Source organism: Rhodobacteraceae bacterium M385 (genome assembly GCA_025141835.1).
GTDB lineage: Bacteria > Pseudomonadota > Alphaproteobacteria > Rhodobacterales > Rhodobacteraceae > Gymnodinialimonas.
In genome coordinates this window covers 1080175-1135400 of record CP081102.1, presented here as the reverse complement: position 1 = coordinate 1135400, position 55226 = coordinate 1080175, and the positions used below count along the sequence as shown (strand labels likewise).

Genomic DNA, 55226 nt, shown 5'->3' with positions numbered 1-55226 from the left:
GGATCAACGCCGGAGCGCTCACACCATCACTCATAACGCAGCGCCTCCACCGGGTTCATCCGGGCCGCTCTGCGCGCCGGAAAGATCGTCACCACAAAGCTCAACCCCAGCGACAGCGCCATGGCGGTCAGCACGTCGCCGCCCTCCAACCGTGCAGGCAAGGCCGAGATCATGCGCACCGACGGGTCCCAAACGCCGCCGCCTGCCACGTAGTTCACGAAGCTGAAAATCGGGTCGATCCAGATCGCAAAGGCGCAACCCAGCGCCACGCCCGCGATGGTTCCCGCCACGCCAATGGCTGATCCGCAGATGAAGAACACCCGCAGGATGCTTCCCTCGCTCAACCCGATGGTGCGCAAAATGCCGATGTCTCGGGACTTGTTTTTCACCAACATAATCAAGCCCGACACGATGTTCATCGTCGCAATCAGCACCAGGATCGAGAGGATGATGAACATGATATTGTCCTCCATCTGCAACGCCCTCAGAAACGCGCCCGAGCTGTCCTCCCACGTCCAAATCTGAATATCCCCGCCCGCTTGCAACAGCGGCAAGACGTATTGCGAAATCTGCTCTGGCTCGGCCACGGTCACCTGCACCTCATCGGCCACGCCATCACGGTTGAAGTAGGTCTGCGCTTCCTCGAACGGCAGATAGACCCGCGTGCGGTCAATGTCCCAACGGCCCACTTGGAAAATGTAAACGACCTCATAGGTGCTGACTCGTGGAGAGGTCCCAAACGGCGTGCGCGCCCCGTCGGGCGAGATCAGGCGAATGCGGTCGCCCACATTGGCCCCCAACTCCCTTGCCACGCCCGACCCGATGGCAATCCCCGGCCCGCCGGGCATCGGCAAAGCGCCCTCCACCTCTGGGGTGATCTGGGTTTCCTCGCCGAAATTGCTCAGCAATCCTTGGCGGTATTCCGGCTCTGCCACCAAGGGGATCAGCGCCAAATCCTCGGGCGCGATGCCGATGACTTCCACGGCAGAATTGCGCCCCCGATAGCTTGAGAGGACCTGCCCCCGCACGACCGCCGCCGCATGGGTGACGCCGTCTACGCCGCGCACCGCTTCGGCCACCGCGTCGTAGTCTTCCAAGGACCGTTCCAGCCGCCCCGCATCGGTCATTTCCGCGATGTCATAGACCGCCACATGGGGGTTCGCTCCCAGAATCGTGCCGACGAATTCGTGCCGGAACCCGGCCCGCACCGACAGCGTGGCGATCAAAGCCATCACCGCCAAGGCGATGCCGATGAAGCTGATCCACGTCATCGCGGACACGCCCCCATCGGTGCGCCGCGCGCGCAAATAGCGCCATGCGATCAGGAACTCGAACCCGGCAAACGGGCCGGGAGGTCTGGGAGGGGAGGCCATGCTGCTCAACCTTCTGAATATTTGGCGCTCAAGGTGGCTATTCCGGGCCTCAAGTCAACCGCAGCGCGGCCCCATAGGCGGGCTTCCCCGTTGCACCACGCCCCGTTTCCCGTAACCTGAAACTATTACAATAGGAGATAAGCCATGAAAATCGGAGCATTTTCCGTATCCCTATCGGTGAAAGATTTAGCCGCTTCACAAGCGTTTTACGAGACCCTCGGGTTTTCGCCTATGGGCGGCGACGCGAACCACGGCTACCTGATTATGAAAAACGGCGAGACGTTGATCGGCCTGTTTCAAGGCATGTTTGAAGGCAACATGCTGACCTTCAACCCCGGTTGGGATCAGAACGCGCAGCCTGTGGATGACTTCGACGATGTCCGCGCGATCAAGCAGATCGTCGCCGACGCCGGGCATCCGATCGAGCAGGAACTAGGCGGCGGTGATGGTCCGGCCAGCTTCGTCACCCGTGATCCCGATGGCAATGTCATCTTGATTGACCAGCATAGGTAAGGGACCGCAATGATTGACCATTCCGGCATCAGCACTTCGGATTTCGCCGCCGCCAAGGCGTTCTATTCCGCCGCCCTCGCACCCCTTGGATCGTCCTATCTATTTACCGTCCCGGCCGAGCATACCGGCGGCGTCGAGGTCGGCGGGTTCGGCCAAGACCGCCCGCAATTCTGGATCAACCAAGGCCCCGCGCAGGTCCCGCCCCTGCATTTCGCCTTCACCGCGCAATCGCGCGCGCAGGTCGATGCGTTCCACAAAGCCGCCCTTGCGGCGGGCGGCACCTGCAACGGCCCACCCGGCCTGCGGCCCCATTATCACCCTGATTACTACGGCGCGTTCGTGCTGGACCTTGACGGCAACAACATCGAAGCCGTCTGCCACGCCCCCGCGTAAACCTTGACGACGCGGCACCTTAGGGGCCAAGAAAACAGACCGGATCGGGAGAGCGACATGTTTGAGCCAGCCATCACAGGGTCAGGGGTTTTCACCCCGGAGTTAAGCATTTCCAATGACGAACTCGTCGTGGCCTTCAACGCCTACGCCGACCGTTGGAACGCGCAAAACGCCGATGCCATTGCTTCGGGCGACGTCACCGCGATGGCCCATTCCTCCAGCGACTTCATTCTTGCAGCCTCGGGCATCGAGAGCCGCTATGTACTTGATAAGTCTGGCCTTCTAGATCCGGAGGTTATGCACCCTTGGCTGCCCGCGCGCGAAGATGATGCACCCGGCGCAATGGCGGAAATGGGCGTAGATGCCTGCCAGAAGGCGCTGGATATGGCGGGCGTTGCGGCGGCAGATGTGGATCTGGTGATCTGCGCCGCCTCTAACCACGAACGCGCCTACCCCGCGATTGCGATTGAAATTCAACAGCTTCTGGGCACCGGCGGCTTCGGCTTCGACATGAACGTCGCCTGTTCCTCGGCCACGTTTGGGATACAGGCCGCCGCCGATATGATCCGCTCAGGCTCCATCAAACGGGCGCTGGTGGTGAACCCCGAGATATGCTCCGCCCATCTGGAATGGCGCGACCGCGATTGTCACTTCATCTTCGGCGATGTGGCCACCGCCGTGCTGATCGAGCGGTCCGACCTTGCCACCGGCAGCTACTTCGCCATCAAGTCCACCCGCTGCGCCACCGAGTTTTCCAACAACATCCGCAACAATAACGGCTTCCTGCGCCGCACCCGCGAAGGCCAGATGGAAGACCGTCGCGACATGCAGTTCATGCAGAATGGGCGCAAAGTGTTTAAGGAAGTGTTACCGATGGTCTCGAAACATATCGCCGAGCATATGGAGGCCGAAGGCGTCGCCGCAGATGATCTGAAGCGGTTATGGCTGCATCAGGCCAACAAAACGATGAATGATTACATCGGCAAAAAGGTTCTGGGCCGGGTGCCGGAGGACGGCGAGCAGCCCAATATTCTGCAAGATTACGCCAACACCTCTTCTGCCGGATCGATCATCGCTTTCGCTAAATATTCCAAAGACATGGAAGCGGGCGACACGGGCCTGATCTGTTCGTTCGGGGCGGGCTATTCGGTGGGTTCGGTGATCTTGCAGAAGGTCGCAGCCGCGGGCTAAAGGGGCGTCATGGGCTTCTCGACCACCAAAGATCGGACCTTCGCGGTTTATGACAAAGTGTCAGGCTGGATCGCCCGTCGTCCGGCCCCGATCCGGCGCGCGGCTTACGGCGTTTTCGGCGGCATTTTATGGGTCGCCTACGCGCTTCCCGGCAACCTTGTGCGCCCCACGATGAAGGCGCTGGCCCGCCACGCAGGCCGAACATCCCCCGCCAGAATGTTCCGCGGCTTCGTGCGCAAATTCATCGCCGGCACCGATATGACGGAACAGGTGCGCCACGGTTTCGGCACGACGCTCAACGGGGCGTTAACCATTCCCGACAAGGAGCGGCTCGACGCCTATCTGGCCCATGGCGGCCTCTTTCTGGCGCTGCCGCATCTGCACGCCTCTCTCGCCATGACGCGCTGTTTAGCGCAGTCCTACGACATTCTGGCCGTCGTCAGCCTGACCCGAAACGCCAACCGGGCCGAAGCGCAGAAGGCGCTTTATGCTCAGGTCGATGGTGATTTTCTGGACGCCCGCAACGAGGAACCGGCCAAGGTGGCGCGCAGCATCCTGAAAGCGTTGAAGGCCGGAAAGATCGTGGTCGGCACGGTGGACCGCATTCAGGAAGCGCCGCAAACCGCCTACGACAAGGAAAAAGACGTGGTCCGGGTCGAGGCGTTTGGCCAGCCCGTGGGTTACGGCGGCTGGCCCACACGCTTTGCCGCCAAGGCGGGCGCGCCGCTGGTTCCGGCCATGGTGACCCAAGACGCGGGCGGCGGCATTTCCTTGATCCTGGGGGAGGCCACTGTGCCCACGGGCGACGTGCAGGAAGCCACGCAAGCCTGGGTTTCTGAGCTGGAAAGGTTGGTTAAGGCACACCCCGAAGAATGGGCCTTTTCGCTGGACAAGCATTGGTCGCGGGTCGTGCAGGCCGCCCCGCCGGAGTAGCGCGATCAGGCGCGGCTGTCGGCCTCTAGGCGCAGCTTCATCTCTACCAGAACCTTTTGAAGTTCCAGCGTTTCTTCCAGCAAACGCCGGGTCTCATTCACCGAGATTACGCCGTCCTCGATGGATTGATGATACTCGGCCATCAGCACCGCGAACTTCTGGCTTAGCGCGATCACGTTGTTATTCACGCTGCCCATATTGTCGCCCCGCACCGCGTTGCGGCGGTCCGACCCGTAAGACATCTGCCCCCCGTTCAACTCGGCCAAAGCCGCCGTGACATGGGGAAAGCTCGACGCGGCCTCAAGCGCGGCCACGGCATCCACGGGCATGAAACGGTCGGCATGTTCATCGGATTCCGAGAAGTAGCGCCCCAACGTCGCCTTGGACCGCCCGGTCAATTCACACGCCGCCGCGTAGCCTACATCCTTGATCAAACGCTCGGTGTGGCGCTTCAGATATCCACGCGCCGTAATGTTGTCCGTATCACTCATACTCGTCCAATCCTTTTCGTCCCGTTAACAGAACCCGCTTTCAGGTCAACCGTCAACGTCTTGCCAGCGCTCGTGACTTGGGCCAAACCACGGGAATGGCCAAGCTTTATTTCAACTACTCCACCATGAACGCGGGCAAATCGACCCTGCTGTTGCAAGCCTCCTACAATTATATTGAACGGGGCATGCGAACCTATCTGTTAACCGCGAATTTCGACGATCGCGCGGGAATGGGCAAGATTGGATCGCGCATCGGGATCGAGGCCGAGGCAGACACCTACACCCAAGACGATGATTTGTTTGACAAGATCCAGGCGCGTCTGGAAACCGGCCCCTGCGCTTGCGTGCTGATCGACGAGGCCCAATGGATGACCCGTGAACAGGTCTGGCAACTGGCCCGCGCCGTGGATGATCTGGGCGTGCCGGTCATGGCCTACGGTTTGCGCGTCGATTTCAGGGGAGAGCTTTTCCCCGGTTCCGCCGCCCTTCTGGCGCTCGCCGACGAAATGCGAGAGGTCCGAACGATCTGCCACTGTGGCAAGAAAGCCAACATGGTGATCCGTGTAGACGAAAATGGTGACGCCGTGGCCGAAGGCGCGCAGATCGAGGTGGGCGGAAACGACCGCTACATCAGCCTGTGCCGCAAACATTTCCGCGAGGCGATTGGCGATGCACCGAGCCGTTAAGATCGGACTGAAAGCCCTGCCCTGGGTGGGGATGGCTGCATGGCCCGATGGGCCTACGACTCCGGCCCGGACAGCACCTGTGCGGGGAACTGAGAGAGCTGCGAGGAGAGCCTGAAAGGGCTCGACGAGGGGCGCGTTAAACGGCGTTGGGTGCAGCCCGGCCCTCAGCTACGGCAATCACGTTATCCAAGGCCATACGGCCCATATCTTCGCGCACTTCCAACGCCGCCGTGCCCAGATGCGGCAACAGCGTCACGTTTTCCATCGCCCGCAGGGCGTCGGGCACCAATGGCTCGTTCTCATAAACATCCAAGCCCGCGCCCGCGATGTCCCCGGCTTCCAGCGCGGCAATCAGCGAAGCCTCATCCACCACATCCCCACGAGAGATATTCACGAAAAGCGCGTGGGGCTGCATCGCCGCAAATTGCGCCGCCCCCATCAGGTGCCGCGTTTCCGCGCCGCCGGGCGTGGCCAGAACCACGACATCGGCCTGCGCCAAGGCATCCGCCATCGGCATTTGTTCTGCCGCGAAATCCATCTGCTTTTCAGACCGGTTCACATAGACGATCCGGCAACCGAACCCAAAGTGACAGCGCCGCGCAATCGCTTGCCCAATGCGCCCCATGCCGACAACGCACACGGTCTTGCCGCTAAAGTGCATCCCCAGCATTTGCACCGGATGCCACCCGTCCCAAGCGCCCGCGCGCACCATCCGCTCGCCCTCGCCCGCGCGCCGTGCCGTCATCAGGATCAACGTCAGGGCAATGTCGGCGGTGGCGTCTGTCACCGCGCCCGGCGTGTTGGAAACCGCCACGCCCGCGGCCGTCGCGGCATCCACGTCGATATGGTTATAGCCCACCCCGAAATTCGCCAGCACCTTGGCGCGGGGCGTTCCGGCGGCCTCAAAAGCGGGGGCCTGAAAGGCATCCCCAAGGCTTGGCAGGATCAAGTCGTAATCGCGCAGCGCCGCCACGCATTCGGCGTGATCCATCGGTTGCGTCGTCGTCCGGCAGGTCACGTCAAACCGTGCTTGCGCGTCGGCCATGACGCTTTCAGGCAAGCGGCGGGAAATCAGTAGGCTCAGCAAAGGCGCTCTCCATTCGAGACGGCTTGGTCCGGCCCCACCAACACAATGCCGCCGTCCGCGTCATGGAGACCAAGGATCAGCACTTCCGAGCGTACCGGCCCGATCTGGCGCGGAGGAAAGTTCACCACCCCCATGACCTGTTTGCCCACAAGGCTTTCCGGCGTGTAGTGAGCCGTGATCTGGGCCGAAGATTTCTTCTCGCCAATCTCGGCCCCGAAATCGACCCAAAGCTTGATCGCGGGTTTGCGCGCTTCGGGGAAATCTTCGGCACGGATGATGGTGCCGACGCGGATATCGACGGCCATGAAGTCGTCAAAGCTGATCTCGCTCATCGGGTCGCTCACTTGCGCAATTCGCGCGACCGATGGGTCGCGGCGGCTACGGTTTTGCGTATCAAAGGGGCCAAGCCGCCTTCGCCCATCAACACCTCGAGCCCGGCCTGGGTCGTGCCATTGGGAGATGTCACATTGATCCGTAATTGTTCGGGTGTTTCAGCGGCTTGCTCTGCCAAGGCCCCAGCGCCTGCAACGGTGGCTTTCGCCAATTGCATCGCCAGTTCCGCCGGCAGACCTTCGGCGCGGGCGGCAGCGGCGAGCGTATCAATCATGTAGAAGATATATGCAGGCCCAGAGCCCGAAATCCCCGTGACCGCATCAATCTGGCTCTCGCTCGTCAAACGCACCACCTGCCCGATGGCCAGCAGCATGGCTTCGGCCATATCCAGGTCGTCCGGCGTCGTTTCAGAATTACCCACAATTGCCGTGATGCCCTTGCCCACCGCAGCGGGCGTGTTCGGCATGGAGCGGACGACCCGCGTGCCCGCCCCGAAGGCTTGCTCATAAACCTGAATGGTCGTGCCCGCCGCCACCGACAAAATCAGCGTCTCGCCGCCGCCAAACCGCGCCACTTGCGGCAAGGCTTCCTGCATCATCTGAGGCTTCACCGCGATCATCAAAACCGCGGGGCTTTCTGGCAAATCCCCGTTGATCGAGACGCCCGTGCCTTGCAGCCACTCGGACGGATTAGGATCGATGATGTGGACAGCCTCGGCCGACAGACCCTCCGCCAGCCAACCCTGCAACATCGCAGAGCCCATTTTGCCACAGCCAAGCATCACCAGCCCACGGCTGTTAATCTGTGTGATATCCATTAAACGCATCCCCCAAGGCACCAAATGGGTGCCTGTAACAGCGCCTAGAATGCCAGTGTCCAAAGGGCAGGAAAAGGGGCGCGGGTGACGCGCGCGGGAAGTGTTGCTTAAACGTTCCGCCTGTGCGGCCAGAGCGTGGCGGGCACGCCGTTAAGCCTAGGCGCGGCCGTAGGTTTCGGCGATTGCGACTTCCATCGCCTGCTCGGGCGTGTTGTCGGACCACAGCGCCAATTGGAACGCGGGGTAATAGCGCTCCGAGGCCACAACGGCGGCCTCCACCATGCAAGCGATCTGATCGGCCGAGGCCAATTGCTCGCCCGCCAACACAAGGCCGTAGCGGTAAACCATTAGTTTTTGCGAGGCCCAATAGGTAAACGCGCCCGCCCAACAGCGATCGTTCACAAGGTTCATCGCCTCGTAGAGTTTCGGCATGGTGCCTTCGGGCGGCTCCATATCGAAGGTGCAGATCATCCGCAGCGTTTCGTCGTAAGAGGACCACGCCAAGGTGATCGAGTAACTGCGCCACTGCCCTTCGATCGACATCGCGATCTGATCGTCCGCGATGCGGTCGAAGTCCCATGCGTGATGGGCGGCCAAAGTTTCCACAATATCAATGGGGTGCAACTCATCGAAATCGACGTATTGTTCAGCGTGCGACATAGCCCCAAACCCCTTCAGGTCGGCAGCCGCCGTGCCATTGGTAGTTCCTACCTAATTGGCCACGACGGCTTGGTGTCTTTCCTAGGGCTTGGCTGCTCGGCCTCTATCCCTACGAAATATGGTGATCCTTCGAGGACTCCCTGTAAAGAAGTATTTTTGTTGAGGAAATAGGGGCGAGTCGCGAATTCTGCGGTTAACCACAAGATATTGTGATTTTGTCAAGATGATCCACAAGTCCGTGAGTTATCCACAGATTTATGTGCATAACCGCTGAGCAAATTGTGAGTAAGTTTCGCGCGCCTACTCCGCCGCAACCCGCGATATCGTCCCCAACAGGTCATGCAAATCGCGCCGCTGACCCGCTGTGAGGCCGGATTTCGCGACCTCCATAAACGCGATGTCGGCCTGTTCACATACCGCCCGCTTTACGGCATCTCGCGCCCGAGCGTCGCCCTGATAGTGGCCTGAGCCTTGGTATTCAATGACGCAACACGCCATCCAATTCGCATCAACGATCAAGAAATCGACGCGCTTGGGGTTGAAGGCGTTGAAAACGGTTTGCCATTTGGACTGCGGCATCCCCTTTCGATCAAGGCGCAGAAACTCTCCCATCGAGACTTGGGCCAAAAGGGTATGTGAACCGCTTTGCCGGACAATATCAGCCAAGGCCCGATGCACTGCACGCTCGGCTTGGTTGAGCACTGGCACCGCGCGCACCGGGGCGCGACGGATCGCGCGGAGAACTTGCCTTGAATTGGAGCGCGGTCGCCGACGCCGCGACGTGCCCCCCAAAAGGAGGCAAACAATGGCAATACCCACGGCGGCATAAACGCCAAGGGGCAATTCGATAGCGAAGGGAATAATATCCGAGAGGTCCATAGCGAACCGATTTCACGACAGATTGGCAAAAGTTTGACGCTTTGGCCGCGCCGTTGCCTGCAACCATGAAAAAAGCCGCCTCGGTCAGAGGCGGCTTCAAATACTTCGCTTGGGGAGGGCGTTACTTGCCTTCCAGCGCGTCCAGACGGGCTTTGAGCACCTCATTCTCTTCGCGGGCTTTTTGGGCCATCGCGCGGACGGCGTCGAATTCTTCGCGGGTCACAAGGTTCCGGTTCGCCAACCAGCGATCCATCATGCCGTTCATCGCCGTCTCGGCCTCGTCCTTGGCACCTTGGGCCACGCCCATGGCGTTGGTCATCAATTGGCTGAGGTCGTCCATTACTTTATTGCGGGTTTGCATCGGCGGGCTCCTACTTCTGTTAGGACGGATATGGGCGTTGGCCGCACAGGTATCAAGGTTGACAACGTCGCAGCGGCCCCCCACCCAAGGGGGAAAATGTGACCGCGAGGCCCCTTCATATGCACGCCATTCCTTTCCCGCCGCTCTCGCCCGAGTTGTTCGAGATATCGCTCGGCAGCTTCACCTTCGCGCTACGGTGGTACGCTTTGGCCTATCTGGCGGGGTTGGGGCTTGGCTGGTGGGTCATCATGCGCGCGTGCAAGCGGCCCGAGTTATGGCCCCACAACACGCCTCCGATGCTGCCCGAGAAGGTAGAGGGTCTGCTGACGGCGGTCGTCATCGGCGTGATCCTGGGCGGGCGGCTTGGCTACGTCGCCTTCTATCAACCGGGCTTCTACCTGGAAAATCCCGGCCTGATCCTACAGGTCTGGCAGGGCGGCATGTCGTTTCACGGCGGGCTTTTGGGGGTGACGATCGCGGCGGCAATCTTCTGCCGGATCAACAAAGCACCGCCGTTGCAGGTGGCCGATGCCATGGCGATGGTGGTGGGCTTTGGCCTTCTGTTCGGGCGATTGGCGAATTTCGTGAACGCAGAGCTGTGGGGCCGCGCCTCGGACGCGCCATGGGCGGTGATCTTTCCGGGTGCGGCGGCACAGGATTGCGCGGGGCCAGAAGGTTTGGTGAATTATCTGGGGGCGACGGTCTGCGCGCGCCATCCCTCGCAGCTTTATGAGGCGGCACTGGAGGGCGCGTTGCTGCTGGCGGTCGTGCTGACGCTGGCCTTCAAGGCCGGGTGGCTGAAACGCCCCGGCGCGATCACGGGCATGTTCCTGCTGATCTACGGCGCGTCGCGCTATCTGGTGGAGTTCTTCCGCCAGCCCGACGCGCAATTCGTGGGCCCCGACAACCCAATCGGCTACGCGCTGGCCCTATCGCCCGAGGTGGGTCTGACCATGGGGCAGATCCTGACGATCCCCATGGTGCTGGTGGGCTTTTGGTTAATCCTGAGGGCAAAACGTGTCGCTTAAAGAACGCATGATCGCGCGGATCACCCGCATGGGGCCAATGTCCTTGGCCGACTACATGGCCGAGTGTCTGCACGACCCCAATCACGGCTATTACGCCACCCGCGATCCTTTGGGAGAGAGCGGAGATTTCACCACCGCGCCCGAGATCTCCCAGATGTTCGGAGAGCTGATCGGGCTGTGGCTGGCGCAGGTCTGGATGGATCAGGGCGGTGGCGCGATGCGGCTGGTGGAACTTGGGCCGGGACGCGGCACGTTGATGGCCGATATGCTAAGGGCGACACGGGCCGTGCCGGGGTTCCACGCGGCGATTGATCTGCATTTGGTAGAGGCCTCTCCGGTGCTGCGCGCGGCGCAAGAACAAACGCTGGAAGGCTACGAGCCGACGTTTCATGACAATCTGGGCGACGTGCCGGAAGGCCCGATGCTGTTGATCGCAAACGAATTCTTTGACGCGTTGCCCATTCGCCAGTTCCAGATGAACGACGCGGGCGATTGGCAGGAACGACAGGTGGGCACGGCAGATGGCGCGTTGATCTGGGGCCTCGCTCCCCCCGCCCCGCTGGAGGTCCGAGAGGGCTTTACCCCCGGCATGATCGTGGAAACTTGCGCCCCCGCCCAAGCGATAGCGGGGGAAATCGGCCGCCGCGTGGCCCAGGGCGGCGCGGCGCTGATCGTGGATTACGGCGATTGGCAAAGCCGGGGCGACACCTTTCAAGCGCTGGAAAACCACGCCTATGCCGACCCGCTGGCCACCCCCGGAGAGGCGGACCTGACCGCTCATGTGGCGTTTGAACCCATCGCGCAAGAGGCCGGGGTCAATGCCGCGCCGCTGACCACACAGGGGGTATTTCTGGAACGTCTGGGCATCACGGTGCGGGCTCAGGCCCTGGCCAACAAGCTGGACGGACCCGCGCTTGACGCCCTGATCGCCGCGCACCGACGCTTGACGCACCCCGACGAAATGGGGACGCTGTTCAAGGTGCTGGCGCTGACCCCCAAGGGCGCGCCCCCGCCCCCTGCCCTCGACTAACGCCGGAGCTTTGTTGATGACCCTATCGCCCCTGACCTCCCCCCTATTGGACGGCGTGACCCACGGGTTTTTCACCCGCGAAGGGGGCGCTTCGACCGGGGTGTATGAAGGGTTGAACTGCGGCACAGGATCATCCGATCAGGCGGACGTGGTCGCCGTGAACCGCGCCCGCGTGGCCGAGGCAATGGGGGTGAAGGCACTGGCGGGCGTGCATCAGGTGCATTCTGCCACAGCCGTTGAGGCCGATCTGGACGACAAACCCAAGGCCGACGCACTGGTGACCGCAACGCCGGGGGTGGCGCTGACCATCCTGACCGCCGATTGCCAGCCTGTGCTTTTTGCCGACACGAAAGCGGGCGTCATCGGCGCGGCCCACGCGGGCTGGAAGGGCGCGGTGGACGGCGTGCTGGAAGCGACGCTGGAGAAGATGGAAGGTTTGGGCGCCGACCGCGCCCGTGTGAAGGCGGTAATCGGCCCGTCGATCAGCCAAGGCGCCTATGAGGTGGGCCAAGAGTTTCTGGAACGCTTCATGGATGAAGACCCGGACTATGGGCGCTTTTTCGTGAACGGTGTGGACGGCAAGTATCAGTTCGATCTGGTGGGCTTTGGCCTGTTTCGCCTGCGTGCCGCTGGCGTGGCCGAGGCCGAGTGGACCGGCCATTGCACCTATTCCGACCCCGCCCGGTTCTATTCTTACCGCCGCACGACCCACCGGGGTGAGGCGGACTACGGACGGCTGATCGCCTCGATTCGTCTGTAGCGCGGGCGGACCAGTCCGATTCTGGGATTCGGGCCGGAAACAGCACCGCGATTGGTTCCGAATTGGACACAATCACGGCGCGACCTGCCCCAAGTTGAGCACAATTTGAAATACTTTGGCGAACAAGCCTAATGAAACAACGCTTTTGTGCCGCATTCCCCGCCCCAAAATTTCCCCGATGATTCATCGCCTGTTAGAGATTTCGCCCCATAAGTGACCCAAACCCGAGCCAGATTATCTGCAACGGAACAAACGCAGCTCGAAACTGAGCGCTCGGCAAAAGGATCAGGAATATGAAAACGCGTCGCTGGATGAAAACGGTCTTGAACGAAGCGAAAAAAGAGCAGGTGGAATTGCCGTGGTCGCGCAAAGTGCGTGCTGTACGGCGTGCGGAGAAGCCGCAACTACTGACCGCCGCTGAATAAGCGGTAAGACCCCGGATAAACGACCCCGAGGCCCCAAAAAATAATATAGCTACCACGGGCGCAGCTAGAATGGCTGCACTTCGTGGGATTGCACGGAAGGGCAGCCAGAATGGCCGCCCTTCTCTCGTTTCATGAACGGGGTCAGCGCCGGTTAAGGCGCGACCTGATAGCTTTGCTCCAAAGCTTGGATCAACGGCTGCAATGCCGTCTCATGGCGGCGCCAGCCCGCAACGGCGGCGGTGCCAATCGGTTGACGGGCCTGCGCGAAACTGAGGGTCTGGATGCGCCGCCCCGACGCCTCGGGGGCAAGGCAGGCATCGTTCCAAGGCAGATCGACCCCAGCAAGCAACGCGCGGATCTGGGGCTCGGGATCAGCGGTAAGCGCCTCATATTCCACCACATGGACCCGGTCGGGCAGCGCCTTTTGCCAGAACGCAACCACGGCATCATGCAAGCGCATGTACTGGCCCATCGCCTGCAAATCATAGGCGTAGCGGTGAGTGCCTTCGGGGAACATATTGCGATATAGCGACAGTCCGGTGTCGCGATGATCGCGTTTGACCAGCACGAAATGAGCACCCGGAAGCGCCCGCGCGGCGTGCCCAATGCGGGAGAACGTGGCGATTGCCTTGTCCGCGATCACCCGCGCCCCCCCGGTCCGGCGCTGTGCGCCCGCAAGGTAGCGCGTACCGGCGGTGGCCAGCACCTCGGGCGACAGCGTATCATGGCGCAGTGCCTCCAACACGGGGGAAAGCGCACGGGTGAGGAAGGGCATCTCGCCGCCCGCGACCACATCGGGGTGGGCCGCAAGGATGGTCTCGATCAACGTCGTGCCAGAGCGCGGCAGACCGGTGACGAAAACCACCGGATCAGCGGGGCCGTTGGCGGGCAAGTCCTTGAGGGTGTTCCACTCGGCTACCAGCCGCCGCGCCTCGGCCAGATCGGCGTCAAAGTTGTACGGATAAGCCTTTGACATCAATCGGTTGGCCACATCGAGATGCGGGAAAACGGCGTCGTGTTCACCCATATCCCCCCGCGCTTTGGCGGCAGCAAAATGCAGGGAGGCCCGGTCGTAGGGTTTGAGGTCCGCACGCGCCAAGGCCGTTTCCAGAAGCGGCAACATCGGGTCATCGGCGGTGATCTTGCGCCCGTTCATATAGGCGCGAAAGGCCTCTCCGCTGGTGGGATTGGCGGTGATGGCCGCTGATAGCCCGGCCTCGGCAGCCGAGAAATCGCCCGCGGATTGGTGCAATTGCGCCCGGTGGGTCAGCAGCGCGTCAGTGGGGGAGGTCAGCGCGTGGTCCAGCACCGCCTCGGCCCCTTGGATGTCGCCAGATTCCTCTAATCCCGTCGCGGTCGAGCGCAACAAAGGCACCCGCGCGGCACCAGCTTTGATCGCCACTTTGGCAGCCTCAAGCGCGCGGTCGCCCTGCCCGGTTTGCGCCAAGGATAAGGCCAGCTCTGTCGCCCCGCGCATGGTCTTGGACGCAGCACCTTCCAGCGCGGCGACGGCATCTTCCGGCCGTCCGGTGTCACGGAAAAGGCGCGCGCGGGCGACGGTGGCCTCGGGCGTGGACAGACCCGCCAGAGTGGCTTCGGCCTGGGCTGGACGCCCCTCCGCCCCGTAAGCGCGGGCAAGAGCGAGCCGCGCGGGCGCGTGGGATGGATCACGGGTTGTCGCAGCCTCCAGCGCGGCGACGGCGGGTTTTGACAGCGCAAGCCGCGCCTCCCCCAGCAGATAGACCGGCCAGAACGCCACGGGCGCGCGTTTGTTCAGGGCGATGGCAGCGGCCTCGGCCTGTTCTGCACGGCCCGCCTTGAGGGCTTGCAGGATCGGGCGGGCGTCAACCTCGGACCCCAGTGGGATCTTGGCGCGCTGCGCTTCTTTTTCCAGCTTCACCCGCGCCCCGCCCCGCAGGACGCCGTGCAGACCTTGCCAAATCGCGGCCTCTTTCGGTTTGCGTTTCAGGGCCGCGCGAAAGCCTGCCTCGGCCTGTTTGGGATCACGACCCGAAAGGCAACGAGCGCGTTGAAAAAGCACCTCGGGGATGTCGGGTTGTACGGCAAGGATACGGTCATAAAGCGCCAAAGCCGCATCGGTTTGGCCCGCCTGTTGCGCGGCCAAACCCTCACGATAGAGGGCGGTAAGATCAAGCGGCGCCACGATTTAGGCGATCTGCGCGAGGCGGTCTTCCATCACGTCAAATGGCACGCCGGGGGTGTCTTTCGCGCCCCGGATCACCAAAGACGTGCGCACGGATGCCACGTTTGGGGCAGAGGTCAGCTCTCCGGTCAGGAAGCTTTGGAAGGACGACAGGTCCGGGGCGACGCATTTGAGGATAAAGTCGATGTCGCCGTTCAACATGTGGCATTCACGCACCAGCGGCCAGCCGTGGCAACGCTCTTCAAACGCTATCAGGTCAGATTCGGCCTGCGACGCGAGGCTGATCATCGCAAAGACCTGCACCTCGAACCCCAGTTGGCGAGCGTCCACCTCGGCGTGGTAGCCGGTGATGTAGCCCGCTTCTTCCAAGGTGCGCACCCGACGCAGGCAGGGCGGCGCAGAGATGCCGACGCGCTTTGCCAGCTCCACATTCGTCATGCGACCGTCGCCTTGCAGTTCGGCCAGAATCTTCCGGTCGATCTCATCCAGTTTAGTTTGCGGCATTGGTCGTCGTTCCCTGCATGCGCGATTTTCAGATGAACCGCAGCCCTAGTTGTTTGCGCAATTATATTTCACGATCGCGCAAGAATTGGAATAGGTCACGTGCAAGTGAGTGCATTTTGCGGGGCTTTAAACGGGACGCGGAGGGGGATATATCGCGGGGGTCACACCGCCGCTGGAGAGCCAACCCATGTCCGAGACCCGCCACACCCGCCTTCTTATCATCGGCTCCGGCCCCGCTGGCTATACCGCCGGCGTCTATGCCAGCCGCGCGATGTTGGAACCGATTTTGGTGCAGGGCATTCAGCCCGGCGGCCAGTTGACGATCACCACGGATGTGGAGAATTGGCCCGGCGACAATTCCGTGATGGGCCCCGATCTGATGGTCCGCATGGAGGCGCACGCCAAGGAAATGGGAACCGAGATCATCGGCGACCACATCCAATCGCTCGATCTGTCGAAGCGGCCTTTCACGGCGCAAGGCGACAGCGGCACCACCTACACGGCGGATTCGGTTATTCTGGCAACGGGCGCTCAGGCGAAGTGGTTGGGGCTGCCAAGCGAGGAACACTTCAAGGGCTTCGGCGTATCGGCCTGCGCCACCTGCGACGGCTTCTTCTATCGCGGTCAAGAGATTGTGGTGATCGGCGGCGGCAACACGGCCGTGGAAGAGGCGCTGTTCCTGACGAATTTCGCCAGCAAGGTCACACTGATCCACCGCCGCGACAGTCTGCGGGCCGAAAAGATCATGCAAGACCGCCTGTTCAAGAACCCCAAGGTCGAGGTTCTGTGGAACCACTCGGTCGACGAAGTGGTCGGCACGTCCGAGCCGCGCGGCGTCGAAGGGGTGCGCGCCAAGCACGTAGAGACAGGGGAAATCACGGAAATTCCCTGCAAGGGCTTCTTCGTCGCCATCGGCCACGCGCCCGCAACGGAGCTGGTGAAAGACCAGCTAGAGATGCACAATGGCGGCTACGTGAAGGTGCAGGCGGGGACGACGAGAACCTCGATCCCCGGTGTTTTTGCGGCGGGCGATCTAACCGACCACGTCTATCGCCAAGCAGTGACGAGCGCGGGCATGGGCTGCATGGCGGCGCTGGATGCAGAGAAATTCCTGGCCGAGATGGAAGGCGAAGAGACCGCCGACGCAGGTGCCTATGCCGCGCCCGTGGATGCGGCTGAATAAGCGGTTGTGCGTATCGGGGCGGGCTTGCCCTGCCCCCATTGCCCGCCTTGGGTTGCATACAATCTTCGGTAAGTTCCCGAGAAACCTGCCACATTCTTAACGAATTTCGCTTCTAGATAGCCCCAAGCCGCCCCGACATACCCGTCGGGCGTGGCTTTGGTGCGCCGCAAAGTTACTCGGGAAAAATTTTATGTTCACCGATGAACAAAGTTCTTTGACTTGGCAGCCATCTGTGGCATGCGTTCATCCGTGAACAGACACTGGACCCGAAAATAATGCCCTCCCCCGCCCCTGTAACCCTGCCGGAAGATGACCTTCTCTTCCGCCTTCTGCGCCAGATCGATGTCGCGCCAGAAGGATCGCAACGGGTGACGGCACAGGCGCTTGGCGTCAGCCTCGGCAAGCTCAACGCGCTGTTGCGTGCGGTGACCGAGGCCGGGTTCGTGCAGATCAACGATAGTGACAGCCCCGACCGGCGTCAAAAGGTCAGCTATGCGCTGACCCCGCGCGGGGCGGCCCATAAATCGCGGTTGGTGGATACGTTCCTTGCCCGCAAACTGAATGAATACAACGCGCTACACGCCGAACTGACCGGCAAGGCGCTTTCCCCAAAGCTTTCGAAAAATAGGACTACGACCATGGCAGCCCCCCTCCACGCTCCGATCCCGGAGCTTTATGTCTCTTACGACAGCGCCCAGAAACTAAAGATCGAAGCGGCTGAATTGCCCTCTTGGGATCTGACCGCCCGTCAGGTTTGCGACCTGGAACTGCTGATGAACGGCGGCTTTAACCCTTTGAAAGGGTTTATGGGCGAAGATGACTACAACGGTGTGGTCGAAAACATGCGCACCGCCGATGGCACCCTTTGGCCGATGCCGATCACGCTGGATGTGTCTGATGCGTTCGCCGGGGACGTGGAACCTGGCCAAGACATCGCCCTGCGCGACGCAGAAGGCGTGATCCTTGCGATCTTGTCGATCAGCGACAAGTGGACGCCCAACAAAGCCGTGGAAGCGGCCAAGGTCTACGGCGCCGATGACATTGCGCATCCGGCGGTAAACTACCTGCACAACGTTGCGGGCCCGATCTATCTGGGCGGCGCGATCACCGGCATTCAACAGCCGGTACACTATGATTTCCGCGCCCGTCGCGACACACCCAATGAGCTGCGCGCCTATTTCCGCAAGCTCGGCTGGCGCAAGATTGTGGCGTTCCAGACCCGCAACCCCCTGCACCGCGCCCATCAGGAACTGACGTTCCGCGCCGCGAAAGAAGCACAGGCCAACCTGCTGATCCATCCCGTTGTGGGCATGACCAAGCCGGGCGACGTGGATCACTTCACCCGCGTGCGCTGCTACGAGGCCGTGCTGGACCAATACCCCGCCGCGACGACCTCGATGAGCTTGCTGAACCTCGCCATGCGTATGGCGGGCCCACGGGAGGCCGTTTGGCACGGTCTGATCCGCAAGAACCACGGCTGCACCCACTTCATCGTGGGCCGCGACCACGCGGGCCCCGGCAAGAACTCGGCCGGGGAAGATTTCTACGGCCCCTATGACGCGCAGGAATTGTTCCGGGAGCATCAGGAGGAAATGGGCATCGAAATGGTCGACTTTAAGCACATGGTTTATGTGCAGGAGCGCGCCCAATACGAGCCGAATGACGAGATTGCAGACCGCGATAACGTCACGATCCTGAACATCTCGGGCACGGAACTGCGCCGTCGTCTGCGCGAAGGGCTGGAAATCCCTGAGTGGTTCAGCTTCCCGCAGGTGGTGAAAGAGCTTCGCCGCACCTCTCCACCGCGGTCGCAGCAAGGTTTCACTGTGTTCTTCACCGGGCTTTCCGGCTCGGGCAAATCCACCATCGCCAACGCGATCATGGTGAAGCTGATGGAACAGGGCGGGCGTCCCGTGACCCTGCTGGATGGCGATCTGGTGCGCAAAAACCTGTCGTCCGAGCTGGGGTTCAGCAAAGAGCACCGCGATCTGAACATCCGCCGGATTGGCTATGTCGCCTCGGAAATCACAAAGAACGGCGGCATCGCGATTTGTGCACCCATCGCGCCCTACACGGCCACTCGCCGCGCGGTCCGCGAAGAGATCGAGCAGTTCGGCGCGTTTGTGGAAACCCACGTAGCGACCTCGTTGGAGGAATGCGAACGCCGCGACCGCAAGGGCCTGTACAAGCTGGCGCGTGAGGGCAAGATCAAGGAATTCACAGGGATTTCAGACCCTTATGAAGCACCCACCAATGCCGAACTGGTTGTGGATACCGAAGGCATGGACGTCGATTACTGCGCACAACAGGTGTTGCTGAAGCTGGAAAGCATGGGCCTGATCAAGGCCTGAGAAGCGTCCAATTAAAAGGAACCGGCCCTTGCAACACCAAGGGCCGGTTTTGTTTCAGCGCCGCGCTATCAGATCCAATAATAGGGAGCGGCGAAGTAATCGTGCGTCCGCGTTTCCCAGTCCCGGTTGCGATACCAATCATTTGGCCGCTCCGGTGCGCCGGTTAGCTGTTGTTCAGTAATCGCGGTGACATAGCCATTCTTGGACGTGTCATATGTCAGTTTGTTCCACGGAATTGGGTGATGTTCCTCACCCATCCCAAGAAAGCCGCCAAAGCCCATCACGGCGTAAGACACGTTGCCGGACTTCTTGTCGATCATCAGGTGATCGATCTCTCCGACCTTTTCGCCGCCAAGGCCGTAGACCGTGGTGCCGTTCACATCGGCTGAACTGACCAGTGGATTAGTTTCATAGCTGTCGAGTGCCATTGTACGTCTCCTTCTTCGGTTGCGGTAAAGAGGAAACGAATGAGGCCGTGCGAAGTTCCAAGATTCCTGAAGACAAGACGCCGTGCCACACACGCCAGTCGGCGGCGCGACCCAAGCGGGGGCGCTACCCCCTAGTTATCGGTATCGGTCGGATCATCCGCGCCCGGCTCCACCTCGGCGGTGTCGGGCGTTTCGGCGGGGGCGGGGGCGTCTTCACCTCCGCCGGAGGGCAGGCCATTTTCCCAAGCGCCTTCAAGCACTTCACCTGTGGCATAGGTCATTGTACCGTCGCCCTGCCGCCTGCCGTTCACGAATGTACCGACATAGACATCGCCGTTGGAATAGGTCGCGGTGCCTGCGCCGTTGATCTCTCCATCAGCCCAAGCGCCGGTGTAGGTGAAGCCATCGGGCATAGTTAATGTGCCCTGCCCGGCCCGTTGACCGGCGGCGAATGTGCCCTCGTAGGTGGTGCCGTCGGCATAGGTGGCGCGGCCTTGCCCGTGGCGCAAGCCGTCCTCCCACTGGCCCTGATAGCGGTAGCCGTCTGGGTGGCTCATCGTGCCTTGGCCGTGCTGGCGGGCGTTGAGGAATTGGCCATCGTAGACGAGCCCGTTGGCATAGGTCGCCACGCCTGCCCCCTGGATCACCCCATCGACCCAAGCGCCGACATAAGACGCGCCATCGGGGTAGGTGATTGTGCCTTGCCCATGGGCGAGGTCATTGCGGAACATCCCGGTGTAAACCGAGCCATCGGGGTAGGTGACGGTGCCCTCACCCTCAATGCGGCCCTCGACCCAATTGCCGGTGTAGACATAGCCATCAGTCCCGGTGAAGGTGCCCGCGCCGTGGCGGCGATCGGCGGCAAAAGCGCCTTGGTACACATCGCCGTTTTCATAAGTCACACGGCCTGTGCCCTGGCGTTGGCCATTCACCAGCGTGCCCACATAGACGTCACCGTTGGGCTGCGTCAGCGTGCCTTCGCCGTTGATCTGCCCCTCGGCCCAAGCGCCATCGTAGATCACGCCATCGGCCATTTCCAACCGCCCGGTGCCCGACCGGACCCCGCCCGCGAATTGGCCCGTGTAGGTCGCGCCATCGGGATAGGTGATCGTGCCGTTGCCCTGCTTGACGCCATCGACCCAATCGCCTTCGTAGCGGTAGCCGTTGGGGCCGGTCATCACGCCCTCGCCGTGGTGAAGCGCGTTACGGAAGGCCCCGGTATAGGTCACGCCGTTGGAATAGACGGCCGTGCCCTGCCCCTCGATCCGGCCCTCGACCCAAGCGCCCTCATAGGTGGAGCCATCTGCAAAGGTGATCGTGCCGGTGCCTTGGGGCCGCCCGGCGACAAAAGCGCCGACATAGATTGACTGGTCGGGGAACACGGCGCGGCCTTGGCCCCGGATTTCGCCATCCACCCAAGTGCCGGTGTATTCATAGCCGTTAGGCAGGCGATACGTCCCGGTGCCGTGCTGGACCCCGTTGCGGAATTCACCCTCGTAAATTCCGCCGTTGTCGTATTGCTGGATGTCTGTCGTTGTCTCGGCCCCGGCGGCGGCGTCTGGCGTCGCGGCTTCTTGCGCCATGGCGCTGCCTGCGATCATCATCGCGGCGACACCTGCCAAAACTACTGGGCTTCCCAAAATCCGTGACGTCATTGCTCGCCCCCCTCAACCGGAGATGTTGTTCATTTCAGCCGCAAAGCTAGGTGACGATGGGGTTTCGCGCAACGTCTTTAACCTTGTTCGTGCAACGCTTGGCGCTTGGACGCAGGCGCCAACCTGATATGACAGGCGCAACATCCGATGAGGAGGCACCATGGCCGACACCTTTCGCCTGACTTTGGCACAGCTTAACCCCACCCTTGGCGACCTTCAGGGCAACGCCGAGCTTGTTCGCAGGGCTTTCGTAGCGGCCAAGGCCGAGGGCAGTGATTTCCTTGCGTTTCCAGAGATGTTTATCACCGGGTATCAATTGCTTGATCTGGTGATGAAGCAAGCTTTTGCCGAAGACGTGCAGCGGATCATTGCCAGTTTGGCGGCAGAGCTGGCCGACGGGCCCGCCTTTGGCATCGGCGGCCCGATGTGGGGCGGCGACAAGCCTTACAACGCGTACTACATTTGCGATGGCGGCAAGGTCGTCGCCACGATCCTGAAGCACCACCTGCCCAATTACGCCGTCTTCGACGAGGTCCGCTATTACCACAGCGCCGACCCCCAAGGCCCGGTCAGCATCAATGGCGTGCGCATTGGTTTCCCGATTTGCGAGGACGCGTGGTTTGAGGATGTCTGCGAGACATTGGAAGAATCCGGGGCTGAGATCCTGATTTCGCCCAACGGGTCGCCTTATCACCGCAACAAGATGGAACTGCGCCAGTCCGTCATCGTGTCCCGCGTCGTGGAAACGGGTCTGCCAATGGTCTATCTGAACCTGCTTGGCGGCCAGGACGATCAGGTTTTCGACGGCGGATCGTTCGTATTGAACCGAGGCGGCAAGTTGGCGGTGCAGATGCCGCAGTTTGAAGAGGTGCTCGAACAGGTCGCATTCATCCGAGGCGATGAGGGATGGGCCGCCGAGGAGGGCGAAAAAGCGCGTCTGCCCGGAGAATACGAGGCCGATTACCGCGTCATGGTCATGGCGTTGGGCGATTACCTGCGCAAGACCGGCTTCAAATCGGTGGTTTTGGGCCTGTCGGGCGGCATCGATTCCGCGATCGTGGCCTGTATCGCCGCCGATGCCATTGGCCCAGAGAACGTCCATTGCGTCATGCTGCCGTCGCGCTTCACCTCTGAGACCTCGCTTGATGATGCCCGCGATGTGGCCGCACGCTTGGGGGTGCGGCTCGATACGATCCCGATCACGCCCGCGCGTGAGGCGGTTTCAGCATCCCTCGCGCCGCTGTTTGAGGGCTGGGAAGAGGATGTGACCGAAGAAAACATCCAAAGCCGCCTGCGGGGCGTCATGCTGATGGCGCTTTCGAACAAGTTCGGCTCTATGCTGCTGACAACCGGCAACAAATCCGAGGTCGCGGTGGGCTATGCCACGATCTATGGCGACATGGCGGGGGGCTATAACCCGATCAAGGACCTCTACAAAACCCGCGTGTTCGAGACCTGCCGCTGGCGCAACCGAGAGCATCGCGATTGGATGCTGGCCCCTGCGGGCGAAGTCATCCCGCCCCGCGTTATCGACAAGCCGCCCACGGCGGAACTGAGGGAAGATCAGAAGGACGAAGACAGCCTGCCGCCCTATGCGGATCTGGACGTGATGCTGGAGATGCTGATCGACAAGGATCTGAGCGTCGCTGAAGTGATCGCTGCGGGCTACGACGCCGAGTGGGTCCGCAAGATCGAGCGGTTGATTTACCTGAGCGAATACAAACGCTTCCAGGCCGCTCCGGGGGCGCGTCTGACCCAGAAAGCGTTCTGGTTGGATCGGCGTTATCCGGTGGCGAACAGATGGCGTGACGGGGGGTAAGCAGCGGATCGGGCTTCGCCCGATGAAACGTCCAGTGGACGTTTTAAGCTGCGAACGGGCGGAGCCTCGGAGAGGCGGTTCGGCTTTATGTTCGGCGGGGGGCCGAAACACCTGCCGCCCAGAAAATGTAATGGAGGCTTTCCTCCATTGCGGCAAGCGGTCCCAAGGGGGCAGGCTCACCCAAAGCCTCGTCCCTTTCCCGAAAGCGCCGCCATGTTCAGATCGTTCCACCCCGCCCCCCTAACCGCTCTGTGCCTCTTGGCGTTGGCGGCCTGCCAACCCAGCTACGACGCAACGGCTGTTGGGCAGGAACGGCTGGAGGAATGCGTCGCATCGGCCTGCACAACCCTGAACCTCGACGGGGCGGGCCTGCGCGACTATTCGGATCTGGCCGCGACGCCGCAGGTGACATCGTTGATGGTCAGCTACTCAGCCTTTTCCGACCTCTCGGACATTGCCTTCATGACGCAACTGCGCGAACTGCACATGGGGAGCAGCCCGGTGACAGACCTGAGCGGCTTGTCAGCCTTCCCCAACCTGGAACTGTTGCACGCCCAGTATCTTGGGACAGATAACCTGGCCCCGATTGCGCAACTGGACAACCTGAGAGAGCTGGCAGTCGGCACCTCCACCCTGCAAGACCTGTCATTCGTGGCGGAAATGCCCGGCCTGCAACGGTTGTTGGTCATCACCTCGGCCCTCGATCTGGACCTCGCCACCCTTGGCGCCCATCGCGGGTTGCAGACGGTGGAGTTGCGGTCTTCTGACGGGATAGAACTAGCGCCGCTGTTGGCTTTGCCGAACCTGCGAGAGGTCTCGCTGAGCCGCAACTCGGCTGAAATCGGCCCCGCCCAAGCACAGGTCGTGGCGCAGTTGCGTGCCCGTGGGGTCCGGGTGGAGTTGGACCAAATTATCGTCCCCGTTTGTTAAAGCGGTAAGCTCCGGTACAGGCCACTTGCGTTTCCACTCGTGACCGCGTCCCTTAATGGGCACGCAGCACCGGGACCGCAGCCATGACCGATTTCCTCCTCCTTTCCTTCATCTTTCTGATCGCGGGCGTGATTTCCGTGCCGATTGCCAGCCGCCTCGGCCTTGGCTCGGTGCTTGGCTATCTGATCGCGGGGATCGTGATTTCCCCGGTGCTGAGCCTTTTGCGGGTTGATGTCATCTCGATCCAGCATTTCGCGGAATTCGGCGTGGTGATGATGCTGTTTCTGGTGGGGCTAGAGCTGCAACCCAAGGCCCTATGGGACATGCGCGCCCGCCTGATCGGGCTTGGCGGCGGGCAGGTTGTTCTGACGACTTTGGCGGTGATGGGCGTGGCGATGGCGCTGGGACAGGTTTGGCAGATCAGCCTCGCGATTGGCTTGGTCTTCGCCCTGTCGTCCACGGCGATCGTGCTGCAAACCCTTGGAGAGAAAGGGCTTCTGAAGTCCGACGGCGGGCAAGGCAGCTTCTCGGTGCTGTTGACCCAAGATATCGCGGTGATCCCGATGTTGGCGCTTTTGCCGCTTTTAGCGATGCCGGAACTGGCGGACATGGGGGCTGATGCCGCCCACAGTACCACGGGGCACAGCGGCGAGGACGCGCTTGGCGCGGAGGAGCACGCGGGCGGCGATCATGGCAGCGCCATGAGCCTCGTGTCCGGCCTGAACGGTTGGCAAACCGCCCTTGTGACCCTTGGCGCGGTGGGTTTCGTGGGGGTTGTGGGCTCTCTGCTGACCGGGCCGCTGTTTCGCTTCATCGCCGTTGCCAACCTGCGCGAGCTGTTCACCGCCACCGCTCTGATGATGGTCATCGGCATCGCCCTTCTGATGTCGCTTGTGGGCCTGTCCCCTGCCCTTGGCACCTTCCTTGCGGGCGTCGTTCTGGCCAATTCCGCTTACCGCCACGAGTTGGAGTCCGACATCGACCCGTTCCGGGGCCTGCTTCTGGGCCTGTTCTTCATGACCGTCGGCGCGGGCGTGAACTTTGCCCTTTTGGGCGAAAATCTTGGGGTCGTCTTGGCCATGACCCTCGGGTTGATGGCCTTGAAGGCGGTGATCCTGATGGTTCTGGCCTATGTGTTCCGCATCAAGGGCTCGGATAAATGGCTGATGGCGCTTAGCCTTGCCCAAGCCGGAGAGTTCGGTTTTGTGCTGCTGTCCTTCACCGTCGCCAACAACGTTCTGCCCGAAGACCTGTCGGACCTGTTGCTGCTGGTCGTCGCCCTGTCGATGTTGCTGACCCCAGCCCTTTTCATCCTTTACGACCGGGTCATTGCGCCGCGCTACTCCGCCTCGGAAGCGAGGGAGGCCGACACCATGCCCGAGGATGTGAAGATCATCATCGCCGGCGCGGGCCGCGTGGGCGGCCTGATCGACCGGATGTTGCAGGCTGCGGGGCACAAGGCGACAGTGATCGACTATAATTCTCGCACGCTCGAGATCATGGCCAAGTTCGGGGTAAAAAACTACTTTGGCGATGCAACCCGCCCCGACCTTTTGGCTGCCGCCGGGTTGGCCGAGGCCAAGGTCCTGATCGTTGCCATTGATGACCGCGAAAGCATCAACCAGATCGTGAAATACGCCCACGCCACCTACCCCGATCTGCACATCATTGCCCGCGCCAGAGACCGTGATCACGTCTACGATCTTTGGGCCCACGGCTGCCGCGATATCATCCGCGAAACCTACGACAGCACCCTGCGCATGGGGCGATCCGCCTTTCAGGCCATGGGGCAGGACCAGGACGTGGCCCAAGCGATGGTGGATGTCTTCAACGACCATGACCGCCGCGCAATGTTGGCGGTGGCAGAGGTGCATCAGGTAGGCGTCCCCCCGCACGAGAACCCCGCTTACGTCGCGCGCGTACAATCTTTGCGTGACGAATGGGCCGACAAAGTCCGCGCCGACGTCAATGCCGTGCGCGAGGGCCGCGAAAGAAGCGAAATCGACCCCTCTGAAAAAGACACGCGCGGCTAGGGGTTTGGGCCCAGAACCTCGCCCACCGCCATGAAGACAGCAGGCGCGGCACAAGTATTTTCTAGTGAACGCTCAGGGGCGTCATGTCGTTTTGGCGGGCAACCACAAAGGCCAGCTCACGGTCGCGCACAAGGGCCAGATGTTCGCCATCCTCGCCGCCAATCGCATAGAGCGTCTTCAAGCCTTCGGCCTGCTCCTGCACCTCTGCGGGCAGGTCATCGACCGCTACTTTGCGGATGTAGACGATCTTTTGCTCCGTCGGTGTATCTGCTTGAGTCATTAGCTATCGCCTCCGGTGTTAAACGGGCGGCTTTCCCCGCCTTTGGTCTGGATCTTGATGGTTTGCACGACGCTGTCGGGCACGACGCGGGTCAAATCGACGTGGAGAAGCCCGTTCTCCATCGCCGCGCCCGCCACATCTACGCCGTCTGCCAGTACGAACGAGCGCTGGAACTGGCGCGTGGCGATGCCCCGGTGCAGGAACACCCGCTCGGCGCTGGCCTCGCCCTGTTTGCCCCGGATCACCAGTTGGCGGTCCTCTACGGTGATCGAAAGATCATCCTCGGCAAAGCCCGCAACGGCCAGCGTGATACGGTAAGCATTCTCGCCGCGTTGTTCGATATTATAGGGCGGATAGCCCTCATTCCCGGATTTGGCAGTCCGTTCCACCAGCCGTTCCAGCTGGTCAAACCCCAACAGATAGGGGTGGGTCGCAAGGGTCAGTTTCGTCATTTCAGGCACATCCTTAAGACAAGCGATCTGCGGCACGGTCAGGCCCCCCGCATTCGGCAGAGCCCCGTTGCAGGAAATATGGGGGCCAAAGGCGCGCCCTTCAAGCCCGAGAGGCTTGGAGCGCACCGGTATAGGCGCTAAGTTAGGGGTCGGAATCAGGGAAAGCCGCCGATGAACGCGCCATCAGAGATGAACCACGAGGACGTCTTGGCCGTGCAGTTGCGCGTTTTGCGCCGCGAACACCGCGATCTGGACGATGCAATTGACGCGTTGCAGCAATCGGTAAACCCCGATCAATTAACCCTGAAACGGCTGAAAACCCAGAAGTTGAAGCTGAAAGACCGCATTTCGCGTGTCGAAGATGAACTCACCCCCGATATCATCGCTTGAGCCCCTCCGCGCGACCCGTATAGTGCGCGCTCCTTCAGGGCCAAAGGCGGAGAGATTATGGTTCAGGTCGCGATCATCATGGGGTCTCAATCCGATTGGCCCACAATGCGGGAAGCCGCCGATATTCTTGATGCCTTGGGCGTGCCCTTTGAGGCAAAGATCGTCTCGGCTCACCGCACGCCCGACAGGCTGTGGGATTTCGGCAAAGGCGCTGTCGACGCGGGCCTGAAGGCGATCATCGCAGGCGCAGGCGGGGCGGCGCATTTGCCCGGCATGGTGGCGTCGAAAACCCGTGTGCCCGTGATCGGAGTTCCGGTGCAGACACGTGCGCTTTCCGGCGTCGATAGCCTCTATTCCATCTTGCAGATGCCCAAGGGCTACCCCGTGGCGACCATGGCCATCGGTGCCGCGGGCGCGGCCAACGCGGGTCTGATGGCGGCCGCGATCCTTGCCAATGAAGACGCGGACCTTGCCGCCCGCCTTGACCAATGGCGCGCCGACCTAAGCGCCTCCATCCCCGAGGTGCCAAGCGATGACTGATCCCCTTCCCACAGGCGCCACCATCGGCATCCTTGGCGGTGGCCAATTGGGCCGTATGCTGGCCATGGCCGCCGCGAACCTCGGCTACAAAGCCCATATATTCGAGCCCGGCGCCGCCCCCGCCGCCGATGTGGCCCACGCCTGGACCCAAGCCAGCTATGATGATCTCGACGCCCTGCGCACCTTTGCCGAGGCCTGCGATGTCATCACCTTCGAGTTTGAGAACATCCCCGCTGACGCGCTCGACGTGATCTCCGCCACCACGCCCCTCTTCCCCGATCGCCGGGCGCTGGAGACCAGCCAGGACCGCTTGATCGAGAAAGCCTTCCTGCGTGATCTGGGCCTGAAAACCGCCCCCTATGCGCCTGTCAGTGGCGATATCCTGACGGTTCTGGAAACCACCGGCACCCCGGCGATCCTGAAAACCCGCCGCTTCGGCTACGATGGCAAAGGCCAGGCCCGCGTCATGGAGCTCTCCGAGGCCGAAAGCGCCCTCGCCACCCTGCAAGACGCCCCCGCCATCGCTGAAGGATTCGTTAATTTCTCCAAGGAAATCAGCGTCATTGCGGCCCGTGGTCAGGATGGCTCCGTCGCCGCCTTCGATCCCGGCGAAAACCTCCACAAAGACGGTATACTCGATACAACCACCGTCCCCGCTGCCATCGCCCCCGGCCTGCGCATGGACGCGGTCCTCATCGCCTCGCAAATCCTCAACGCGCTCGATTACGTCGGCGTCATGGGCGTCGAGCTCTTCGTCACCCCCCAAGGCCTTGTCGTGAATGAGATCGCGCCGCGCGTGCACAATTCAGGCCACTGGACCCAGGCGGGCTGCGCCGTGGACCAGTTTGAACAACACATCCGCGCCGTCACCGGCTGGCCCCTCGGCGATGGCAGCCGCCACGCCAATGTCACCATGGAAAACCTCATCGGCGATGACATCTCCCGCGCCACGTCCCTCGCGGGCGAAAAGGGTGTGCAAGTCCACCTCTACGGTAAGACCGAAACCCGCCCGGGTCGCAAAATGGCCCACATCAACCGCGTCACAGGCCCCGCCTAAAAGGGGGCCACACCGCTCCCCCCTTCACCTTGGCCCATACAACTCAATCCGGCGCTTTCCCCCCTCGCAAACCTAACGGCAAAACGCCCCGCACCGAACACCCCTACTCGATCAACTCCCCGATCGCGCCGATCACGCTCAACTCGTGATCGAACGCCCCCGTCTCCAGAAACGCCTCCACCTGCGCGATCACCAGGGGGCTGTTCATCATGAACGTATGGGTCACCGGCAGCACGATATGGTCGGCCATGCCGTCCACCTCTGTGCTGTCCACCCCCACTTTGCCATCATCGGGGCCGGGGATCAGGGCGGAGTAGAACGGGTTCAACGTCCGGTTTCCGGCAATGACCCCCAGATCAAAATCCACATCCCCCAGCCGGTTCACCAAATCCGTGGGGTCCGTTCCCAATTGCATCCCCGCCGGGCCGTTGAGCCACTCAAACGGCTCCAGCGGTCCGAACACATCCACCAATTCCGAGCCGCCATTGGGCGGGGCCAACATGACCACTCGGCCCAAAAACGGCGTCCGGTGCTCGCCCAACCAATAGCGCGCCAGAATGCCGCCCATGGAATGGGTCACAAAATGCACCCTCTGCATGCCGCACCGCGCCAAGGCGGGCGGAATCGTGTCGTCCGCCAGTTCCGCAATCGTCGCCCGAGTAGAAGGGTAGCTGCGGTTCTCGACCTGATAGCCAACCGCCTCCAGCCGCTCTTCCAATACAAGCAAAGAGGTCTCGCTACGCGCCAACCCGTGCAGCAAAACCACGCAATCAGCCCGTGCCGGGGCAGTCAGAAAAACTGCTGCCAAAAGGAAAATCACCAAACGCATAGTCCCTAGATAGGCCAACATGCGCCCCCATACGAGGGGCTTGCCCTTCTTGTCGCGCCCCGTCAGGTTCTGACCATGTCCAATCCCGCCTCCAAGCGCCCCATTCGCATGGCTGTCCGCGGCCTCCTGATGGTCGATGACCGCCTCCTTTTGGTGAATGCCTGGCCGGAGGCGAAGTCCGATCTGATGTGTGCGCCCGGCGGTGGGGCCGATCCCCATCACTCCCTTGAGGACAACCTGAAGCGAGAATTTCAGGAGGAAACCGGGCTGGAAATTGCCGTCGGGGCGCCTTGCCTCGTGAATGAATTCCACGACCCGCGCCGCCACTTCCACCAAGTCGATGTCTATTTCCGCGTCACCCTGATCTCGGGCGACCCCTTGCAGGCCTGGACCGATCCGGAAGGCATCGTCACCAAACGCCGCCTCGTGTCACGGGCCGAAATGGCCAGCATTCGCGTGAAACCCGATAGCTTGGAACGCATCGCTTGGGACGGCGGCTTCTACTACGATCCCTTGGAACTCGCCATCCGCTGAAACAGGCCAAGGCCGTAAGCAATGCCCCCCAAGGTGACCAAACCGGCCCCCAACATGCGCCATGTCACCACCTCGTCCAATAGCGCCACGCCTGCGGCCATAGCGATGATCGGCACCGTCAGTTGCAGCAGCGCCGAGGTCGATCCCCCAAGACGCGGCAAAACCGAATACCAAAGCGCATAGCCAAGCCCCGAGGTTACAGCCCCCGCCACAATCGCCAAGGCAAAGCCTAACGGCGTCGTCTCTACCCCATCAATCTGGGCAGGACGCAGCATCGTCAGCAACAACAATGGCGGCACCGACCAAATGAAATTCGCCCCCGTCTCGGCCATCGGGTCTAGCGCGCGACGCCCCGCGAGGCTGTAGATCCCCCACCCCACCGCTGCCACCAACATGGCGATGACGGCAACCGCCGGAAGAGCCGTCGGTCCCGTGGGCCAGCTCAACCACGTCAGGCCCGCTAGGGCCAGTGCGGCCCCGATCCAGCGGCGCAGCGGCGGGCGTTCGCCCTCAAACAACGACCCGGCAAACATGGTGACCTGAACGCCACCGAACAGGATCAAGGCCCCAAGCCCCGCATCCATCTGCACGTAAGCAATTGAAAAGCCAACAAGATAAAGCGTAAGGCTGCCCGCCCCCACGATCCGGGCTGCGCGAAACACCGGCAGGCCGCGCCGCCGAGCCAAGACCAGAACGGTCAGCATTACCGCCCCGGCGAAGGCGCGGACCAAGGCGAACAACAGCGCGTCAATCTCTGCGCCACCCACCGCCATCCTATTGAGGATCGAGTTCGCCGCGAAGGCCACAAGGACCACGCACACCAGAAGCATAAATCGCACGTCAGCCCACCATTCTTGTTGCAAGTTCACCGGTCAAATGCGTCACGCGCCCGCCACAGATCACACCCTCGATCCGGCGGGTCTCTGCGTGCATCACCACCAGATCAGCGCGCAGCCCGGGCACCAATTGGCCCCTGTCCTTCCATCCCATCACCCGTGCCGGCCCGGCAGAGATCAACCCCCAAGCCTGCGGCAACTCCATCCCATCATCCCAAAGTTTCAGCGCCGCCCGATGCAGTGAGGGGTAATGGTAATCCGATACCAAAGCCGTCACCCAACCCTTTAAAATCAAATCTTTTGCCGCGATCTTCTTATCGTGTGATCCGCCGCGCACGACATTGGGAGCGCCCATGATAATCGGCTCTCCGGCCTCATGTGCCGCCTCCGCCGCCGCAAGCGTTTCGGGGAACTCGCATATGTCTGCGCCCAGGGCCCGGTTGCGGGTGCGATCACTCGCGGTGCGATCATCGTGGCTGCCGATGCGCACATGAGCCGCCCTCAGCTCTGCCGTCAGCGCGGCAACGGCTATTTCAGCGCGAGGCATGTTTTCATGAAGCTCTTGCAGCATTGCCAGATGCGCCTCGGGGGAGCGCCCCGACTTCAGCGCCTGCCCGGTCAGCCGAGGCGGGCGCTTTCCGGCAGCCAAAGCCTTGTGGGGAAGGTGATCGTTCAGCACCACGTAACGGATGCCCCCTTCCGCGATCAATGCGGCGGCGCGGGTGAAAAGGTCCGAAATCGCCACCTCCAGCCGCAGTTGGATGTGCAGGTCCGTCGTCGCCTGATAATCCGCCACCGCACGCACCAGCGTTTGGGCAAAATCCGGCCCCCGCATCCCGCCTTCCCACGAGAAAAACTGCGCCAGCATGGCGGTAGTAATGCCGTTGGCCGCCAACTCTGCCTCGACCGCGCGAAGGCCAAGGGCGGGGTCCGACTGCGCCCCACGACGGGGCGCCATGTGGTGTTCAAACCCGTCGCCATGCAGATCGACAATGCCCGGCAGGATCATGTAGCCCGCGGCATCAACGGTGCGGGAGGCCTTCGTGCCGATAAGCCCCTTCGAGGTCGAAAGATCAGCCACCTCAAGCCCATCGGTCCTGAGAACCTGAGCATTTTGAAACGTAATGGAAAGGGGCGCGTGGGGCATGGGGTTTTCTGTCAGCAGGCGCGGTAAAAGAAAAGAGCAATGCCGTAGACGTGACAAAGGCCCCACGAGGGGGCCTTTGCACTGCCGTTGTGGCAGACTTTGTTAAAGCAAAGTCGCCTTACATCATGCCGCCCATGCCGCCCATGTCGGGCATTGCAGGGGCGCCGCCGCCGTCTTTCGACGGCTTGTCGGCGATCATGGCTTCCGTGGTGATCAGCAGGCCAGCGACAGATGCCGCGTCTTGCAGCGCCGTACGGACAACTTTGGCCGGGTCGATCACGCCGAACTTGAACATGTCGCCATATTCTTCGGTCTGAGCGTTGAAGCCGAAGGCTTTGTCTTCGGATTCGCGGATTTTGCCCGCAACAACCGAACCGTCGACGCCGGAGTTCTCGGCGATCTGACGCAGAGGCGCTTCCAGTGCGCGGCGCACGATGGAGATACCTGCGTTTTGATCGGCGTTGACACCGGTCAGACCTTCCAGAGCCTTGCCACCTTGGATCAGCGCAACACCACCACCCACAACGATGCCCTCTTGGACAGCGGCACGGGTTGCGTTCAGGGCGTCGTCGACGCGGTCTTTACGCTCTTTCACTTCGATTTCGGACATGCCGCCGACCTTGATAACGGCAACACCGCCGGCCAGTTTGGCCACACGCTCTTGCAGCTTCTCACGGTCGTAATCGGAGGTGCTTTCTTCGATCTGCTGGCGGATCTGAGCAACGCGCGCTTCGATCTCGGCGGAAGAGCCGTTGCCGTCGATGATTGTGGTCTCGTCTTTCGTGATCGTCAGACGCTTGGCTGTGCCGAGCATGTCCATCGTCACCGACTCCAGCTTCATGCCGAGGTCTTCTGCGATAACCTGACCACCGGTCAAAATCGCGATGTCTTGCAGCATCGCCTTACGACGATCACCGAAGCCGGGCGCTTTGACAGCAGCGATTTTCAGGCCGCCACGCAGCTTGTTCACAACCAGCGTTGCAAGGGCTTCGCCCTCAACATCTTCGGCGATGATCAGCAGAGGCTTGCCGGACTGGATAACAGTTTCCAGAAGCGGAACCATTGGCTGGAGGGAAGAGAGTTTCTTCTCGTGCAGCAAGATCAAGCAGTCTTCCAGCTCAGCAACCATCTTGTCGGGGTTGGTCACGAAGTAAGGCGACAGGTAGCCACGGTCGAACTGCATGCCTTCGACAACATCGGTCTCGGTTTCGAGACCTTTGTTTTCTTCCACAGTGATGACGCCGTCGTTGCCGACTTTCTGCATCGCATCAGCGATCTGACGACCGATTTCGGCTTCACCGTTGGCAGAGATCGTGCCGACCTGAGCAACTTCGTCGGAATCAGCGACTTCACGCGCGGACGCTTGGATTTCGGCGATGACTTTGGCAACAGCCATGTCGATGCCGCGCTTGAGGTCCATTGGGTTCATGCCAGCCGCAACCGACTTCATGCCCTCTTTAACGATGGCTTGGGCCAGAACCGTTGCCGTCGTTGTGCCGTCACCGGCTTCGTCGTTGGTGCGGGAAGCAACTTCCTTAACCATCTGTGCGCCCATGTTCTCGAACTTGTCTTCCAGCTCGATCTCTTTGGCGACAGATACACCGTCCTTCGTGATGCGCGGGGCGCCGAAGGATTTGTCGATAACCACGTTACGGCCTTTGGGGCCGAGCGTGACTTTGACCGCATCAGCGAGGATGTTCACACCCTTCAGCATACGATTGCGGGCGTCGGTATCAAAACGGACGTCTTTTGCCATGATGGCGTCTCCTTAAAATTCGATGTGTTTTTCGGGGATCGGAATGTTTGCGCCGGGCAAACGACTTAGGTGATGATGCCCAAGATGTCCGATTCCTTCATCATCAGAAGCTCTTCGCCTTCGAGCGTCACTTCCGTGCCGGACCATTTGCCGAACAGGATGCGATCGCCGGTTTTCACCGACATCTCGATCAACTCGCCAGAGTCTTTCCGGGCGCCGTCGCCGCAGGCAACAACTTCACCCTCAGAGGGCTTTTCTTTCGCGCTTTCGGGGATGATCAGACCGCCAGCGGTCTTTTCCTCGGATTCTACACGGCGAACCAACACGCGGTCTTGCAGCGGTTTCAATGCCATTTTGGCCTCTCCTCTATCCGGTTAGGGATTGTCTCTCGGTACTGCTGTCACTCACCCCTAGTGAGTGCCAACGACGTTGAGATAGGCAGCAGACCCGGTGCTGTCAAGATGATCTGAAGGGTAACGGTTGATTCAGGTTTTGCCACTAACACTCGACCTTAGTGACCCCGAAATCGTGTGGAGGCGGCGATGAAATTTCTCAACAAGCTAAGCTTGAGCGCTAAACTCATCGCTTTGCTGGCTGCCACGCTGATGGCGCTGTCCTTTGCGGTATCTTTCGTGGGCTATCTGGAGGTTCGTCACACCTATTTTGAAAGTGTTGAGAACGACAATTGGATCGGCGCGCGGATCGTGGCCAACCAAGTGCAGGAGACCTACGAAGGGGCCAGCTTCGTTGCAGGTGAGGGCCATGTAATTGACAGAATCGTCTGGCCTGACATGCCGCAAGATGCGAGCGACGCGCTGGTCGCCCCCGCTGCAAGCCTCGCGGGGCTGGACGCTGCAATCTTTCGGTTTGATCCCGCAACCGAGGCGTTTGTCCGCATCGCCTCGACTATTGCAGAAGATGTTGAACAGCCCGCGATAGGGGCCATGATCGCGCATTCGGACGCTTACCTTGCGCTGCGGGACCATGACACTCACATAGGTCCGGCGCAGGCGGATGGGGCAAGCCATCAGGTGCTTCGCGCCCCGATATTTGACGCAGATGGTTCCGTTGTGGGTGCCATCGCAATTGCGGCCAACACGGCTGATTTCATAGGCCACCAGCGGGAGCTTTGGGTAAATGAAATCCTGGTGGCCGCGGCCTCCATCGCGGTGGCCTTGCTGTTCGCTTTCCTCGCTGCCCGCTGGATCATGACCCCCCTGTCGCGCATGACCCAATGCATCGTGAACCTGTCGAAAGGCACACTGGATCAACACATCCCCTATCGAACCCGCGAAGATGAAGTGGGCATGATGTCTTCCGGATTGCTCGTGCTCCAAGCCTCGATGGTGGAAGCTGAACGTCTGCACCAATTGGAAGCAGACCGCGTCCGTCAAGATCAGGAAAAGAAACGAGATCAGGACATTGTGGTTGAAGCCCTGACCGAAGGGTTGGCCCGGCTTGGAAAATTGGACCTGACAAAGCAGATCGAAAGCCGTCCCGACGCACCGTTTCCATCAGAATATGAGGGGCTGCGCACGTCGTTCAATCTGCTGGTCGATAACCTTTCGGACAACGTGGAGGCGATCCGCGAAGTGGCTGATGAGGTCAACCAAGACGCCCGCGAATTGGCCAGCTCCTCGTCTGATCTATCTAGCCGAACCGAAAGCCAAGCCGCGACACTGGAACAATCGGCCGCCGCCTTGGAACAATTGAGCGAAAGCGTTCGATCAACAGCCGCCAACGCCTCGGACGCGGAAGCCACAACGGATGAGAACCGCCTTGTCGCCAAACGCACTGGCGACATTGTGGAGGATGCCATCACCGCCATGGCCGCGATCGAAGCTTCGTCCCAACAGATCACGCAGATCATCTCTGTTATCGACGACATCGCCTTTCAAACCAACCTGTTGGCCCTGAACGCGGGGGTTGAAGCCGCCCGCGCGGGCGAGGCAGGCCGTGGCTTTGCCGTTGTGGCATCGGAGGTAAGGGCTTTGGCGCAGCATTCCTCGGCCTCGGCACAGGAAATCAAAACACTGATAGCGTCGTCAAGCGAACAGGTAGAAAGCGGCAGCAAGCTGGTTCGCAAGGCCGGCGACACGATCGGCGACATCATCAGCCGTGTCGATAAAGTAGCAGGGCTCGTCTCGGATATCGCCGTTTCCGCGAAGGAGCAGTCGACCGGCGTTACTGAGATCAACGCCGGCATGAGAGAGCTAGACATCGCCACCCAAAGCAACGCCGCTATGGCGGAAGAGGCGTCTGCCGCCAGTGAAAACCTGACCAATGCAGCAGATCGCCTGGCCGGACATCTTGCGCGCTTCCAAATGATCCGATCAGCCTCTTCCGCCCCCGCTTGGGCGCCGGGGGGCACAAGCCCCACGGGCCATGCCGCTTTCGACGGCGCAATTCAGGCCGCCGCCGTTGCAGGTGCATCCACGGCCCCACTGCTCGCCAGCTCTGCCACAGGCGATCCCCAGGCCGATGTTTTCAAAGACTTCTAGACGCAGCGCCACCCCGCACGCCCAAAGTCCCGCGCGATCCACGGCCATAGCGCCCGATATTTCCCACCCGTGCCAGTGACAAACCTGGGCCTCACCGATAGAAGGGCCGCAAATTTCGCATCTTAAGCAAGGTATGCCCCATGACCACATTGGTTTTCGGCCACAAATCCCCCGACACAGACTCCACAGGCTCCCCCCTGATCTGGGCATGGTACCTGTCGGACGTGAAAGGCACCCCAGCAGAAGCCGTTTTGCTGGGTGAGCCCAACACCGAAGCCGCTTTCGTGCTGGAGCGTTGGAACATGCCCAAACCCCGCATCATCGACACCGTTGAAGCGGGCCAACCCGTTGTCATCGTTGACACCAACAACCCTGCGGAACTGCCCGACGCGATCAACGACGCTGATATCCAAGCGATCATCGACCACCACAAATTGGTCGGCGGGCTGGAAACCAAAGGCCCGATCGACATTCGCATTGAACCGCTCGCCTGCACCGCCACGATTATGCATAAAATGATCGGCGATGACCTGAACAAAGCGCCCGAAAATATCAAAGGCGCAATGCTCAGCTGTATCCTATCGGACACGCTGGAATTCCGCTCGCCCACCACCACCAATGAAGATCGCGCGGTGGCCGAGGCTTTGGCGGCGGATCTGGACATTGATATCCCCGCCTACGCGGCCGAAATGTTTGCGGCCAAGTCCGATGTCTCCAGCTTCTCGGACGCGGAATTGCTGCGCATGGACAGCAAGACCTACGAGGTCGGCGGCAAGACCTTCCGCGTTTCGGTTCTGGAAACCACCTCGCCGGCGACGGTTCTGTCGCGCAAGGACAGCCTGATGCAAACCATGCCAACCGTCGCCACCGAAGACGGCGCGGACCAAGTATTGTTGTTCGTGATCGACATTCTGAACGAAGAAGCCACGCTGCTGGTGCCAAACGATCTGGTTAAAACCGTCGCTGAGAAAAGCTTCTCGACAATTGCTGGCGATGGAGACCTGCTTGTCCTGCCCGGTGTCGTCAGCCGCAAAAAGCAGATCATCCCGAACCTCGCGATCTAAGACCTTAAGGCAAGGCGGGTTCCCCTGCCTTGCCAACCCTCCGCTGCAGCGCAAAACTGAACGCGCCTCAACCCGGAGCCGATCATGCGCCCAAATGTTTCCGCCGCTTTGCTTGCCCTCACGCTAACCACCGCTCCGGCGATGGCCGATGTCTACTGGCCCGGCCCCGGTGATGTGGTGACCCCCCATGCAACTGGTCTTTACCTGAACAGCGCCGACGGAACCGCCCGCGAAGGCATGCCCTTCGGCAGCTCTTTCCACGCAACGATGCATACCCTCGTGCCTATCTACGGCCACGACGTGAGCGTCGGCTTCCCGCAGGAATGTGGCGAAGGGCCGATGGTCTCTGTCAACATTCCCGGCCAGATTAACCTTATGTTTCAGGATGATCGCCTGTCAGGATGGATGCTAATCGACGACAGCACCCTGCGCACGGCGACGGGCCTTGGCGTTGGCAGTCCGCAAGAGGCCTTATCCGCCGAAGGGCCAGTCAGCTTCTTTGAGACCGGGATCGGCACGGAATTCGGCGCTGGAAACCTGTTTGGTTTGATGGCAGAAGATGGCCGCACCGTCGCAGGTGTCTGGAGCGGCGCAACCTGCATTTTCCGTTAGCGCACCGCCGGCAGGACTGGCCCCGCGCCCGTGCATCGCATAAGTCTGCGACACCGCCAGCATTCGGAGCGCCCAATGACCCAAATTATCGAGTCCCTCGCCGACATTTCGGAAAAATACGACGCAGTTTTCTGTGACCTTTGGGGCTGCCTGCACGATGGTATCGACGCCTTTGACGAAGCGGTCGAGGCTTTGCGTACGTTCAAAGCGAGCGGCGGCACGGTGCTTTTGTTGACAAACTCGCCCCGCCCCCGCGCCAGTGTGGCGACGCAGCTAGATCATATTGGCGTGCCGCGCGACTGTTGGGACGTGATCGCGACCTCGGGCGACAGCGCCCGCGCCGCGATGCTCACCGGGGCCGTGGGCCGGAAAGTCTGGCACATTGGCGAACCCCATGAAGAGGCCTTCTTCGCCCCGATGGACCTGCTGGCGGACGCCGTGGACATCACGCGCGTCCCGCTGGATGAGGCCGAAGGCATCGTATGCACAGGCCCGTTCGACCCTTTCGCGGACCCCGCCGAGATGCGGCCGCAGTTTCTACTGGCGAAAACACGCGGGCTGAAACTGTTGTGCGCGAACCCTGATATAGTGGTGGATCGTGGTGAGGAACGGATTTGGTGCGCGGGCGCATTGGCGCAACTCTATACGGAAATGGGTGGCGAGAGCCTCTATTTCGGCAAGCCGCACCCGCCGATTTACGACCTTGCGCGGCGGCGCTTGGTGCAGATGGGCAAAGCTACCCCCGATGACCGCATTCTGGCCATTGGCGACGGGATCATTACCGATGTGCCCGGCGGCATCGGCGAGAATATCGACACGCTCTACATTACTGGTGGCCTTGCGCGGGAAGAGACCGGCACCACCCGACAACCGGACCCAACGAAATTGGCGAAACATCTGACCGAAGCACAGATGGAACCAACCTATTCCATTGGGATGCTGCGATAACGGTTGCGCAACAAAGTTTCACGTACGGGTCACTATTTCACACTTTGTTACTTTCTGCATTGCAGAATATCCCTTACTTGGCCTATGAAGGCGCCATGGAGGGACACGCAATGCTCGACAATATCGCCACCGGCACCATCGTCATCGAAGATCTGGAAATCGGCATGTCTCGATCTTTACGAAAGATCGTAACCGATCAAGATATTGAAATGTTTGCAGAAGTCTCCACCGACCGGAACCCGGTGCACTTGGATGATGCCTACGCCCAAGACACCATCTTTGAGGGACGCATTGCCCACGGGATGCTGACGGCAGGCTTGATCTCGGCCGTGATCGGCGAGCAGCTTCCGGGCCACGGCACGGTGTATCTAGGGCAAAGCCTGAAATTTATGGCCCCCGTGCGCCCCGGCGACATGGTCGAGGCCGTGGTGGAGGTTCTGTCCATCGACTACGCCCGCCGCCGTGTGCAGCTGAAAACCGAGGCGAAAGTGGGCGAAACCACCGTCTTGAAGGGCGAAGCGACCGTTCTGGCACCATCAGCCAAATTCGACTGACCTACAATTGACGCGGACGCCTTGCAACGGGGCCGCGCTCTGGCCTAACTGCGGGCTATGAAAATCCTACGCGATCACCAGTTTGCAGCCCTCAGCGACAAGGGGGCCTCTGTCGCCATCGGCAATTTTGACGGCGTCCATCGTGGGCACCAGCATGTGCTGAACCTTGCGAAACGGTTGGACGCGCCTTTGGGCGTTGTCACATTCGAACCCCATCCACGGCAGGTCTTCGCCCCGGACGCCCCGCCCTTTCGCCTGATGAACGCCGAAGCGCGGGCCAATCGGCTGCGCAAATTAGGCGTTAACCTATTGGCCGAACTCCCTTTTGATGCGCGCCTGTCAGGCTTAAGCGACGTGGAGTTTGTGCGCGACGTGCTGGTCGGAAGTCTCGGCATTAGCCACGCTGTGGTTGGCGCTGATTTCTGTTTCGGCAAAGGGCGCAGCGGCACCGCCGAGACGTTGCAGCGCATGGGCGCAGAGTACGGGTTTGACGTGACAATCGCCGATTTGCTGGAGGGCGACGCCGGGGCGGTGTCATCCACCGCGATCCGCGACGCCCTGTCAGACGGCCGGCCCGAAGACGCCGCCGCGATGTTGGGCCATTGGCACCGCATCGAAGGCCCGGTCATTCACGGCGAAAAGCGGGGCCGCGAATTGGGTTACCCGACCGCAAACATGGCGTTGGCCGGGCTGCACGTGCCCAAACCCGGCGTCTATGCGGTCACGGTCGATGTGCGCGACGGCCCCCACGCAGGCAGCTACGGCGCGGTGGCAAACCTGGGGTTTCGCCCAATGTTTGAGTTGGAAGAGCCCAACCTGGAGACCTATCTATTTGATTTTTCAGGTGATCTTTACGGCGCGCGCCTGTCTGTTGGACTTGTCGAATACCTACGGGGCGAGGCCAAGTTCGACAGCCTAGAGGCCCTGATTGCCCAGATGGATGCCGATAGTTTGGACGCAAGGGCCGCGTTGCGCCGATGAGAGACCAGTTCTGGGATCGGGTGCCGCCGTCAAAAATGACCGCAGAGGAATGGGAAGCCCTGTGTGACGGCTGCGGGAAATGCTGCCTGAACAAACTGGAAGACGAAGACACGCAGGAGGTCGCATTGACCCGCGTTGCGTGCCGTTTGTTGGACGACCAGACCTGCCTTTGCGGACAATATGAGATCCGCAAAACGCTCGTGCCCGAGTGTATTCAACTGACGCCCGGCACGATGAAAGACGTGGCTTACTTCATGCCCGCCACCTGTGCCTATCGCTTGGTGCACGAAGGTAAGCCGTTGAATTGGTGGCATCCTTTGATCTCTGGCGATCCCGAGACTGTTCATCAAGCAGGCGTTTCGGTCCGCGGCATCACGGTGCCAGAATTCGAAATCGATGAAGAAGATTGGGACGAGTACATCATCGATGAGCCGGGGACGTAATCGCCCCCGGTCATGTGGTGTGGGCCGTAAACCGGGCCTAGGCCCGGTCTACCCGCGCGCTTCGCCGATCAACCGCAGGATGTCTTTGGCCGCTGACGGAATATGGGTGCCGGGGCCGAAGATGGCGGCGACACCCGCGTTCGTCAGGAATTCATAGTCCTGCTGCGGGATCACGCCGCCACAGATCACGATAATCTCACCCGCGCCTTCGGCTTTCAGCGCCTCGATCAGTTTCGGGGCCAGCGTCTTGTGGCCTGCCGCTTGGGACGAAATGCCGATGACGTGGACATCATTGTCGATGGCGTCTTGCGCCGCCTCCTCCGGGGTTTGGAACAGGGGGCCGACATCGACGTCAAAACCGATATCCGCGAAAGCCGTGGCAATGACCTTTGCGCCGCGATCGTGGCCATCCTGGCCCATTTTTACCACCAACATGCGGGGCCTGCGGCCTTCCATTTTGGCGAATTTTTCCACGTCGGCTTGAATTGCCGCGAAGTCTTCGTCGCCCTCATAGGCCGAGCCATAGACGCCCGCGAGGGTTTTCACTTCCGCGCGGTGGCGGCCAAAGGTGTTTTCCATTGCCATGCTGATCTCCCCTACGGTGGCGCGGGCGCGGGCGGCCTCTACGGCGGCGGCCAGAAGGTTCCCGCCCTCTCGGGCGGTGCGCGTCAGCTCCTCAAGCGCGCTCGCGCAGACGCTTTCCTCGCGGCTGTCGCGGATGGATTTGAGCCGGGCGATCTGCGCGTCGCGCACGGCGTCGTTGTCGATATCACGGATATCAATCGGGTCTTCGCTGTCCTTGCGATACTTGTTAACCCCGACAATCACCTCTTCACCGCGGTCGATCATGGCCTGGCGGCGGGCGGCAGATTCCTCGATCCGCAGCTTGGGCAGGCCCGAGGCGACAGCCTTGGTCATGCCGCCCATTTCCTCCACCTCGTCCATGAGGGCGGTGGCCTTTTCGATCAGTTCCGCTGTCAGCGCTTCCACGTAGTAGGAGCCCGCCAAAGGGTCCACCACGTTCGTCACGCCGGTTTCTTCCTGCAATATCAACTGCGTATTCCGCGCGATGCGAGAAGAGAAATCCGTCGGCAGCGCGATGGCTTCGTCGAAAGAGTTGGTGTGCAGGGACTGGGTGCCACCCAGAACCGCGCTCATCGCTTCGTAGGCGGTGCGCACGACGTTGTTGTAGGGGTCTTGTTCTTGCAGCGACACGCCAGAGGTTTGGCAATGGGTGCGCAGCATTTTAGAGCGTTCCGATTGCGCGCCCATGTCGGTCATCACCTTGTGCCACATGGTTCGCGCGGCACGCAGTTTGGCGGCCTCCATGAAGAAGTTCATGCCAATGGCAAAGAAAAACGACAGACGCCCGGCGAATTTGTCCACATCCATCCCGGCTTCCATCGCGGCACGCACGTATTCGCGGCCATCGGCGATGGTATAGGCCAGTTCTTGCACAAGATTGGCCCCGGCTTCCTGCATGTGGTAGCCAGAGATAGAAATGGAGTTGAATTTCGGCATGTTATCAGAGGTATAGCTGATGATGTCCGAGATGATCCGCATGGAGGGTTCGGGCGGGTAGATATAGGTGTTGCGCACCATGAACTCTTTCAGAATGTCGTTCTGAATGGTCCCCGACAGCAGCGCCTTGTCGTGGCCCTGCTCTTCCCCGGCCACAATGAAGGAGGCCAGAACCGGGATCACCGCGCCGTTCATCGTCATGGAGACAGAAATTTTGTCCAAGGGAATGCCAGCGAAGAGGATTTTCATATCCTCGACCGAGTCGATGGCCACGCCCGCCTTGCCCACATCCCCCAACACCCGGGGGTGGTCGCTGTCATAGCCCCGGTGTGTGGCCAGATCGAAGGCCACCGATACGCCCTGCTGGCCCGCGTCCAAGGCCTTGCGGTAGAAGGCATTGGATTCTTCCGCCGTCGAAAAGCCCGCGTATTGGCGGATCGTCCAAGGGCGGCCCGCGTACATCGTGGCCTTCACGCCGCGGGTGAACGGCGCTTCACCGGGCATCGCGCCCATGTGGTCGAGCCCCGCGGTGTCTGCCGCCGTATAAAGCGGTTTGACGTCGATCCCTTCCAGCGTTTGCCAGGTGAGATCGTCCAGATCGCGGCCCCGAAGTTCCTTCTCGGCCAGCTTACGCCAATTGTCGGTGGTCTCCGTCATCGGGTTGTCCTCTTCCTAGGTCTGTCGGCGCTCCAGTCTCTGCTGAAGGCGCGTCGATGTAGTCGGCAAAGCCCCCTGCCCCGGCAGAGAGCCAGGCAAGGTCTTCTTGATACTGGGCGTTCAACGCCTCAATCTCGTAGGAGTTGAAGGGCATAAATTGCCCGTCTGGCCAATGGAACGTGGCCGGCTCGATGCCACAAGCTTCCATCAGGTCGTGCAGGACGGCAGCGGTGGGGCGGCGATTTTGGTGCGGTGCGTCGGACACCGGGGTGGCAATGCCTGTCAGTTCCTCCACCAAACGATGCGAGGCATGGGCCGACGTTTCATACCGCCAGACAGCGACACGGGCATCGGGCAGAACACGGGCCAATTCTTCTACAATATGCCGCCAGCGGCGCGGCTGCGTTACCAGATGCTCCCGCAGTTCTGTATGGGGCAGCGGCCCACCCCGCATCAGGCGGAACGCCATGGCAGAGGTCCACCAATCCACATAATCGCGCACGCAAAGGGCAACCGTGATGTTGTGGCGGTCAAACCCGTGGGCGTAAGCCGCAACACGGCGTCCGGCGTCTGTGTAAAGCCGGGTATGTTCCAGCGCCGCGCGCATGGAGCCCAACATATTTTCGTCAGAGATTACCAGATGTGTCGCCCCGGTCTTGCGCACCGCATCGGCCCGCATCCGACAACGCCCGACAAAGCGGCGTTCCTGCCAGGCCATCACCCCTTCCACGCCGCCAATCGCACCGCGAAACAAGCCGCCACGGGTGATCTTGGGGCCCCAATAGACAACACCCGCATCAGCCAATTCGACGCGATGGACGGCCAAGTGATGTTGTAGGGCGGTGGTGGCGGTGCGGTGAGCACCGACGTGAAGGACGACATGCATCGCGGAGACCTTTCCGGCAGAGGGTGTGACATACCCCTCCGTCGTCTCCGATCGCAGTGAATATTCGGTCAACGTCCCGAACCAAATAGCGAAAACCTTAGCATTGCCCGCGAAGCTGACTATATCTGTCAGGACAGGAGAACCGATGACACTATACCGAACCCTATTGCTCGCCTTGCTTAGCCTGGCGCCCGCTGCCGCGCTCGCCCAAGAGGCCCTTGTTCCGCTAGAGCCACGCTCGGCCGAGGGCCTGACTTTGGACGAATTCCAGTGGGTTGCGCGGCCCATCATCGTTTTTGCCGACACGCCCGCCGACCCTCGGTTCATCGAGCAGATGGAGCTGTTAACCAATCGCCCCGAAGCACTACTAGAGCGTGACGTGGTTATATTGTTCGACACCGACCCTGACGCCCGGTCCGATATCCGGCTGGCGTTGCGGCCCCGTGGGTTTTCGATTGTCATCCTTGGTAAAGACGGCACCGTCGGCATGCGCCGTCCGGCCCCGCGCGACGTGCGCGAAATCATCCGTGCCATCGACAATTTCCAGCTACGGCAAGAAGAATTGCGCCAGGGCGGTTGAGCGGTTTGATCCGCCTCACAACGATATCCGCCCCGGCAATTCATTGGGTTATTCGAACTCCATAATGATCTCGTCCACGGCAAGGCTGTCGCCCGCGCCCGCGTTGATCTTGGCGACGATGCCCTTGCGTTCGGCGCGAAGGATGTTCTCCATCTTCATCGCTTCCACGGTGCAAAGGGCCTGACCTTCCTGCACTTCGTCGCCTTCTTCCACGTCCACTTTCACCACCAGCCCGGGCATCGGGCACAGCAGCAGCTTGGACGTATCGGGCGCGATCTTCTCGGGCATCAGCGCGGCAAGTTCCGCCTGCCGCGGCGTACGCACGAAGACATCCAAATCGGCGCCACGGGTCCGCAGACGGAAGCCGCCGGGGCGCTTGCCGACCTTCAGCACAAGCGGGCTGTCGTCCACATTTAAACGCGCCAGCTTGTCGCCCGGCGTCCAGTCCGAAGTGATGCGCAAGGCCGCGCCGTTAACCGTTACGGTGGAACCATCGTGATCGGCCTCGATCTGCGCTTCATAAGATTGGCCTTGCAGGGACACGACCCATTCGGCCCCGACCCGGCGTTCATGATTGTCCATCCGCCCCGACACCCGCGTGCGACGGATTTCGGCCACACGGTGCATGGCGGCGGCGGCGGCAGCGACGCGGATCAAGTCGGCCTCGGGCAGGTTAACCCCTTCAAAGCCATCAGGATATTCTTCAGCGATAAAGGCCGTGGTGATGTCGCCCGAGGCGAATTTCTCATGGTCCATAACGGCAGAAAGGAACGGCAGGTTATGGCCAATGCCCTCTAACTCAAAACTATCGAGCGCCACGCGCATTGCCTCGATCGCGGTGGGGCGATCTGGCCCCCATGTGCACAGCTTGGCGATCATCGGATCGTAAAACATCGAGATTTCGCCGCCCTCATAGACGCCCGTGTCATTGCGCACTGCCGTGGGGCCGCTGTCTGCGTCGCCCTGCCATTTGCCGGTGTCCAGCAACGGCCCGGCAGAGACCTCAGCCGGAGGCCGGTAGCGCGTGAGGCGCCCAATAGAGGGCAGGAAGTTGCGGTAGGGATCTTCGGCGTAGAGGCGGCTTTCCATCGCCCACCCGGTCAAAGTCACGTCACTTTGCGCCATCTCCAGTTTTTCACCAGCGGCAACGCGGATCATCTGTTCCACGAGATCCACACCGGTGATCAGCTCCGTCACCGGATGTTCCACCTGAAGGCGCGTGTTCATCTCGAGGAAGTAGAAATTCCGGTCCCCGTCGACGATGAACTCCACCGTGCCCGCGCTGGTGTAACCCACGGCTTGGGCCAAGCTAACCGCCTGTTCCCCCATGGCTTTTCGGGTCGCCTCGTCCAGAAATGGGCTTGGCGCTTCTTCGATCACCTTCTGGTTGCGGCGCTGGATCGAGCATTCGCGCTCCCCCAGATAAATCGCGTTGCCGTGTTTATCGGCCAAGACCTGAATTTCGATATGGCGCGGCTGGGTCACGAACTTTTCGATGAACATGCGGTCATCCCCGAAGGAGCTTGCCGCCTCGTTCTTGGAGGCTTGGAACCCCTCGGCCACCTCGTCTTCGGACCACGCGATCCGCATCCCCTTGCCGCCGCCCCCTGCCGATGCCTTCAGCATCACCGGGTAACCGATTTCGCCAGAAATCTTGATCGCCTCGGCCGCGTCTTCGATTAGCCCCATGTGGCCCGGAACCGTTGAAACGCCTGCATCCTGCGCGATTTTCTTTGAGGTGATCTTGTCTCCCATCTGTTCAATCGCCGTGGCGGGCGGCCCCACGAAGGCCACGCCTTCCGCTTCCAACGCTTCGGCGAACTTCATGTTTTCGCTCAGGAAACCGTAGCCGGGATGGACCGCATCGGCACCCGTATCGCGGATCGCCTGCATGATCTTGTCAATCACGATGTAGCTCTCGCTCGCGGGGGGCGGGCCGATGTGCACCGCCTCATCCGCCATCTTCACGTGTAAGGCGTTGCGATCCGCGTCGGAATAAACAGCAACGGTGGGGATGCCCATGCGCTTGGCAGTCTTGATGACGCGGCACGCGATTTCACCGCGGTTGGCGATCAGCAGTTTCTTGAACATGGGGTGTTTCCTTCTCTGCGGATAGATTTGGCCCGCGTGACTTGGGCCAGCAAAAGGGGAGATGTGGGCGCCGTTGAAACGCCAAAAACCACCGAGGCACGGGGGCCCGGGTGGTTACATAAATTCTTGGGTGTGCGGGCTAGGCCCGCCCGGAACTTAGCGGCAGATGCGCGTGACTTCGTCGCAAAGCGCGCCGATGGCTGCGCCCGCCACGACGCCCGTGGCAACGGTGCCACCGACGGCCGCTGCCGTGACGCCGCCCGCAACGGCGCCGACGCCGGCGCGCTCAAGGTCGGACATGACGCAACCGGACATGGCGAGGGTGGCCGCGAATAGGGCTGTGATGGTGAATTTAGTGCGCATTTCGATGCGTCTCCTGTCGATGTGCTCAATGGCGAGGTCTCTCGCGCCGCTAACCCTACAGCGCGCAGAACCTGCGGATAAGTAACGATTTCCTGAGCCCGCATTTCGGCGGGAAAGAGCCTGACAGACCCGAGGATGCCGTTTTCGCAGCGCAAAAAAAGAGGCGGTCGCACCGATAAATCGGCCGACCGCCTTAAAGGGGAAGGGTAACACGTATTGTCAGTGTCGGCCGGGTAAAAGTTAGTTGGGACATTGGCCGACTTGGACACCATCGCAGGTTTCGCGGGGTGCGAAAGGCCGCGCGGCCCAGTTCCCCCGCCCTGCGCGGCGGGCCGCTCAAAATGGTTAATGACGGGCAAAATCATGCCGATCCGCCATCCCAGACGCCGGTGCCGTCAAACGCCTCGGGGAACGACGCGCGGGCGCGGTTCACATCGATTTTCAACAGCGCTTCATAGCTTTCGGGGTCAAATGGGTCTTCGGCGGGGATAACCTCGCGCCCAAACAGCCAGCTCAGGCGACCCGCATCCAGATTGCCACGCTCAAACGGTTCTTCTCCGAAGTAGAGCCATAGCGCCTCCATGAAGCCGCTGTCGGCCCGGCGATCTGGCGGGCGGCGGTCGGCGAAACGTTCGCGCGCAATCAGCTTGGTCGCGCCGGATTTGTTGTCGCGACGGATAACGAATTGATACTCGCTGGACGGAAGCCGTCCTGGGAAACCGCGGTGTTTTAGCATGGGGAACTCCCCGTTTGAGGGGAGGGGATATACCGGACGAAGCTACTGCCCCGTCCGGTTAGAGGGGATGTCCTGCTCGGGTGCTCTGGGGGATTGCACCATAGGACTTGCCGTTTCGGCTTGGACGGTGTCTGCAAACCCGTCTGAGCCGTTTTCTTCTTCTTATTGCCTCGCGGTGTGACCGGGCCAAAAGGCGATGTGCCCGTAGACCCGGGCACGATCCGAGGTACAGCTGCATTGGTGCAGCTAGGAAGGACGTTACATGGAGTGACGGTTTCTCCACAGGGTTTTCCACAAAGAAGATCGGGCTGTGACTCGAATGCATCACCCCGGCTTTCGCATGAACGTCGCATCTCAAGATGTTGGGGATACATCACAAAAGCTCCCACATGCAGGTGGCGTTCTCTTCAGAATACGCCTCGATGGATTGAGTTATCCCCGGTGCAGGCTCTCCGCGTTGAAACGGCGCCTCCATGATCTGCACGATGATGCGCGTGGGACGAGGCTCTTTGTCCAGGGCGGGAAGACCCCACGTCTCACAAGCCCAATCATGGTCGCCATGATCGGCCCGGGCAGCACCACCCGCGAGGGATGGATCGGTGACACGCACCACCACCCAAGCATCATTGTTGGGCTGCACCTCGAACAACACATCACACAGGCGCAGGTCATTGCCCGAGGGGGCCTGCAACACCTCGTCAGCGGTGCAGATGTCGGCTTCCGCCGGACCACGCAGGAACAGATATGCCCCACTGGCGGCCACGGCGATGGTCAGCACGATAAGGATGTTGCGCAACATTACCGTTTCCTCGCGGCGTTGCGGGTCCAGCGGGCGCGGAGGTCCGGGTCTTGCAGCAGGTCCGATATCGCCGTGCGTGCCCGGTCCGTAACCGGCCCCGCCACTGCGCCACCTGCCAAAACCGCGACGCCGCCCGGTTGCGTCGTGACACGCACCGCCGGGCAAAAGCCGCGCAAGCGTTGCAGCTTGCGCCACATATCCTGCCGGATTTGATGCGCAATTAACGAGCGCACCAGATCATCGCCCGGAAGGAACGTCACCTCGGCCAGATCAAACCGGGCCGTGCGCTGGCGAGACAGGGTTAACGTCTCGCCGTCACGGTCAATATGCCATCCATGCCGCGCCATCAGAGAGGGATATTGTCGTGCTTTTTCCACGGCATCTTCTGCTCCTTCCGCCGCAAAGAGGCGAAGGCGCGGCTGACCCGGCGGCGGGTGGAATGGGGTTGAATGACCTCGTCAATGAAGCCCCGCTCAGCAGCGACGAACGGATTGGCAAAACGGTCTTCATACTCGGCGGTATGGGCCGCGATCTTGTCGGCATCCCCGAGGTCGGAACGGTGCAGAATTTCCACCGCGCCCTTGGCACCCATCACGGCGATCTCGGCCGTGGGCCAAGCGTAATTCACGTCCGCTTTCAGATGCTTAGAGGCCATCACATCATAAGCTCCACCATAGGCTTTGCGGGTAATGACCGTGACCAAAGGTACCGTCGCCTCGCCATAGGCGAACAACAGCTTTGCGCCATGTTTGATGACGCCGCCATATTCCTGCGTCGTGCCGGGCAGGAAGCCGGGCACGTCCACAAGGGTCAGGATCGGGATCTCGAAGCAATCGCAGAACCGCACGAACCGCGCCGCCTTGCGAGAGCTGTCGATATCCAGCACTCCCGCCAGAACCATCGGTTGGTTCGCCACAACACCCACGGTCTGGCCTTCCAGCCGGATGAAACCGGTCAGAATGTTGCCGGCGAAGTCCTCTTGGATCTCGTAGAAATCGCCTTCATCGGCCAGCTTTTCGATCAGCTCTTTCATGTCGTAGGGCTGGTTGGGGTTGTCAGGGATCAGCGTATCAAGGCTCTCTTCGATCCGGTCGGGGCTATCAAAGAACGGCCGCACTGGAGGCTTTTCGCGGTTCGACAAGGGCAGGAAGTCGATCAGGCGACGCACTTCGCTCAGCGCCTCCACATCGTTTTCAAACGCGCCATCGGCGACGGAGGACTTCTTCGTGTGCGTAGCCGCGCCGCCCAGTTCCTCGGCGGTAACCACCTCATTTGTCACGGTTTTTACCACATCGGGGCCGGTGACGAACATGTAGGACGTGTCCTTCACCATAAAGATGAAGTCGGTCATCGCGGGGGAGTAAACCGCGCCGCCGGCGCAAGGCCCCATCACCAGCGAAATCTGCGGGATCACGCCAGAAGCTTCGACGTTGCGACGGAAAATCTCGGCATAAGCGGCAAGGGCATCGACGCCTTCCTGAATACGCGCCCCGCCCGAGTCGTTGATGCCGACCACAGGCGCGCCGTTTTGCACCGCCATATCCATGATTTTGCAGATTTTCTGCCCGTGGGTTTCCGAGACCGAGCCGCCAAGGACGGTGAAATCCTGACTATAAACGTAAATCTGACGCCCATTCACAGTCCCCCAACCGGTGATGACACCGTCTCCGGGCGGGCGATTGGCGGCCATGCCAAATTCCGTCGTGCGGTGCGCCACGAACATATCATACTCTTCGAAAGACCCCTCATCGAGCAGCAGTTCGATCCGCTCACGCGCCGTCAGCTTGCCCTTGGCGTGCTGTGCAGCCACCCGCTTTTCGCCGCCTCCGGCCCGCGCCAAGGCGCGTCGCTCGTTAAGCTGTTCCAGAATATCGGTCATGGTGCCTCCCTCTTCGGCTTGGCGCGGAAACTATGCGGATGAGGTCCCTTCATCCAGCAAGAACTAGTAAATTTGCAAATTACTTTGCCGCGAAGATACGAATTTTGCAAATTTGCGAACCCGGTATACATCTGCACACACTCTGGACCTTCGCAAAAAACCGCAATACGCCAGTGTCATGAGCACGCACCAACCGGCGCGGTTTCTAGACCGCACCACGCCCCCGCACATTTTCACGTTGATAATCATGACCGGCCTTGGCGCCCTGTCGATGAACATATTCCTGCCCTCGCTACCTGCGATGACGGATTACTTCGACACGGATTATCGGCTGATGCAGCTTTCTGTGTCGCTGTACCTTCTGGTTAACGCCGCGCTTCAGATCATCATTGGGCCGATCTCGGACCGGTTCGGACGCAGGCCGGTGATCTTGGGGGGAACGGCCCTGTTTATCTTCGCCACCATCGGCTGTCTTCTGGCATCCAGCATTGAGGTTTTTTTGCTGTTTCGCATGATGCAGGCCGTCATCGTGACCGGCCTTGTGTTGGGCCGGGCGGTGGTGCGCGACATGCATGACGAGGCGGAAGCCGCCTCCAAGATCGGCTATGTGACCATGGGCATGGCCGTGGTGCCTATGGTCGGGCCGGGCATCGGCGGCACGTTGGAACAATCCATGGGCTGGCAGGCGAATTTCTGGCTGCTTTTGGCCCTTGGCTTGGGCATTTTGGCCCTTGTTTGGGCGGACTTGGGCGAAACGGCAAAAGCCAGCACATCCAGCCTGCGGGAGCAGATCGCCCAATACCCCGAGCTTCTGACCTCGCGCCGCTTCTGGGGCTACTGCCTGACAGCGGCCTTCGCCTCGGGGGCTTTTTTCTCATACCTTGGGGGCGCGCCCTATGTGGGGACGGAGGTCTTCCACCTATCCCCCGCACAGGTTGGCATTTTCTTCGGCGCACCCGCCGTGGGTTACTTCTTTGGCAATGGCATCTCGGGCCGATACTCCACCAGCGTCGGCATCAACCCCATGATCTTATGGGGCACTTCGGTAACCGCCGTGGGCATGGCGCTGTCGCTGGTCCTGTTTCTTGTCGGCCTGCAATCGCCTTTCGTTTTCTTCGGCTTCATGACGACTGTGGGCTTTGGCAATGGCATGGTTTTGCCCAATGCCACCTCGGGCATGTTGTCGGTTCGCCCCCATTTGGCGGGCACCGCGTCGGGCCTTGGGGGCGCGATTATGCTGTTTGGGGGCGCCGCGATGTCTGCCTTGGCAGGCACCATGTTAACCGGAGGCGACGGAGCCTATCCGCTGATTATCATCATGCTGATCACATCGCTTCTGGCGGTCGGTTCCATCGTCTACACGATCCGCAGGCAGGCGCAGGTGGCCGAGGGTTGAGGCTTGCCCCAGGCTTTGCAAACCCGCTAACCTAGGGTTGCAAAGGGGACAGGCATGGCCACTCAAAAACTTTACGTCGGCGCCAAGCTGCGCAGTTTGCGCACCGGACTGGGGCTCACTCAAAAGGATTTCGCGGCGAAGTTGGGGATATCCCTGCCCTATCTTAACCAGATGGAGAACAACAACCGCCCTTTATCGACGGCGGTGCTGATGGGCTTGGCGCAGGACTTCGGCGTTGACGTGACCGAGCTTTCAGCCTCGGACGCGGATCGCATCGTCTCTGACATGCGAGAGGCTCTGGCCGATCCGCTGTTCGCGGAAACCGTCCCGCAACTGGCCGACTTGCGACTTGTCTCGGCCAACGCGCCGGCACTGGCCCATGCGTTTCTGGAGCTGCACCGCGCCTATCGCCAAACCCAGGAACGCCTTGCGTCGCTGGACGAGGCTTTGGGCCAACAAAGCAGCGCGACCGCCTCTCCTTGGGAAGAGGTGCGCGATTTCTTCCATTATACCGATAATTACATCGATGCTGTGGACCGCGCCGCTGAACGGTTCGCCACCCGCGCCACTGGTGATCTTGCCGCCCATACGCAATCGGTTCTGGCCGACATGGGCGTGACCCTTCGCTTTGCGGCAGGCGATGGCGTCCGCGCCTATGACCCAGGCACCAAGACACTGACCCTGTCGCCCCATGCCGCCCCTGAGACCCAGCGCTTTCAACTGCTGCACCAATACGCCCTTCTAGGGCAGGAGCAGTTGATCGAGGCGACGCTGGATCTTGCCCGGTTTCAGTCCGACACCGCCCGCGAAATCGCCCGGATCGGCATGGCGAATTACTTCGCCGGGGCGGTGCTGATGCCCTACACCCGTTTTGCCGAAGCCGCCCGAGACACCCGTCACGATCTGGAGCGTCTGGCCATCACCTTCGGTGCGTCGATCGAACAAATCGCCCACCGTCTGTCTACCCTGCAACGTCCCGGTGCCAAGGGCATTCCGTTCTTCTTTGCCCGTGTCGATCAGGCCGGCACCGTCACCAAACGCCATTCCGCCACGCGGCTGCAATTCGCCCGTTTCGGCGGCGCTTGCCCCTTGTGGAACGTGCACCAAGCCTTTGAAGCACCGGGTCGCTTTCTGCGCCAACTGGCGGAAACTCCCGATGGTGCACGCTACGTGATCCTTGCCCGCGACGTGTCAAAATCTGGCGGCGCATGGGGCCGCCCCACGCGCCGCTATGCGGTGTCCTTGGGCTGCGAGGTCCGCCACGCGGGATCACTGGTCTATGCCGATGGCCTTGATCTGGACCGCGACACGGCCTTTCAGCCCATCGGCATTTCCTGCCGCATTTGCGAGCGTCCCAACTGCCATCAACGCGCCGTTCCCCCGTTAGAGAGGCGCTTGGTCGTAAACCCAAACCGTCGCGGCACCCTTCCTTACGAGGTTGCCCAATAACGCCCGAAATAGTTTTTTGGCATTCAGGTATGAATTCTTGCCGAGCGAAGGGCGTAGGCCATTGCCAATCCTCCCCCGGCCCGTAAGCTACAGCGAAACAGGGAGAAAACCATGGAACTTCACGCAAGCCGCCACATCGCCGCCGACCGCCAACAAGTTTGGGAGGCCCTGAATGAGGCTGAGGTTTTGAAGGCTTGCATCCCCGGCTGTGAAGAGCTGACAGGCTCTCCGGAGGAAGGTTTCGAGGCGACCGTGAAGCAAAAGGTCGGCCCCGTGAAAGCGACATTTAAGGGCGGGGTCACTCTTTCCGATATCGTGCCGGGCGAAAGCTATACCATCACGGGCGAAGGCAAAGGCGGCGTCGCGGGTTTTGCCAAGGGCGGCGCAAAGGTTCATCTGGCCGACCACCCCGAAGGCGGCACGGAACTGACCTATGACGTTGAAGCCAAAGTCGGCGGCAAGATCGCGCAATTGGGCTCTCGCCTTGTAAACAGCTTTGCCACCAAAATGGCCGATCAGTTTTTTGAACGGTTTCAAGAGCGGCTGGAAGGCGGCGGCGAAGACTCTTCTGCCTAAACCAAACGCTTCACCTATCTTACCGCGTCGCCCGCTAAGGCTTCTTCCTTGCGGCGGCGACGCGCCAACGCGGTCTCTCGCCATGTGATGAAGCTTACCGACGCAATAATCATCCCGCCCCCCGCGATCACGAAGATATCGGCGGGTTCGCCAAAGACAAACACGCCCAAAGCCGTGGCCCAGACCAATTGCAAGAACGACACCGGCTGCGTCACCGCCAAAGGCGCGGCGCGGAAGGCCAATGTCATCGTGTAGTGGCCGAGGGTGGCAAAGAAGGCGCAGAGGAACAGCCACCCCACATCGCCCCAGGTGACGGGCACCCAGACATACCACGCCAAAGGCGCTAGGATGATCGGGACCACCAGCGAAAGATAAAAGACTACCACTTCGGCACTGACCCTTTGGGATGCCAGCTTGGCGAGGAAATAGCTCGCCGCCATGGCGACGGCCGTGATCAGCATCGTCACATGTCCCAGGTCGATCTCTCGGAATCCGGGGCGGATGATAACGAAGGTGCCCACAAAGGCGATGACCACCGCCGCGATGCGGTAGGGGCCAAGGCGCTCTCCCAGAAACAGCACGGCCAGCAGGATCACATAGACCGGATTAAGGTAGTTCAGCGCCGTCACATCGGCGATCGGAATGCGCGTCATGGCAAAGAACCAAAGCGACACGGCCAGCGCATGGGCCACCCCGCGCGCCAGGAATATTCCCATCAAGCCCCGGCCCACATCTTCCCGTTTGACCGAGGGCAACATCGGGATCAGGAACACCAACCCCAAGGCATAACGTAAAAAACCCGATTGGATCGCTGGCACCTGCGTGCCCACCATCTTCACCGTCGCCGTCACCGCAACAAAACAAAGCCCGGTCACAAGCATCCAGAAAACACCCCAACCGGGGCGCTGCTCTGGGGTGTCAGGTTTAAGAGAGGGGACAGGCGTTTCCATGCCTTGCCAACAGATCACTCTGCCGCGTCAGCGGCAACCGCAATCGGCACCGAAGGTGCCATTGATTGCGCGGTGGGCGCCGCCGTCAGGCGGCGCCACAATGTCAAAGCGCCGTAAGGCGCGGCGGATCAAGCCTATTCAGAAAGCTGCGCCATAACCTCGTCAGAGATTTCGAAGTTCGCCGTCACGGTCTGAACATCGTCATCTTCTTCCAGCGCCTCGATGAGCTTCATCAGCTTTTGCGCATCTTCAAGGCCAAGCTCTGTGGTCGTCGTGGGACGCCATACCAGTTTAGTGGATTCCGACTCGCCCAATTCAGCCTCAAGCGCATTGGACACCTCGTGCAAATCTGTGTCCGCACACCACACAACGTGGTTCCCAAGGTCTTCGTC

Annotated in this window: 58 protein-coding genes (2 of these 58 only partly in view); 28 read left to right on the top strand and 30 right to left on the bottom strand. The window is 61.1% G+C overall.

Annotated features, from left to right (window positions below; translation table 11 throughout):
* On the bottom strand, positions 1-34 hold the start of the coding sequence (locus K3728_05570) for an ABC transporter ATP-binding protein (GenBank protein UWQ96700.1). It extends 662 nt beyond the left edge of the window; the window shows 34 of its 696 coding nt (coding positions 1-34); the start codon lies at positions 32-34; the stop codon falls past the left edge of the window.
* Positions 27-1373 carry an ABC transporter permease gene (locus tag K3728_05565; protein UWQ96699.1) on the bottom strand — a complete coding sequence of 449 codons (1347 nt, stop codon included), beginning with the start codon at positions 1371-1373 and terminating at the stop codon, positions 27-29. Before K3728_05565 ends, K3728_05570 begins: the two co-directional genes overlap by 8 nt.
* A 144-nt stretch (positions 1374-1517) precedes the next feature.
* Between K3728_05565 and K3728_05560 the strand changes: the two genes are divergently transcribed.
* Genes K3728_05560 through K3728_05545 form a run of 4 tightly spaced genes read left to right on the top strand, consistent with a single transcriptional unit; the run spans position 1518 to position 4403 of the window.
* Positions 1518-1886 carry a VOC family protein gene (locus K3728_05560; GenBank protein UWQ96698.1) on the top strand — a complete coding sequence of 123 codons (369 nt, stop codon included), beginning with the start codon at positions 1518-1520 and terminating at the stop codon, positions 1884-1886.
* Between the two features lie 9 nt (positions 1887-1895).
* Positions 1896-2279: a VOC family protein gene (locus K3728_05555; GenBank protein ID UWQ96697.1), complete on the top strand. Its 384-nt coding sequence runs from the start codon at positions 1896-1898 to the stop codon at positions 2277-2279.
* Between the two features lie 57 nt (positions 2280-2336).
* Positions 2337-3470 carry a beta-ketoacyl-ACP synthase III gene (locus K3728_05550; GenBank protein ID UWQ96696.1) on the top strand — a complete coding sequence of 378 codons (1134 nt, stop codon included), beginning with the start codon at positions 2337-2339 and terminating at the stop codon, positions 3468-3470.
* A 9-nt stretch (positions 3471-3479) separates the two neighbouring features.
* Positions 3480-4403, top strand: a complete 924-nt coding sequence (locus tag K3728_05545; GenBank protein UWQ96695.1) for a hypothetical protein — start codon at positions 3480-3482, stop codon at positions 4401-4403.
* A gap of 5 nt (positions 4404-4408) precedes the next feature.
* Here K3728_05545 and K3728_05540 read toward each other — a convergent pair whose 3' ends face one another.
* The gene (locus tag K3728_05540) at positions 4409-4894 is read right to left on the bottom strand and encodes a hypothetical protein (GenBank protein UWQ96694.1); all 486 of its coding nucleotides are present in this window, start codon (positions 4892-4894) and stop codon (positions 4409-4411) included.
* 95 nt (positions 4895-4989) lie between these two features.
* Here K3728_05540 and K3728_05535 point away from each other — a divergent pair, with 95 nt between their 5' ends.
* A complete protein-coding gene (locus tag K3728_05535) occupies positions 4990-5580 on the top strand; it encodes a thymidine kinase (protein UWQ96693.1) in 591 nt (196 codons plus the stop codon).
* A gap of 136 nt (positions 5581-5716) precedes the next feature.
* Here K3728_05535 and K3728_05530 read toward each other — a convergent pair whose 3' ends face one another.
* The 6 genes from K3728_05530 to K3728_05505 all read right to left on the bottom strand — a co-directional run bounded on the left by K3728_05530 (position 5717) and on the right by K3728_05505 (position 9717).
* A complete protein-coding gene (locus tag K3728_05530) occupies positions 5717-6667 on the bottom strand; it encodes a D-glycerate dehydrogenase (GenBank protein ID UWQ96692.1) in 951 nt (316 codons plus the stop codon).
* On the bottom strand, positions 6661-6999 hold the full coding sequence (locus K3728_05525; protein ID UWQ96691.1) for a tRNA-binding protein: 339 nt from the start codon (positions 6997-6999) through the stop codon (positions 6661-6663). The genes K3728_05530 and K3728_05525 overlap by 7 nt, the downstream gene beginning before the upstream one ends.
* An 8-nt stretch (positions 7000-7007) precedes the next feature.
* The gene (proC, locus tag K3728_05520; protein ID UWQ96690.1) at positions 7008-7817 is read right to left on the bottom strand and encodes a pyrroline-5-carboxylate reductase; all 810 of its coding nucleotides are present in this window, start codon (positions 7815-7817) and stop codon (positions 7008-7010) included.
* Between the two features lie 156 nt (positions 7818-7973).
* Complete coding sequence (locus tag K3728_05515) at positions 7974-8477, bottom strand: YbjN domain-containing protein (GenBank protein ID UWQ96689.1); 504 nt, start codon at positions 8475-8477, stop codon at positions 7974-7976.
* Between the two features lie 300 nt (positions 8478-8777).
* Positions 8778-9356, bottom strand: coding sequence for a DUF2726 domain-containing protein (locus K3728_05510; protein ID UWQ96688.1), 579 nt, complete (start codon positions 9354-9356; stop codon positions 8778-8780).
* A gap of 121 nt (positions 9357-9477) precedes the next feature.
* Complete coding sequence (locus K3728_05505) at positions 9478-9717, bottom strand: accessory factor UbiK family protein (GenBank protein ID UWQ96687.1); 240 nt, start codon at positions 9715-9717, stop codon at positions 9478-9480.
* A gap of 119 nt (positions 9718-9836) precedes the next feature.
* Between K3728_05505 and lgt the strand changes: the two genes are divergently transcribed.
* From lgt to pgeF, 3 genes are read left to right on the top strand one after another with little or no spacing between them, the layout of a single operon-like run.
* A complete protein-coding gene (gene lgt, locus K3728_05500) occupies positions 9837-10745 on the top strand; it encodes a prolipoprotein diacylglyceryl transferase (protein ID UWQ96686.1) in 909 nt (302 codons plus the stop codon).
* A 7-nt stretch (positions 10746-10752) separates the two neighbouring features.
* The gene (locus K3728_05495) at positions 10753-11775 is read left to right on the top strand and encodes an SAM-dependent methyltransferase (protein UWQ97459.1); all 1023 of its coding nucleotides are present in this window, start codon (positions 10753-10755) and stop codon (positions 11773-11775) included.
* Positions 11776-11791: 16 nt separating this feature from the next.
* Complete coding sequence (pgeF, locus tag K3728_05490) at positions 11792-12535, top strand: peptidoglycan editing factor PgeF (GenBank protein UWQ96685.1); 744 nt, start codon at positions 11792-11794, stop codon at positions 12533-12535.
* 576 nt (positions 12536-13111) lie between these two features.
* Here the strand turns inward: pgeF and K3728_05485 are convergent.
* On the bottom strand, positions 13112-15124 hold the full coding sequence (locus tag K3728_05485; protein UWQ96684.1) for a sulfotransferase: 2013 nt from the start codon (positions 15122-15124) through the stop codon (positions 13112-13114).
* A 3-nt stretch (positions 15125-15127) separates the two neighbouring features.
* Positions 15128-15628 carry an Lrp/AsnC family transcriptional regulator gene (locus tag K3728_05480; protein ID UWQ96683.1) on the bottom strand — a complete coding sequence of 167 codons (501 nt, stop codon included), beginning with the start codon at positions 15626-15628 and terminating at the stop codon, positions 15128-15130.
* Positions 15629-15815: 187 nt separating this feature from the next.
* On the opposite strand from K3728_05480, the gene trxB reads away from it, so the two are divergent.
* Together trxB and K3728_05470 are read left to right on the top strand one after the other, a co-directional pair.
* Complete coding sequence (gene trxB / locus K3728_05475; protein ID UWQ96682.1) at positions 15816-16811, top strand: thioredoxin-disulfide reductase; 996 nt, start codon at positions 15816-15818, stop codon at positions 16809-16811.
* 275 nt (positions 16812-17086) lie between these two features.
* Entirely contained in the window at positions 17087-19162 is a 2076-nt protein-coding gene (locus K3728_05470; GenBank protein UWQ96681.1) for a bifunctional sulfate adenylyltransferase/adenylylsulfate kinase, read from the top strand.
* Between the two features lie 68 nt (positions 19163-19230).
* On the opposite strand, the gene K3728_05465 is transcribed toward K3728_05470, so the two are convergent.
* Together K3728_05465 and K3728_05460 are read right to left on the bottom strand one after the other, a co-directional pair.
* A complete protein-coding gene (locus K3728_05465; GenBank protein UWQ96680.1) occupies positions 19231-19590 on the bottom strand; it encodes a PRC-barrel domain-containing protein in 360 nt (119 codons plus the stop codon).
* A gap of 131 nt (positions 19591-19721) precedes the next feature.
* Positions 19722-21245 carry a 2-isopropylmalate synthase gene (locus K3728_05460; protein ID UWQ96679.1) on the bottom strand — a complete coding sequence of 508 codons (1524 nt, stop codon included), beginning with the start codon at positions 21243-21245 and terminating at the stop codon, positions 19722-19724.
* Between the two features lie 160 nt (positions 21246-21405).
* On the opposite strand from K3728_05460, the gene K3728_05455 reads away from it, so the two are divergent.
* The 3 genes from K3728_05455 to K3728_05445 all read left to right on the top strand — a co-directional run bounded on the left by K3728_05455 (position 21406) and on the right by K3728_05445 (position 26027).
* Complete coding sequence (locus K3728_05455; GenBank protein UWQ96678.1) at positions 21406-23064, top strand: NAD+ synthase; 1659 nt, start codon at positions 21406-21408, stop codon at positions 23062-23064.
* A gap of 213 nt (positions 23065-23277) precedes the next feature.
* Complete coding sequence (locus K3728_05450) at positions 23278-23994, top strand: hypothetical protein (GenBank protein UWQ96677.1); 717 nt, start codon at positions 23278-23280, stop codon at positions 23992-23994.
* A gap of 83 nt (positions 23995-24077) precedes the next feature.
* Positions 24078-26027: a cation:proton antiporter gene (locus K3728_05445; GenBank protein UWQ96676.1), complete on the top strand. Its 1950-nt coding sequence runs from the start codon at positions 24078-24080 to the stop codon at positions 26025-26027.
* Between the two features lie 61 nt (positions 26028-26088).
* Here K3728_05445 and K3728_05440 read toward each other — a convergent pair whose 3' ends face one another.
* Positions 26089-26307 (bottom strand): DUF1150 domain-containing protein, encoded by a 219-nt coding sequence (locus tag K3728_05440; GenBank protein UWQ96675.1) that lies wholly within the window; start codon positions 26305-26307, stop codon positions 26089-26091.
* On the bottom strand, positions 26307-26759 hold the full coding sequence (locus K3728_05435) for an Hsp20 family protein (protein UWQ96674.1): 453 nt from the start codon (positions 26757-26759) through the stop codon (positions 26307-26309). Before K3728_05435 ends, K3728_05440 begins: the two co-directional genes overlap by 1 nt.
* Before the next feature lie 171 nt (positions 26760-26930).
* On the opposite strand from K3728_05435, the gene K3728_05430 reads away from it, so the two are divergent.
* The 3 genes from K3728_05430 to K3728_05420 are packed head-to-tail and all read left to right on the top strand — an operon-like array spanning position 26931 to position 28746.
* Positions 26931-27149: a DUF465 domain-containing protein gene (locus tag K3728_05430; protein ID UWQ96673.1), complete on the top strand. Its 219-nt coding sequence runs from the start codon at positions 26931-26933 to the stop codon at positions 27147-27149.
* Between the two features lie 57 nt (positions 27150-27206).
* Positions 27207-27689 (top strand): 5-(carboxyamino)imidazole ribonucleotide mutase, encoded by a 483-nt coding sequence (purE, locus tag K3728_05425; protein ID UWQ96672.1) that lies wholly within the window; start codon positions 27207-27209, stop codon positions 27687-27689.
* A complete protein-coding gene (locus K3728_05420) occupies positions 27682-28746 on the top strand; it encodes a 5-(carboxyamino)imidazole ribonucleotide synthase (GenBank protein ID UWQ96671.1) in 1065 nt (354 codons plus the stop codon). Before purE ends, K3728_05420 begins: the two co-directional genes overlap by 8 nt.
* Before the next feature lie 103 nt (positions 28747-28849).
* On the opposite strand, the gene K3728_05415 is transcribed toward K3728_05420, so the two are convergent.
* Positions 28850-29575 carry an alpha/beta hydrolase gene (locus tag K3728_05415; protein UWQ97458.1) on the bottom strand — a complete coding sequence of 242 codons (726 nt, stop codon included), beginning with the start codon at positions 29573-29575 and terminating at the stop codon, positions 28850-28852.
* A 75-nt stretch (positions 29576-29650) separates the two neighbouring features.
* Here K3728_05415 and K3728_05410 point away from each other — a divergent pair, with 75 nt between their 5' ends.
* Entirely contained in the window at positions 29651-30109 is a 459-nt protein-coding gene (locus K3728_05410) for an NUDIX hydrolase (GenBank protein UWQ96670.1), read from the top strand.
* Here the strand turns inward: K3728_05410 and K3728_05405 are convergent.
* The 4 genes from K3728_05405 to groES form a co-directional block, all read right to left on the bottom strand.
* Positions 30079-30948, bottom strand: a complete 870-nt coding sequence (locus K3728_05405) for a DMT family transporter (protein UWQ96669.1) — start codon at positions 30946-30948, stop codon at positions 30079-30081. The genes K3728_05410 and K3728_05405 overlap by 31 nt on opposite strands.
* A 1-nt stretch (position 30949) precedes the next feature.
* On the bottom strand, positions 30950-32092 hold the full coding sequence (locus K3728_05400) for an alpha-D-ribose 1-methylphosphonate 5-triphosphate diphosphatase (GenBank protein UWQ96668.1): 1143 nt from the start codon (positions 32090-32092) through the stop codon (positions 30950-30952).
* 118 nt (positions 32093-32210) lie between these two features.
* Complete coding sequence (gene groL, locus K3728_05395; GenBank protein ID UWQ96667.1) at positions 32211-33848, bottom strand: chaperonin GroEL; 1638 nt, start codon at positions 33846-33848, stop codon at positions 32211-32213.
* Positions 33849-33913: 65 nt separating this feature from the next.
* A complete protein-coding gene (gene groES, locus K3728_05390) occupies positions 33914-34201 on the bottom strand; it encodes a co-chaperone GroES (protein ID UWQ96666.1) in 288 nt (95 codons plus the stop codon).
* Between the two features lie 189 nt (positions 34202-34390).
* On the opposite strand from groES, the gene K3728_05385 reads away from it, so the two are divergent.
* The 7 genes from K3728_05385 (at position 34391) to K3728_05355 (ending at position 40951) form a co-directional block, all read left to right on the top strand.
* Complete coding sequence (locus tag K3728_05385; protein UWQ96665.1) at positions 34391-36349, top strand: cache domain-containing protein; 1959 nt, start codon at positions 34391-34393, stop codon at positions 36347-36349.
* 140 nt (positions 36350-36489) lie between these two features.
* Positions 36490-37413, top strand: coding sequence for a manganese-dependent inorganic pyrophosphatase (locus K3728_05380; protein ID UWQ96664.1), 924 nt, complete (start codon positions 36490-36492; stop codon positions 37411-37413).
* Between the two features lie 84 nt (positions 37414-37497).
* Positions 37498-38025 (top strand): hypothetical protein, encoded by a 528-nt coding sequence (locus tag K3728_05375; protein UWQ96663.1) that lies wholly within the window; start codon positions 37498-37500, stop codon positions 38023-38025.
* A 75-nt stretch (positions 38026-38100) separates the two neighbouring features.
* Complete coding sequence (locus K3728_05370; protein ID UWQ96662.1) at positions 38101-38973, top strand: TIGR01459 family HAD-type hydrolase; 873 nt, start codon at positions 38101-38103, stop codon at positions 38971-38973.
* A gap of 110 nt (positions 38974-39083) precedes the next feature.
* Positions 39084-39527 carry a MaoC family dehydratase gene (locus tag K3728_05365; GenBank protein UWQ97457.1) on the top strand — a complete coding sequence of 148 codons (444 nt, stop codon included), beginning with the start codon at positions 39084-39086 and terminating at the stop codon, positions 39525-39527.
* A 57-nt stretch (positions 39528-39584) separates the two neighbouring features.
* Positions 39585-40508: a bifunctional riboflavin kinase/FAD synthetase gene (locus K3728_05360; GenBank protein ID UWQ96661.1), complete on the top strand. Its 924-nt coding sequence runs from the start codon at positions 39585-39587 to the stop codon at positions 40506-40508.
* Positions 40505-40951 (top strand): YcgN family cysteine cluster protein, encoded by a 447-nt coding sequence (locus tag K3728_05355; protein ID UWQ96660.1) that lies wholly within the window; start codon positions 40505-40507, stop codon positions 40949-40951. The genes K3728_05360 and K3728_05355 overlap by 4 nt, the downstream gene beginning before the upstream one ends.
* A gap of 48 nt (positions 40952-40999) precedes the next feature.
* On the opposite strand, the gene scpA is transcribed toward K3728_05355, so the two are convergent.
* Positions 41000-43129: a methylmalonyl-CoA mutase gene (gene scpA / locus K3728_05350; GenBank protein ID UWQ96659.1), complete on the bottom strand. Its 2130-nt coding sequence runs from the start codon at positions 43127-43129 to the stop codon at positions 41000-41002.
* Positions 43101-44015: a hypothetical protein gene (locus K3728_05345; GenBank protein UWQ96658.1), complete on the bottom strand. Its 915-nt coding sequence runs from the start codon at positions 44013-44015 to the stop codon at positions 43101-43103. The genes scpA and K3728_05345 overlap by 29 nt, the downstream gene beginning before the upstream one ends.
* A 145-nt stretch (positions 44016-44160) precedes the next feature.
* Between K3728_05345 and K3728_05340 the strand changes: the two genes are divergently transcribed.
* Complete coding sequence (locus tag K3728_05340) at positions 44161-44595, top strand: DUF4174 domain-containing protein (GenBank protein UWQ96657.1); 435 nt, start codon at positions 44161-44163, stop codon at positions 44593-44595.
* Positions 44596-44643: 48 nt separating this feature from the next.
* Here K3728_05340 and K3728_05335 read toward each other — a convergent pair whose 3' ends face one another.
* The 6 genes from K3728_05335 to K3728_05310 all read right to left on the bottom strand — a co-directional run bounded on the left by K3728_05335 (position 44644) and on the right by K3728_05310 (position 50463).
* Positions 44644-46686 carry an acetyl/propionyl/methylcrotonyl-CoA carboxylase subunit alpha gene (locus K3728_05335; GenBank protein ID UWQ96656.1) on the bottom strand — a complete coding sequence of 681 codons (2043 nt, stop codon included), beginning with the start codon at positions 46684-46686 and terminating at the stop codon, positions 44644-44646.
* 156 nt (positions 46687-46842) lie between these two features.
* Complete coding sequence (locus K3728_05330) at positions 46843-47049, bottom strand: hypothetical protein (GenBank protein UWQ96655.1); 207 nt, start codon at positions 47047-47049, stop codon at positions 46843-46845.
* A gap of 361 nt (positions 47050-47410) precedes the next feature.
* Positions 47411-47785 (bottom strand): hypothetical protein, encoded by a 375-nt coding sequence (locus K3728_05325; GenBank protein ID UWQ96654.1) that lies wholly within the window; start codon positions 47783-47785, stop codon positions 47411-47413.
* A 373-nt stretch (positions 47786-48158) separates the two neighbouring features.
* Entirely contained in the window at positions 48159-48584 is a 426-nt protein-coding gene (locus tag K3728_05320; protein ID UWQ96653.1) for a hypothetical protein, read from the bottom strand.
* Positions 48584-48931 carry a hypothetical protein gene (locus K3728_05315; GenBank protein ID UWQ96652.1) on the bottom strand — a complete coding sequence of 116 codons (348 nt, stop codon included), beginning with the start codon at positions 48929-48931 and terminating at the stop codon, positions 48584-48586. Before K3728_05315 ends, K3728_05320 begins: the two co-directional genes overlap by 1 nt.
* The gene (locus tag K3728_05310) at positions 48931-50463 is read right to left on the bottom strand and encodes an acyl-CoA carboxylase subunit beta (GenBank protein ID UWQ96651.1); all 1533 of its coding nucleotides are present in this window, start codon (positions 50461-50463) and stop codon (positions 48931-48933) included. The genes K3728_05315 and K3728_05310 overlap by 1 nt, the downstream gene beginning before the upstream one ends.
* Before the next feature lie 178 nt (positions 50464-50641).
* Between K3728_05310 and K3728_05305 the strand changes: the two genes are divergently transcribed.
* From K3728_05305 to K3728_05295, 3 genes are all read left to right on the top strand, one after another.
* Positions 50642-51859, top strand: coding sequence for a multidrug effflux MFS transporter (locus tag K3728_05305; GenBank protein ID UWQ96650.1), 1218 nt, complete (start codon positions 50642-50644; stop codon positions 51857-51859).
* 54 nt (positions 51860-51913) lie between these two features.
* Complete coding sequence (locus K3728_05300; GenBank protein ID UWQ96649.1) at positions 51914-53308, top strand: short-chain fatty acyl-CoA regulator family protein; 1395 nt, start codon at positions 51914-51916, stop codon at positions 53306-53308.
* 111 nt (positions 53309-53419) lie between these two features.
* The gene (locus K3728_05295) at positions 53420-53884 is read left to right on the top strand and encodes a carbon monoxide dehydrogenase subunit G (protein UWQ96648.1); all 465 of its coding nucleotides are present in this window, start codon (positions 53420-53422) and stop codon (positions 53882-53884) included.
* 14 nt (positions 53885-53898) lie between these two features.
* Here K3728_05295 and K3728_05290 read toward each other — a convergent pair whose 3' ends face one another.
* Together K3728_05290 and K3728_05285 are read right to left on the bottom strand one after the other, a co-directional pair.
* A complete protein-coding gene (locus K3728_05290; GenBank protein ID UWQ97456.1) occupies positions 53899-54765 on the bottom strand; it encodes a DMT family transporter in 867 nt (288 codons plus the stop codon).
* 203 nt (positions 54766-54968) lie between these two features.
* On the bottom strand, positions 54969-55226 hold the end of the coding sequence (locus K3728_05285) for a YebC/PmpR family DNA-binding transcriptional regulator (protein ID UWQ96647.1). It continues 510 nt past the right edge of the window; only the last 258 of its 768 coding nucleotides appear in the window; its start codon lies off the right edge, out of view; its stop codon occupies positions 54969-54971.

What these genes read in the sequence shown, in the direction of transcription:
- K3728_05565 (UWQ96699.1), bottom strand. Translation starts at nt 1,373, where the DNA reads ATGGCCTCCCCTCCCAGACCTCCCGGCCCGTTTGCCGGGTTCGAGTTC.
- K3728_05560 (UWQ96698.1), top strand. Translation starts at nt 1,518, where the DNA reads ATGAAAATCGGAGCATTTTCCGTATCCCTATCGGTGAAAGATTTAGCC.
- K3728_05555 (UWQ96697.1), top strand. Translation starts at nt 1,896, where the DNA reads ATGATTGACCATTCCGGCATCAGCACTTCGGATTTCGCCGCCGCCAAG.
- K3728_05550 (UWQ96696.1), top strand. Translation starts at nt 2,337, where the DNA reads ATGTTTGAGCCAGCCATCACAGGGTCAGGGGTTTTCACCCCGGAGTTA.
- K3728_05545 (UWQ96695.1), top strand. Translation starts at nt 3,480, where the DNA reads ATGGGCTTCTCGACCACCAAAGATCGGACCTTCGCGGTTTATGACAAA.
- K3728_05540 (UWQ96694.1), bottom strand. Translation starts at nt 4,894, where the DNA reads ATGAGTGATACGGACAACATTACGGCGCGTGGATATCTGAAGCGCCAC.
- K3728_05535 (UWQ96693.1), top strand. Translation starts at nt 4,990, where the DNA reads ATGGCCAAGCTTTATTTCAACTACTCCACCATGAACGCGGGCAAATCG.
- K3728_05525 (UWQ96691.1), bottom strand. Translation starts at nt 6,999, where the DNA reads ATGAGCGAGATCAGCTTTGACGACTTCATGGCCGTCGATATCCGCGTC.
- proC (UWQ96690.1), bottom strand. Translation starts at nt 7,817, where the DNA reads ATGGATATCACACAGATTAACAGCCGTGGGCTGGTGATGCTTGGCTGT.
- K3728_05515 (UWQ96689.1), bottom strand. Translation starts at nt 8,477, where the DNA reads ATGTCGCACGCTGAACAATACGTCGATTTCGATGAGTTGCACCCCATT.
- K3728_05510 (UWQ96688.1), bottom strand. Translation starts at nt 9,356, where the DNA reads ATGGACCTCTCGGATATTATTCCCTTCGCTATCGAATTGCCCCTTGGC.
- K3728_05505 (UWQ96687.1), bottom strand. Translation starts at nt 9,717, where the DNA reads ATGCAAACCCGCAATAAAGTAATGGACGACCTCAGCCAATTGATGACC.
- lgt (UWQ96686.1), top strand. Translation starts at nt 9,837, where the DNA reads ATGCACGCCATTCCTTTCCCGCCGCTCTCGCCCGAGTTGTTCGAGATA.
- K3728_05495 (UWQ97459.1), top strand. Translation starts at nt 10,753, where the DNA reads ATGATCGCGCGGATCACCCGCATGGGGCCAATGTCCTTGGCCGACTAC.
- pgeF (UWQ96685.1), top strand. Translation starts at nt 11,792, where the DNA reads ATGACCCTATCGCCCCTGACCTCCCCCCTATTGGACGGCGTGACCCAC.
- K3728_05480 (UWQ96683.1), bottom strand. Translation starts at nt 15,628, where the DNA reads ATGCCGCAAACTAAACTGGATGAGATCGACCGGAAGATTCTGGCCGAA.
- trxB (UWQ96682.1), top strand. Translation starts at nt 15,816, where the DNA reads ATGTCCGAGACCCGCCACACCCGCCTTCTTATCATCGGCTCCGGCCCC.
- K3728_05470 (UWQ96681.1), top strand. Translation starts at nt 17,087, where the DNA reads ATGCCCTCCCCCGCCCCTGTAACCCTGCCGGAAGATGACCTTCTCTTC.
- K3728_05465 (UWQ96680.1), bottom strand. Translation starts at nt 19,590, where the DNA reads ATGGCACTCGACAGCTATGAAACTAATCCACTGGTCAGTTCAGCCGAT.
- K3728_05460 (UWQ96679.1), bottom strand. Translation starts at nt 21,245, where the DNA reads ATGACGTCACGGATTTTGGGAAGCCCAGTAGTTTTGGCAGGTGTCGCC.
- K3728_05455 (UWQ96678.1), top strand. Translation starts at nt 21,406, where the DNA reads ATGGCCGACACCTTTCGCCTGACTTTGGCACAGCTTAACCCCACCCTT.
- K3728_05450 (UWQ96677.1), top strand. Translation starts at nt 23,278, where the DNA reads ATGTTCAGATCGTTCCACCCCGCCCCCCTAACCGCTCTGTGCCTCTTG.
- K3728_05445 (UWQ96676.1), top strand. Translation starts at nt 24,078, where the DNA reads ATGACCGATTTCCTCCTCCTTTCCTTCATCTTTCTGATCGCGGGCGTG.
- K3728_05440 (UWQ96675.1), bottom strand. Translation starts at nt 26,307, where the DNA reads ATGACTCAAGCAGATACACCGACGGAGCAAAAGATCGTCTACATCCGC.
- K3728_05435 (UWQ96674.1), bottom strand. Translation starts at nt 26,759, where the DNA reads ATGACGAAACTGACCCTTGCGACCCACCCCTATCTGTTGGGGTTTGAC.
- K3728_05430 (UWQ96673.1), top strand. Translation starts at nt 26,931, where the DNA reads ATGAACGCGCCATCAGAGATGAACCACGAGGACGTCTTGGCCGTGCAG.
- purE (UWQ96672.1), top strand. Translation starts at nt 27,207, where the DNA reads ATGGTTCAGGTCGCGATCATCATGGGGTCTCAATCCGATTGGCCCACA.
- K3728_05420 (UWQ96671.1), top strand. Translation starts at nt 27,682, where the DNA reads ATGACTGATCCCCTTCCCACAGGCGCCACCATCGGCATCCTTGGCGGT.
- K3728_05415 (UWQ97458.1), bottom strand. Translation starts at nt 29,575, where the DNA reads ATGCGTTTGGTGATTTTCCTTTTGGCAGCAGTTTTTCTGACTGCCCCG.
- K3728_05410 (UWQ96670.1), top strand. Translation starts at nt 29,651, where the DNA reads ATGTCCAATCCCGCCTCCAAGCGCCCCATTCGCATGGCTGTCCGCGGC.
- K3728_05400 (UWQ96668.1), bottom strand. Translation starts at nt 32,092, where the DNA reads ATGCCCCACGCGCCCCTTTCCATTACGTTTCAAAATGCTCAGGTTCTC.
- groL (UWQ96667.1), bottom strand. Translation starts at nt 33,848, where the DNA reads ATGGCAAAAGACGTCCGTTTTGATACCGACGCCCGCAATCGTATGCTG.
- groES (UWQ96666.1), bottom strand. Translation starts at nt 34,201, where the DNA reads ATGGCATTGAAACCGCTGCAAGACCGCGTGTTGGTTCGCCGTGTAGAA.
- K3728_05385 (UWQ96665.1), top strand. Translation starts at nt 34,391, where the DNA reads ATGAAATTTCTCAACAAGCTAAGCTTGAGCGCTAAACTCATCGCTTTG.
- K3728_05380 (UWQ96664.1), top strand. Translation starts at nt 36,490, where the DNA reads ATGACCACATTGGTTTTCGGCCACAAATCCCCCGACACAGACTCCACA.
- K3728_05375 (UWQ96663.1), top strand. Translation starts at nt 37,498, where the DNA reads ATGCGCCCAAATGTTTCCGCCGCTTTGCTTGCCCTCACGCTAACCACC.
- K3728_05370 (UWQ96662.1), top strand. Translation starts at nt 38,101, where the DNA reads ATGACCCAAATTATCGAGTCCCTCGCCGACATTTCGGAAAAATACGAC.
- K3728_05365 (UWQ97457.1), top strand. Translation starts at nt 39,084, where the DNA reads ATGCTCGACAATATCGCCACCGGCACCATCGTCATCGAAGATCTGGAA.
- K3728_05360 (UWQ96661.1), top strand. Translation starts at nt 39,585, where the DNA reads ATGAAAATCCTACGCGATCACCAGTTTGCAGCCCTCAGCGACAAGGGG.
- K3728_05355 (UWQ96660.1), top strand. Translation starts at nt 40,505, where the DNA reads ATGAGAGACCAGTTCTGGGATCGGGTGCCGCCGTCAAAAATGACCGCA.
- scpA (UWQ96659.1), bottom strand. Translation starts at nt 43,129, where the DNA reads ATGACGGAGACCACCGACAATTGGCGTAAGCTGGCCGAGAAGGAACTT.
- K3728_05345 (UWQ96658.1), bottom strand. Translation starts at nt 44,015, where the DNA reads ATGCATGTCGTCCTTCACGTCGGTGCTCACCGCACCGCCACCACCGCC.
- K3728_05340 (UWQ96657.1), top strand. Translation starts at nt 44,161, where the DNA reads ATGACACTATACCGAACCCTATTGCTCGCCTTGCTTAGCCTGGCGCCC.
- K3728_05335 (UWQ96656.1), bottom strand. Translation starts at nt 46,686, where the DNA reads ATGTTCAAGAAACTGCTGATCGCCAACCGCGGTGAAATCGCGTGCCGC.
- K3728_05330 (UWQ96655.1), bottom strand. Translation starts at nt 47,049, where the DNA reads ATGCGCACTAAATTCACCATCACAGCCCTATTCGCGGCCACCCTCGCC.
- K3728_05325 (UWQ96654.1), bottom strand. Translation starts at nt 47,785, where the DNA reads ATGCTAAAACACCGCGGTTTCCCAGGACGGCTTCCGTCCAGCGAGTAT.
- K3728_05320 (UWQ96653.1), bottom strand. Translation starts at nt 48,584, where the DNA reads ATGTTGCGCAACATCCTTATCGTGCTGACCATCGCCGTGGCCGCCAGT.
- K3728_05315 (UWQ96652.1), bottom strand. Translation starts at nt 48,931, where the DNA reads ATGGCGCGGCATGGATGGCATATTGACCGTGACGGCGAGACGTTAACC.
- K3728_05310 (UWQ96651.1), bottom strand. Translation starts at nt 50,463, where the DNA reads ATGACCGATATTCTGGAACAGCTTAACGAGCGACGCGCCTTGGCGCGG.
- K3728_05305 (UWQ96650.1), top strand. Translation starts at nt 50,642, where the DNA reads ATGAGCACGCACCAACCGGCGCGGTTTCTAGACCGCACCACGCCCCCG.
- K3728_05300 (UWQ96649.1), top strand. Translation starts at nt 51,914, where the DNA reads ATGGCCACTCAAAAACTTTACGTCGGCGCCAAGCTGCGCAGTTTGCGC.
- K3728_05295 (UWQ96648.1), top strand. Translation starts at nt 53,420, where the DNA reads ATGGAACTTCACGCAAGCCGCCACATCGCCGCCGACCGCCAACAAGTT.
- K3728_05290 (UWQ97456.1), bottom strand. Translation starts at nt 54,765, where the DNA reads ATGCTTGTGACCGGGCTTTGTTTTGTTGCGGTGACGGCGACGGTGAAG.